A 57671-nucleotide genomic window follows, 5' to 3' on the forward strand; every position below is an offset into this window, starting at 1 on the left:
CCAAGACCATCGCGAATGAGCATGGCAGCATCAGCTTCGGCCATGCCGTGATCGAACAGCACGTACTCCAAGCGCTCATTCGCCAGCGCCACCGCAGGCCCATGCAATACAAACGGCATCACCCGCAGCCCGCCGCCTAACAGGGCAGGATCGGCGCGCATGCTGTCGTGCACGCCCCCTTGCGCGTCGCTGCCAAAGCCCACCAGCCGCGCCCCCATCCCCTGTTCGGGCGCACGCTTGAGCAGGCTTTCCACATTTCGATGCTGCGGCCAACCGCTGCGCAGCACTTCGGCCGGATCAAAATGGGTGGTCAATAAGGCGATATCGCAGCTGGCGACCTGTGGCACCAGCGAGGTAAGGTCGCGCCCCATCAGCACCGCGAGATCTCCCGCCAGCTTGGCGGGCATCGCCGCGTGCTGCGGCGGCTTGCCATCGCGCAATTCAATGGCGATCACGCCGTAAAACACATCGGGACGGATAGTAGAAGCAGACATATGGAGTTTCGACTCTGAAATGGAACGGTACACTCAGCGCTACATTATGCCCGCGCAGCGGGTCCGTCCTTGAGGTGAGTCATGCAACACGGTCGTCCAGTCGCCATTTTAGGCGGAGTTCGTATCCCTTTCTGCCGTCAAAACACGGCTTATGCCGACGTGGGCAACCTTGGCATGTCGGTGCGCACGCTGGGCGCGCTGGTGGAAAAGTTTGGTCTGCACGACCAGCAGCTGGGTGAAGTGGCGATGGGGGCGGTGATCAAGCATTCCTCCGACTGGAACCTTGGCCGCGAAGCCGCACTCTCGTCTGGGCTATCGCCACGCACGCCGGGCATCACCCTGCAGCGCGCCTGCGGCACGTCGCTGGACACCATCAACCTCATTGCCAGCAAAATTGCCACCGGGCAAATTGAATCAGGCATCGGCGGCGGCTCTGACACCACCTCCGATGTGCCCATTGTGTACGGCAAGGCGCTGCGCAGCCGTTTGCTGCACGCTGCGGCCGCCAAGACCTTCGGGCAAAAACTTTCCGCGTTCAAAGGCTTTCGCCCGTCTGAACTCAAGCCCGATTTCCCCGGCGTGGCCGAGCCGCGCACTGGCAAGTCGATGGGCGATCATTGCGAAGACATGGCCAAAGAATGGGACATCAGCCGCGAAGCGCAAGATGCGCTGGCAGTAGATTCCCACCACAAGCTGGCAGCGGCTTATTCGCGCGGTTTTTTTGATGACCTCGTGGTGGGTTTTCGCGGCGTGAACCGCGACAATATCCTGCGCCCGGATACCAGCCTCGAAAAATTAGCCACGCTTAAACCGGCGTTCGATAAAACCTCCGGGCGCGGCACGCTGACCGCTGGCAACTCCACCCCGCTTACCGACGGCGCCTCGGCCTGTCTGCTGGGTAGTGATGATTGGGCACAGCAACATGGTTTTGAAGTGCTCTGCCATCTGCGCGACGTGCAGGTGGCGGCGGTGGATTTTGTTCACGGCGAGGGCTTGCTGATGGCCCCCACCATCGCCGTGGCCGAGATGCTCGCGCGCAATAATTTAAGCCTGCAAGATTTTGACTTCTACGAAATCCACGAAGCCTTCGCCGCGCAGGTGCTATGCACACTCAAAGCGTGGGAAAGTGCCGATTACTGCAAGCAGCGGCTGGGGCTAGACGCGCCACTGGGCCGCATCGACCCGAACCGCATCAACCCCAACGGCTCATCCTTGGCCACCGGCCACCCCTTCGCCGCCACCGGCGCACGCATCGTGGCCAGCGCCGCTAAAGAGCTCAAACAACGCGGCGGCCGCCGCGCGCTGATCTCCATCTGCACGGCGGGTGGCATGGGGGTAACGGCGATTTTGGAGCGGTGAGGCTCCGGCACACCTTTTAATTTGCGCGCGGCTTTCGTCTAAAACGGCCCATCAAATAGGCGGCTGCAGATAGCAATGTCAGCAGCCCGACATAAGAGCCCATCGTGACGGTATCTGCAATCCAATTCGGCTTAGTAAATGCGAGCACGCTAAGTAACAAAGCAATGCTAAAAAGAACTAATGCAATTTTGTAGTACATGTTGATTTTCATAATTTAGTGCCGCTGCAGCCTACACGTCACTCTGACACCACCAGGAATGCCTGAATTTGAGCACACATATGTACTGCCTCCTTGAGAGGTATTAACGTTAACGCCCATATCAAGCAATCTCATTGTGAAATTTGCAAGGTCTACACCACTACCTCGTCCATCAAATATATATGTGCCACCAGATGTTATCAAATCATTCGGACTTTCTGGAATATCATTCCCATGAGAATCTTTAGAAGAATTTTTAACATACTCCCACACTTTCATATCCCAATTCCATCTATATGTCGACTGACTTCCGTCTGAAAACTTAGCGATTACAAAGAAATAACTACTGACACTCGATATAGACTCTAACCGAAGCATACGCCCATAATGATAAAACCCTACAAGAAAAGACCTGATTAGCACGAACCCTCAGCAACGAATATTGGCGCATCTCGCACTTGTTCATGGCGTCTCCCCGCAGGCATGTACACCCCGTCCTGACGCCTTTTAAGGCTTCAACGTCCGCTCAAACAGCTCGTAAATCCGGCGATATTCGTCGTACCAGCTATCGGGGTGGACAAAGCCGTGGCGCTCCATGGGGTACGGTGCTAGCTCCCATTTGTCTTTGCGCAGCTCGATGAGTTTCTGGCTCATCATTACCGAGTCTTTGAAGAACACGTTGTCGTCGATCATGCCGTGGGCAATCAGCAGATTGTCTTGCAGACCTTCTGCGTATTCGATCGGCGAGGAGCGTTTGTAAGCTTCAGGATCAAGTTCCGGAGTATTGAGGATATTCGACGTGTAGCCGTGGTTGTACTGCGACCAGTCGCTGACCGGGCGCAATGCGGCACCAGCCTTGAATACACCGGGCTTCTGGAACAGCGCCGCAAAGGTCATGAAGCCACCGTAGCTGCCGCCGTAGATGCCTGCGTGACCGCGGTCACCTTGCTTGTTCTCCACCAGCCAGTCGAGGCCATCCAAATAATCTTCCAGCTCGGGCTTGCCCATCCAGCGATAGATTGCGGTGCGCCAGTCGCGGCCATAGCCTTCACTGGCGCGGTAGTCCAGATCCAGCACAATATAGCCTTGATTGACCAGCAGGTTATGAAACATCTGCTCACGGAAATAATTCGGCCAGCGCTTCGACACGTTTTGCAAATAGCCCGCACCGTGCACGAACATCACGATGGGATAGCGCTTGCCCGGCTCCATCTTCTCAGGGCCGTAGTATTTGCCCCAGATCGTGCCTGCGCCGTGTTTACTGGGCACTTGCACCATCTGCGGCTGGATCCATGTGCGTGTCTTGTACGCGGCAGTACGCGTGTCGGTAAGTGTCTTGGCTTCGCCTCCTTTGGCATCCACCACGGCGAGCTGCGGTGGCGTGTAGGAAGACGAATAGCGCACCAATAGCGCACTGCCCTGCGGCGACACGGAGAAATCTTCGACACCGTCGAGTGCGGTCACTTCACGCACCTGTCCGCCGCGTGCAGGCACGTTGCACACTTCGTAATCGCCGGGCGTGACGCGATTGCACAGGAAGTAGAACGTACTGCCGTCGGGCGATACGCTGACCTGCGAGGTTTCCCAGCGGCCGTCGGTGAGTTGCAATGGTTTGCCGCCACTTTGCGTGTATAGATGCGAGAAGCCGCTTTCTTCACTCAAATACCAAAGTGTTTTGCCATCGGGCATCCAGCCAAATTCGTTGAAGCCCCAGTTGATCCACGCGTCATCATGCAGACGGTGACGCGGCTGCAACGCGGCGCTTGCGGTATCTACGCTGGCGATCCAGCGGTCTTTGTTATCCACCGCACGCAGCATGACGGCGACGTTTTGAGCGTTGTTGCTCCATTGCATATCACCAAGCTGGACCGGGCGATTGCCTTTCAACGGCTCTTTTCCTGCGGCCTTGCGCAGATCGGCTAGCGGATCGTTTTGAATCCCCGGAAGACCGTCGAACTTCAGCGCGCGTACTTTGCCCGTGGCCACTTCTGCCAGCCACAGCGACTGCGGAACAGGGTCGTTGCGGCCCACGCGAGTACGCACATTTTCAAATTCTTCGTAGCCTGATTCGGTGACATACATCGGCATCTTGCCGCCGCGCCCGGCATCGGCCCCCTTGGCCTGCGTGGCCACCAATAACCAACGACCATCGGGTGAAAGCGCGGTATCGGTGATGTCTACATTCTTGCCCAGATATACCGGCGCTGCGGCGCGGGTTGGGTCGGCGCTGCGCCATGCGTCGGCTTGGTTGCGGGCGGCATCACGGCGGTCGAGGGTCTCGCGCAGGGTATCGATCCGGCGTAGCTGGCGGTCACGCAGGTCATCGGCCTTGGGCGGCGTACCCGGTGCATCTTCGGCCAGTGCTTGTGCGGCTAGTGCCACCGCTCGGCCATCCCAGCGATACCAGTTTCCACCGGCCTGCCAAACCAAGCTGCCGTTTGGCCCCCATTGCAGACGGCGGGCGTTTTGATTGTCGCGGCTGAGCTGGGTCAGCGCGCCACTGCGCAGGTCACGAATAAACACATCGCCATTGCGCACAAACGCACTGCGTGCGGCGCTGGCATCGAGCAGTGCATTGGCTGCATCCAGATCTGCGCGCGCTGTATCTGCCACCGGCGCAGCGGCCGCGCCATCCAGCCCCACCTGCCACGTATCGCGTACGATGGCTCCTGCACGTTTTTGCTGAAATTGCGCCGCCTTGCCATCCCAGCGCCACCAAGCGCTTTCCACCGAAGGGCCGATCCAATCTTGATCATCCATCGCCTGCGCCAAGGTCACCGGCTCGGCGGCGTGCGCCGCAGACAGACTGGCCAACAGGGCAAACGCAAGTGGTGCAAGGCGCATAATCATTCCTAAAAACACGTCAAAAAAGAAAGATTAGCAGCCTATCGCATCCGAACCTGTGCCAAATGTCCCGCAGAGGTTCCGCTCACACGCAGTTTCCCGCACAATCCACCTTATCTTCCGCAAGACGATTCCCCCGGATCGCGATGCTTGCTTTCGTTTACAAAAGCCTGAAGAAGGCCAACACCTACGTGTACCTCGCGGCGCGCGACGATTTCGCACGTCTGCCCGAACCACTGCGCACCCAGCTGGGCGCGCTGCAGTTTGTGCTGGAAGTGACGCTGACACCGGAGCGCAAGCTGGCGCAAGAGAACCCCGAGGTGGTGCGCGCCAATCTTGCCGCGCGTGGTTTTCATATTCAGTTTCCACCTACGGTGGAAGACCCCATGCACGAGGATTGGGGCACCGATGTCTGAGCGCTCCACCGTTTCAGGAATGAGCCTACTTGCGCTTGGCCTGCTGCTTGCCGCGGTGAGCCTGCTTCCACAGACGGGTTCACCATGGGTGGCGCTTGCGCTGCTCTGGCTCGCGCAGCCGCCTACCGCACTTGGCCTGGCCCTGCTGCGCCGCTCGCGCCAGCATACCGACTTATCACGCGACGGCCTGCGCCTTGCGCTGCGTTGGTTAGCAGGGTTCACCGCCGCGGGCCTGCTGCTGGGCTGGCCTCTGGCACAGCTGCTGCACGCGCCGACACTAGGAAAAACACTGCTACTAAGCGGCCTTGCAGGTACCCTGCTGGCTACGCTTTGGTGGCAGTGGCCCGACTGGCACACCCTAGAGCAGCGCGGCCACCAGCCGACACCGCGCACGCTCCAGCGCGATGCGTGGCGCGGGCTGCTACAAGTCGCCTTGCCGATTTTTCTCGTACTCGCCGGGGGGCTGCTACTGGCATGGCCGGGGCTACTTAGTAGCAGTGCGCAGGTTCCCGTCGGCATCGCCTATATCACCCTGCTGGTGGTTGCGCACGTGCTGCTGCAATCGGCCTCGCCGCTGGAAAAGCGGCAAGGGCTTCCTATTGTCGAAATGGCCGAGCCCGCTTCTTCACAAACGACGCGAGAGGATGCGCTAGAAGCACTTCCCTTAGCGCCCACCAGCGCAGCGCAGGCGCTTGATACTTCCGAACTTGATCATCAACTGCTAGCCGCCGCACGTAGTGGCCGAGTGGATCGTGCGCTGGCGCTGCTGGCCAGCGGCGCCGATCCCAACGCGCGCGCCAGTGCCAATGCCCGCGACCGCCGCAGCCTAACGGTACTCGCGGCGGTGCTTCCCGACCTGCGTTTGCTGCGTGCGCTGATCGAACGCGGCGTGGACGTCAACGCCGCGCACGACGGGATGACCCCACTGCTCGCCGCCACCCGCGATAGCTGGCACGGCCGCCCCGAGGCGGTGATGACCCTGCTGACCAACGGTGCCGATCCGCATCAAACCGATGCTGAAGGCAATACGCCCCTGCATTTTGCCGCACGTAGCTCCGACCCCGGCGTAGCCGCTCTACTGCGCGACGCTGGTGCCGATCTTGACGCGCTTAACGCCGAAGGCGTGTCCCCTCTGGGTAGCGCCTGCTCCGCTGGCAACTGGCGTTTGGCGCGTTTCTTGTTGGAGCGTCAAGCCAAGCCTCAGCCCGAAGGCGGCCGCCCTGCGCTGCTGCTTGCTGCGGCCAATGAAGACGATGACGGTGCAGGCGCACTGTTACTGCTTCGTCATAAAGCCAACGTCAACGCCTGCGATCCGCGTGGGCGCAGTGCGTTGCACGAAGCCGCTGCGGGTGGCAACGTCAGCATTTGCCATATTTTGCTTGATGCGGGTGCCAACCCGAATGCCCGTGACTCCGCAGGGCGCACGCCGTTATTAGACGCCGCGCGTGCGGGCGCATTACCCGTTGTTGAGCACCTGATCGCCGCCAAGGCTGACGTACACGCCACCGACCACCATCAACACACTGCGCTCAGCTGCGCGATGGCCAGCGGCAACAAAGCCCTCATCGCCCTGCTAGACCCCCAAGCCAGCGCGCGCATGGATGCGTACAGCGAGGTCACGCCAGAACTTCCGCCGCAAATTCGGCTGCGTGATGCGCTGCTTACGGGAGCCGATACGCGGCAACTACTGCAATTGCGTGCGCACACCCAGCCGCACGAGCTGGACAGCCTGCTGCAGGACCCAGACATCACGCAATCCCCTGCACATATCGCATGGCTGCTCGCACAAGGCGCGAACCCCGATGTGCATTCCCCCGGCCATTCCACGCCGGTATTTACGGCCCTAGCGCAAGGGGCTGAAGGCATCCGCACACTTTCCGCATTGTTTGCTGGCGGCGCATCCCCCGCAGGAGCAGGCGGCTTGGCACGCTTTTTGAGCGCCTGCCTAGCCCAGCAGCACACCGCCCCACGTTCAGAAGCCTTCGCCCTTGGCCTACTGTCGCGCGGCGCTGATCCGTTTGCCGCAGATGAAAACGGCGCGCCGCCGCTGCCTCTCGCCGTGCGTTTAGGTTGGACACGACTACTCGAGCGCCTACTCGTCCTCGGCGCTGATCCCGATGGCTGCGATGCGCGCGGAATGACGGGGCTACATATCGCCACCGAGCAGCAACAGCTTTCCGCTGTGCAGCTCTTACTAACATTCGGCGCCTCTCCGCACCGGCGCGCAGCAGACGGCCAAAGCCCTCTTGGCATCGCGCTCGCGAGTGGCCAGCCTGAGTTGATCGAGTGGTTGGATTGGCGTCTGTGGCCACTCCCTCACCGCCCGCTGCTTGCCAGTGATTTGCCTGCTGCGGCCATCATCGGCGACCTAGACGCTGTGCGTCGCCTCTTAGCTCTTGGTTTTCCCATCGACAGTACCGACCAGCAAGGCTGTACCGCACTGCTGCGTGCCGCAGGCTGTGGCCACCTCGCCTTGGTTGAGTTTTTGCTGGCGCAAGGCGCCAACCCGGGCCTTGCTGCCAAAACCGGCGCCACCCCCCTGTCGGCTGCGGTGAGTAAGCAGCAGCTGGACATTGTGGCCAAACTCCTCGATGCCGGCTGCGGTCTCGAACAGCGCTTACCGGGTGAGCTCACCGTGTTGATGCTGGCCGCCGCACTGGGTCTGCCCGATCTGGTCTCGCGCCTGCTGCAGGCCGGTGCCGACGTCCATGTGCGCGATGCGCAAGGCCTTAACCCGATGCACTGGGCCGCGCAGTATGGCTTTACCTCGCGCGACCGTACCCGCCTTCTGGCCCTCTTCGACGTATTGCTGCTCGCCGGAGCCGACCCAAGCAGTGGTAGCAAAACGGGCGTCACGCCGCTTCTATTTTTGCTTGGAAGCAAAGCCGAACCCGGTACGCCCAGCAACGACGACATCTTGGTTGCGGCCACCGAACGCCTGCTGGATGAAGACATACCGGTGAACGCTCAAGATGCGCAGGGCACTACCGCCCTCCACCTTGCCGCATTACATGGCCTGCAGCGCGTAGCACAAGCCTTGCTAACGGCCGGCGCCACCCCAGGATTGTGTGACAACGCCCGCCGCACCGCACACGATATCGCACTGGCACGAGGCTATATGGAAATCGCCAGCGACCTCAGCGCGCCCAGCACGCCCACTAGCCACGTGTCCATGGCACGATTTTTGCGCGATTAACTCAAGCGCTCGGTGCCCCTGGTACCTGGCGCTTGTCTTGTGTGGCGTCTGCCTCAAACAGGGTATCCAACTCGCGCCGCGCATCGCGGGTGGCTTGCAGCAAGGCATCCTCATCGTCTTGCAGCATCCGCTGCGATTCAAGCAAGGCTTCGTCCCATTCACGAAATCGCTTGGCATGCTCTTCTGCTTGGGCGCGTTCCATTCCCAATGCAATCAACACTTCGCGCCCCATTTCAAGACTGCTGCCATAGGTTTCACGCAGCGCCGTAGCGCCTAGGTCCACCAATTGCCACGCATGCTGGCGATCACGCGCGCGCGCAAATACACGCGCCTGTGGATAGTGTTTACGCACCAAACGCACCATCCGCAGACTGGCTTCCACACCGTTGATGGCCACGACAAATACTTTGACCCGCGCCGCTCCAGCCGAGCGCAACAGGGCCATTCGCGTTGGATCACCGTAATAGATTTGATCGGTGCTCATTCGTCGCGACAGGTTGACCTGCTCGATATCGGGGTCGATCGCGATATACGGAACCCCTTGCGCGCGCAGCAAACGCGCCACGATCTGGCCAAAGCGACCAAACCCCGCGACCAATACCTGCGGGTGGCGGTCATCGGTAATTTTGTCGTAGTTCGGCGTTTGCTTGACATCTTTTCGTGGAAATAGCTTTCCGGCCAGCATCAATAAGATGGGCGTCAGTGCCATGGATAAACCCACAATCGCAATCAAGCGATCCCGGGTTGCGGCATTGATCAAATGCACCCTAGCGGCTTCACCAAACACCACGAATGAAAACTCGCCGCCCAGCGCCAGCACGCCAGAAAGCAAGAACGCGCTACGCGCCACCAGCTTGCCCGGCCGCAAGCCAAGTACAAACAGCACCGCCGTTTTAACCAGCATCAACACGGCAACGCCGCCCACGATCAGCAGCGGTTCGCGCAGCACCCGCTGCACGTCGATGCCCATACCCACGGCCATAAAGAACAGCCCTAGCAGCAGGCCTTCAAACGGTTTGATCTGCGCCTCAAGCTCATGCCGGTATTCGGATTCGGCCAACAGCACCCCCGCTAGAAACGCACCAAGACCCGCGCTCAACCCCACTTGCTGCATCATCCACGCGCTGCCTAAGACCACCAGCAGGGCGGCACCGGTAAACACTTCGGGCAAATCGGTGCGGGCGATGGCGCGGAACAAATGCCGCAGCACGTAGCGACCGCCGATCACTAAAATGGCGATGGCCAGCACCGCCTGAATCACTTCATCCCAACCCAGCCCTACGTTTTTAGCTTTGCCCAGCAGCGGAATCGCCGCCAGCAGGGGAATTGCTGCGAGGTCTTGAAACAGCAAAATAGCGAACGCCAAACGCCCATGATCGGCCGCTAATTCTTTGCGCTCGGCCAGCAGTTGCAGGCCCACTGCGGTGGACGATAGGGCCAACCCAAGCCCCACTACGATCGACGCTTTGGCACCTAGGCCCGTCGCCAACGCCGCCGCGCCCAGAATCGCTCCCGACAGCACAACCTGCAGGCCGCCGGTCACGAAAATTTGCCGGCGCATGACTTTCAAACGCGGTAGCGAAAGCTCTAAACCAATGACAAACAACAGCATGACCACGCCAATTTCACTGGCCGCCAGCACCTTGCTTGGATCGCGCACCAGCGCCAGTTCGTGCGGCCCCAGCAGCACGCCAGCAGTTAGGTAGGCGAGGATGGCACCAAAGCCAAAGCGTTTGAACAGCGGCACCGCCAGTACGGCGGCCAACAGAAACACCAACGCCAGTTCTAGACCGCCACTATCCATTTGCGCTCATCACTTCGACCCAGCCATCAGCTTAAGGCAGCTTGCCTGAAGTTTTCTTGTCCGTAACGTCTTTCGTGGCTTCAATTGCGCAGCGGCTATGTTGAATTTCTTCGGCAATACGATCACGCGCCTGCTGGCGCTCGTGCCGTTGTGCTTCGTTGGTGTAGCGCAGCTTGAACTCTGCTTCATCGAGGCGGCGGTACCACGCGTCGCATAACTGGCTTTCTGGGATCGCCGTGCACTGATCGTGTTTCACTTCACAAGCACTGGCATTTACTGCTGACGTCCCGCCATTAATGCCGCGCAGCGGTAACGGCATGCAGCGCGGCGGCGGCGCGTCGGTCTCACCGTAATAAGTATCGCCCTGCCATGTGCTGCACTGATACAGCGCAGGCGGCAACGGCCGACCGGCGGCTTCTGCTATCGGTTTACGCACCGGCTTAGGCCCGCCTACTTGAATAAATTCACCGTACTGCGGCGGCGCTGCGGGTGCTTCGACAGGCTTAGGCTTGGCGGTCGGTACGGGTATGGTTTTTACTTCCCCTACGCGCCGGATTTCTTGCTTCATCCCAGCGGCGCAAGGTTTATCGTTTTGCATGGTGACATGGCCACTGGCGTCGGTGCACTTAAAGAACACCACCTCCTGCGCCAGCGCAGGACACGCCAGTAGCCCCCATAGCAGCCAACACCATCGCATTTCGACACCCTCATCCAGCAACGCGCACAGCTCACATACTGCGCTCTACTGTGCCTAGGGTAACGCGTCTCCTGCGGTCGCCGTTATTCCGTGCTCAATCGCGCCGAAAACGCCTTGATCCCACGCAGCGCGCGCGCGATGCTGACGGCGGCGTCGCGGCCTTCCTGCACTGCAGTTACCACCAAGTCCGCACCGCGCACGCAGTCGCCACCGGCGAAGAGTTTTTCATGATGGGTTTGATAGGGCAGGCGGCCATTGCCTCCCACCACCACCCGGCCATTGCTCTGCAGCTGCACTCCCAACGCCTCTAACCAGGTCGGTGCTTGCGGGTTAAAGCCGAACGCGATGATAACGACATCGGCTTCCAGCTCCGATTCGCTGCCTGCAATCGCCACTGCATTGCGGCGGCCATTGGCATCGGGTGCGCCCAGCTGAGTTTCAACCAATTTCACTGCGCGCACGCCTGAATCATCACCCAAGATTTCCAACGGTTGGCGATTGAATAGGAACTGCACGCCTTCCTCGCGTGCATTGCCAACCTCGCGCGCCGAGCCCGGCATATTGGCTTCGTCACGACGATAAGCGCAGGTCACTTTCGCTGCGCCTAGGCGAATGGCACTGCGCACGCAGTCCATGCCGGTATCGCCACCGCCCAATACCACTACCTGTTTACCGCGCAAATCGGGCAGTTCCAGATGGTCTTCCCAGCCGGCGATCGGTTGCCCTTGCGGATCGCGGCCAGTCACGATGCGCCCGTTCTGCACCAGGAACGGCAGAGCAGGTAGCACGCCGCGCTGGTCTTGACCAGGCAGGCCGCCATCGGTGTAACGGTATGCACCGAACCCGGCAAAGACTGCATCGAATTCGACGAGCAATTGCTCAATCGACACGTCACGCCCCACATCCACACCCAGTCGAAACTCCACGCCCATGCCTTCTAACACTGCGCGGCGGGTGGCGATGACCGATTTGTCGAGCTTGAAGCTGGGGATGCCGAACTGCAGCAGGCCACCGATTTGTTCGTAGCGATCAAACACCACGGCGGCGATGCCGCTGCGTGCGAGGCGATCGGCGCAGGCCAACCCCGCAGGCCCGGCACCGATTACCGCGACGCGCTTGCCAGTAGGCTGCACCTTCGACAAGTCCGGCCGCCAGCCTTGGGCGAAGGCGGTGTCGGTGATGTATTTCTCCACCGCGCCAATGGTCACCGCACCGAAGTCTTCGTTGAGCGTGCAGGCACCTTCGCACAGGCGGTCTTGCGGGCAGACTCGGCCGCACATTTCCGGCAGCGGATTGGTTTCATGGCACAGCTCCGCCGCTTCGATCACCCGCCCCTGCTGCACCAGCTCCAGCCAATTGGGAATGTAGTTGTGCACCGGGCAGCCGGTTTGGCAGTACGGGTTGCCGCAGTCCAAACAGCGCCCGGCCTGATGCTTCGCCTCGGCTTCAGCAAAGCGGCCGTAGAGCTCGTCGAAGCTGCCTGCGGTGCGCTGCGCCAGCGACACCTTGGTGGGCATTTCACGTGCGCTGTCGAGGTATTGGAACAAATTCTTCTTGCTCATTACGCCGCCCTCTTCAGCTCATAGACCAAGGCTTCCAGACTTGCCGCCTTGGGTTTCACCAACCAAAATTTGCCGACGAAATCGCGGAAGTTGTCGCGAATTTGCGCGCTCCACGCGCTGCCTGTGAGCCGCGCGTGCGCGTCAATCAAATCGGTTAAATGCTGGCGGTAACCGTCCAAGCCTTCTGCAGTGATGCGTGCAATGTCGATCAATTCGTGGTTGTAGTGGTCAACAAAATCCCGTTCCATATCCAGCACATAAGCGAGGCCGCCCGTGAAGCCCGCACCGAAGTTGAGGCCGATGCGCCCCAACACCACCACCGCGCCGCCGGTCATGTATTCGCAGCAGTGATCGCCCGCGCCTTCGATCACCGCCGTCGCGCCGGAGTTGCGCACGCCAAAGCGTTCCCCGGCGCGGCCTGCGGCGTATAGCTCGCCGCCGGTGGCGCCATACAAACAGGTGTTGCCAAGGATCGGCGCATTCTGTGAAGCAAAGCGACTGCCTGCGGGCGGTTGCAGCACGATGCGCCCCCCGGCCATGCCCTTGCCGACGTAGTCGTTAGCCTCGCCGGTGAGGTGCAGCTGCAGCCCACCGGCGTTGAACGCGCCGAAACTCTGCCCGGCACTGCCGCGCAAGCGCACGTCGATGGGGTGTTCACTCATGCCGACATTGCCGTGCACACGCGCGATCTGCCCCGACAAGCGGGTGCCAATGCTGCGGTCGGTGTTATGGATCACGCCCTCGAACGTGCCGCCCTTGTCGGCCAAAATAACCGCGCCCAGCGCGGCATCTAACTGCGCGGCGAGGCCATCCGGCGGTGCTTGCAGCGCCGGAGTGCCGCAATAGCTGCGTGCACTGGCATCGTCCTGCGCGAGCAGGCGCGAGAGATCGACATCGACATCCTCGCGCGTCGCACGCAGGGTTTGTTCCAATAACTCCGTGCGCCCCACCGCTTCATCCAATGTGCGCAAGCCAAGCTGGGCGAGATACTCGCGCACGTCTTCGGCGATATTGCGGAAAAAGCATTCCACCCGCTCCGGCATACCTTTAAACGCGTTGCGGCGCAGGCGCTCGTCTTGAGTGGCCATGCCAGTGGCGCAATTATTGAGGTGGCAAATGCGCAGGTATTTGCAGCCCAGCACGATCATCGGCGCGGTGCCGAAGCCGAAGCTATCTGCACCCAGCAGCGCCGCCTTGATCACATCCAATCCGGTCTTTAAGCCGCCGTCGGTTTGCAGCAGCACGCGCCCACGCAGATCGTTGGCTTGCAGCGCCTGCCGCGCCTCAGCAAGGCCTAACTCCCACGGCACACCGGCATAGCGGATCGAGCCGATCGGGCTGGCACCGGTGCCACCGTCGTGACCCGAGATGGTGATGAGATCTGCGCCAGTTTTGGCCACGCCCGCCGCAATCGTCCCCACACCCGCATGGCTCACCAGCTTCACCGAGATCAGTGCATCGGGGTTCACTTGGCGCAGGTCAAAAATCAGCTGGGCCAAATCTTCAATGGAATAAATATCATGATGTGGCGGTGGCGAAATTAGGCCGATACCGGGCTTGGCGTAGCGCAACCGCGCAATCATCGGGTTGACCTTGCTGCCCGGCAGCTGGCCGCCCTCGCCGGGCTTGGCCCCCTGCGCCAGCTTGATCTGCAGCACTTCCGCGCTATTCAAATACTCAGGGGTGACGCCAAAGCGGCCTGAGGCAACCTGCTTGATCTTGCTGCGCTTGTCGGTGCCGTAACGTGCCGGGTCTTCGCCGCCTTCACCGGAATTGCTACGCCCGCCAAGGCGATTCATGGCAATGGCGAGCGCTTCGTGTGCTTCCGGCGATAGCGCACCGAGACTCATCGCCGCGCTATCGAAGCGGCGCACGATGGAGGCCACCGATTCCACCTCTTCTAGTGGGATGGGCGCGGCCGCTGGCTTGATCGATAACAGATCGCGTAGTGCGGCGGCGGGGCGCAGGTTGACGTGGTCGGTGTACACCCTCCAATCCGCACGCTCGCCAGTGAGCACTGCGCGCTGCAGCGACTGCACCACCTCGGGGTTGTACTGGTGGTATTCGGCACCGTTGACGTAGTGGTGCAACCCGCCCATTTCCTGCACCGCCGTGTCGTCCCACGCCTGCTCGGCCAGCTGCCAAGCATCGGCTTCCAGCCGTGCAAAACCTGCGCCACCAATCCGCGACGGCGTCCCGGCAAAGCAGCGCGCTACCACGTCATGATCCAAACCGACAATTTCAAACAACCCAGCGCCGCGATAGCTGGCCACGCTGCCAATGCCCATCTTCGACAAAATTTTGAGCAGGCCTTTTTTGATCCCGCGCCGGTAGCTGCGCCCGATCTGCACCGGCTCGCCGTTGGTCTTACCGCCCAAAATGCCGTGCCGCCCCAGCGCATGCAGGGTTTGATAGGCCAGATACGGATACACCGCCGTTGCGCCGAAGCCAATCAAACAAGCGAAGTGGTGCGGGTCACGCACGGTGCCGGTTTCAATCACAAGATTGACCGCGCAGCGCAGCCCCGTTTTCAGCAGATGCTGATGCACCGCACCGGTGGCCAGTAGCGCATGCACCGCCGCCGTACCGGGGCGTGGATAGCGGTCACTCAGCAGCAATAGCTCGACGCCGTTACGCACCGCCTGCTCGGCCTCGCCGCAGATGCGCTCCAGCGCCTGCTCCAGCGATTCGTCCGGGCCATGGTAGAGATCAATCAACACATTGGCATCGTGCAGACGCTCACTGGCCAAGAGCTGGCGCAGTTTGCGCTGCGACAGCACCGGCGAGTTCAGCAGCACATGGTCCACATTGCTGGGGCCGTCGTAAAAGAGATTGCCCTCGCGCCCGATCTGGGTGGACAACGTCATCACGCAAGCTTCGCGCAGCGGGTCGATGGGCGGGTTGGTGACCTGCGCAAATGCTTGCCGGAAACAATCGTACAGCGGGCGCACACGCTGGCTGATCGCGGCCATGGGGATGTCATCGCCCATCGAGCCGATGGCTTCTTGCTCCAGTTCCGCCAACGGCCGCAGCACGCGCTCCTGCTCGTCGCGGGTGAGCTGGAAGCGCCGCTGAAAGCCCAGCAAGACTTCGTCACTGAAAGGCTCCTCGCACAGCGCCGGGTCGATCAACTCGGTGTGCAGATAGGTCATGCCCTGCTTGAGCCATTGCTTGTACGGTGCGCGCGTGCGGTTGAGCGCATCGATCGCGTCGCTATCGAGCAAGCGTTCGCCCACAAGATCGACCGCGATCATTTCGCCGGGGCCGAGCTTACCCTTGGCCACCACGCGCTCCGGTGCGACGTCGAGTACGCCCGCTTCCGATGCGATGATGAACACGTCTTCGTCGGTGAGCGTCCAACGCGCCGGGCGCAGGCCGTTGCGGTCCAGCGTGCAGGCCGCATGCTTGCCATCGCAGGTGACCACACCCGCCGGGCCGTCCCACGGCTCGGAGTTGATCGCGTAGTACTCATAAAACGCAGCGAGATCGGTGTCTTTGTATTCCAGTGATTGCGTGGCGGGCGGCATCAAAATGCGCATCGCCTTGGGTAGGTCCATGCCGCCTAACAGCAGCCATTCCAGCGCGTTGTCCAGCGATTGTGAATCGCTGCCGTGCATCGACACCACTTCATCGAATTCGGACACATCGAGCAGTTCGGACCGCCACACGTTCTTGCGCGCCTGCGCCCAGCGGCGGTTGCCCTCGATGCTATTGATCTCACCGTTATGCGCCAGCCGCCGAAACGGATGCGCCAGCGGCCAGCGCGGCTGGGTATTGGTGGAAAAGCGCTGGTGAAACACCACCACGCGCGCGGCGAGTTCGGTGCGGGCCAGATCCGGAAACAGCTGCGCTAAATACTTCGGTAGCACCATACCCTTGTAGGCCAGCAGCCGCGCCGACAGGCTCGGCACATAGAACTCGGGCTGTGTGTGCAGCGCCTGTTCGGCCTGCTTGCGGGCAAGAAACAGCGCACGTTCGAACGCATCGACGTTCTCTTCTCCTGCTTCGCTCTCAACAAAAATTTGTTCGACGCGCGGCATGCTGGCCTGCGCCAATTGCCCGCACACCGATGGCTCCACCGGCACCACGCGCCATCCTGCTACGCGTAGCCCAGCACGCGCTAACGCTTGCTCCAGCACGGTGCGACAGTGCGTTGCTGCATCGGCGGCCTGCGGCAGAAAGATCATGCCCGCCGCCGCCAATTTCCCGTTTAACGCCACGCCCGCCTCACTGGCCAGCGTGCGTATAAACCCGTCTGCGCCGTGGATCAACACCCCACAGCCATCACCCGACAAGCCATCGGCCGCCACCCCGCCGCGATGCGCCATACGCGACAGCGCGGTTAGCGCGTCATCCATCATTTTTCTTGAAGGCGCCCCTTTGACTTGGGCGATCAGGCCAAAACCACAGGCATCATGTTCACTTGCAGGGTCGTGTAATCCCCGCGTTGGGCTAGGCCGCATCGTCGTGATCCGTGTCAAAAGAGAAGGGAACACTGCGTGGCGTTCACTCCCCCGCTTGACGCAGTGCACAAATTGAATTAATCACACTTTGTGCAACGCAGCAATAGGTTTTTGAAAATTTTTTTAGCGCAGCGTCTTCCCGCTCAGCGCATCGCGAATCGTACTGGGTTGCTGGCGACCTAAGGTCTCTCCGGCTGTCACGACATCCACCCCTGCCACGATGCGTGGATCGAGTTCAGCGCGCGTGCGCGGCGAAGGTTCGCCGCCGATATTGGCACTGGTGGATACCAGCGCACCGCCAAAGCCATCGCACAGCGCAATGACCTGCGGGTGCGCGGTGACGCGCACGGCGATACTGGTGTGCGCGCCGCTGATCCAGCGCGGTGCGGCTTCGGCCGCAGGAACGACCCACGTATTCGGCCCCGGCCAACTGGCGTGGACTTCGGCCAGTCGTTCGGCGGTGAGTGCGGCGGTGTCGATGAAGGGGGTAAGCTGCGCCTCGGTGGAGGCGATCAGAATGAGCCCCTTGGCCACATCGCGCTGTTTGAGCGCCAGCAGACGCAGCACTGCCGCTTCATTCCAAGGATCGCACCCTAAGCCCCACACACCTTCGGTGGGATAGGCGATCAGGCCGCCACGGCGCAACGCAGCAAGTGCTTCCGCTAGCGTGTCGTGCTCAGTCATGCTTAGAACGGTGCGTCCTCACGTGTGGCTTTTTTGACGGCGGCTTTCTTAACAGCAGCCTTCTTTGCAACGGTCTTCTTCGCAGGTGCTTTCTTCGTCGCGGCCTTTTTGGCCACCGTTTTCTTCGCCACTTTTTCGGCTGGCGCTTTCTTCACTGCAGCCTTCTTGGCCGGGGCTTTCTTGGCCGCCTTCTTCGCACCAAACCCCTTACGCGCGGGCTTACCGGTGGTCTCCAGCAGCTGCAGCGCTTCCTCTAGGCTCAGCGATGCAGGCTCGCGATCTTTCGGAATTTTACCGTTGAGTTTGCCGTCAGACAGATACGGGCCAAAGCGCCCATTGAGCACCTGCACATCGTGCCCCGCCCATTCCTTGATGATGCGGTTGCGCGCGATTTCTTCTTTTTCTTCGATCAAAAAAATCGCCCGTGCCAGCTCGATGGTGTACGGATCGTCTTCTTTTTTCAGCGAGGCATAGGTGCTGCCGCGCTTGGCAAACGGGCCAAAGCGGCCAATGCCCACGCTAATCGCCTCGCCATTACTATCGGCGCCCAATTGCCGTGGCATCTCAAATAATTTCAGCGCTTCGGGAAGGCTGATGCTGTAGATGCTCTGCCCCGGGCGCAACGAAGCAAAACGCGGTTTTTCTTCGTCTTCCACCGTGCCAATTTGCACCAGCGGGCCGAACCGGCCAATGCGCGCGCTCACCGGCCGCCCACTGTCCGGGTCATTACCCAGCACGCGCACGCTGCCCGCATCGGCCTTATCCAGCGATTCTTTTTTATCGTCCACCAGTTCTTTGAACGGCCCCCAGAATTTCTCCATCAAGGGAACCCAATTTTCTTCGCCACGACTTACCGCATCTAGCTCATCTTCGAGATTCGCGGTGAAGTCGTAATCCACATACTTGGTGAAGTGGTTCGACAAAAACTTGCTCACCGCGCGGCCAATATCGGTGGGCTTAAACGCACGCCCTTCCAGCAGCGCGTACTGTTTGCCGAGCAGGGTTTGGATGATCGCCGCATAGGTGGAGGGCCGGCCGATACCGAATTCCTCCAGCGCCTTCACTAACGAAGCTTCGGTGAAGCGCGGTGGCGGTTGGGTGAAGTGCTGATCGGCGTGGATGCGATCCAGCGGCACGTTATCACCCAGCTTCATGACCGGCAGCTTACGGCCTTCATCGTCGTCGTCTTTGCCCTTGCTGTCTTTGCCTTCTTCGTACACAGCCAGAAAGCCAGGTACCACCACCGTGGTGCCACTGGCGCGGAACGCGTGCGCGCTGCCTGCCGCCAATTCCACCGACACTGTATTGAGCGTGGCGGGGATCATCTGGCAGGCCACGGTCCGCTTCCAAATCAACTCGTAGAGCTTGCGCTCGTCGTCGCTCAAAAAGCGCGCTACTTGGCCGGGCGTGCGCAGCGCTGAGGTTGGACGCACGGCTTCGTGCGCTTCCTGCGCGTTCTTGGATTTGGTTTGGTAGAAGTTGGGCTTGTCCGGTAGCGACGCCGTACCGAAATCACGCGCGATCACATCACGCAGTTCGGCCAGCGCGTCTTGCGACAGGTTCACCGAGTCGGTACGCATATAGCTGATCAGGCCTACCGTGCCTTCGTCGCCAATCGCCACGCCCTCGTAGAGCTTCTGCGCCACCTGCATGGTTTTACGGGTGGTGAAGCCCAGCTTGCGCGCGGCTTCTTGCTGCAGAGTGGAAGTGGTGAACGGCGGCGCTGGGCGGCGCTTGCGCTCTTTGCTGGTGACGTCGGTGACGTGCAGCTTGCCCGCCGCAGCCTGCTGGATGCGCAGTCGCGCGGCCTCGGCACTTGCGCCATCGGTGAGGCTAAATTCCAACTTCCCGGTATCGGTAGAAAATTTCTGCCCATCCAATTTGATGAGCTTGGCAGAGAACGCCTGCGACGGATGCGCGCACTCGGCTTCGATCGTCCAATATTCATGCGCCTTGAACGCTTCGATTTCTTCTTCGCGCTCCACGATCATGCGCAGCGCCGGGCTTTGCACGCGGCCTGCCGACAGGCCCGCTTTAATCTTGCGCCACAGCACCGGCGATAGGTTGAAGCCCACCAGGTAATCCAGCGCGCGGCGCGCCTGCTGCGCATCGACCAGATCCGATGCGATCGCGCGCGGCTGAGCCATCGCTTCTTTGATCGCGCGCGGGGTAATTTCGGTGAACACCACGCGCTGCAGCGAACGCCCTTCCAACAGCTTGCGCTCTTTCAGGATCTCCGCGATATGCCAGCTGATCGCCTCGCCCTCACGATCCGGGTCGGTGGCCAGATATAAATGCTCGGCGGCTTTCGCAGCTTTGGCAATCGCATCTACATGACGCTCATTTTTCTCGATGGTTTCATAGCGCATCGCGAAATGATTATTCGGATCCACCGCGCCTTCTTTCGGCACCAAATCGCGCACATGGCCATAGCTGGCGAGAACGGTGAAGTCCTTGCCGAGGTATTTGTTGATCGTCTTGGCCTTGGCGGGCGATTCGACGATAAGCAGATTTTTAGCCATGACAGCGCAGGTTCCAGTAAGACGGTGAAGGTAGCGTGAGGGCCACCAAAGAAGCCAACGCCCAGAGCAAAAGCCCCGGGCGCTTATTTATAGTGGAATCATGGAACGGGGCCTGCTGTCAAGCACAACGTGCAATTTCAGCATCAACGCCGCGCCGTCGCCTAGCCACCAAGCCTGCTATAGCGGCCGTGCGCCGGGGCGACTTTGCCCTCCAGTTCCAATGTGAGCAGCATGGACGAGACCTCCGCTGCGGTCAAACCTGTGCGCGCTACCAGTTCATCCATACTGCTGGGGTCGTGCCCCAGTGCCTGCCATAGAACCGCATGCGCTGGATCGTCCTGAAGCCACGCCTGCGGCGGTGTTGCCTTGCCGCAAGGCGCGCCTTCCAAAGCCGCCAGCGTGCCGCGCAGTGCGCTTGCCAGCGCCTGTACCTGCGGCGCGAGTGCCTCCACTACCTCCTGTGGCTGCTCCACCAAACACGCCCCTTCACGCAGCAGACGGTGACAACCGCGCGCCATCGGGTTGTGGATCGAGCCCGGCAATGCGAACACCTCACGCCCCGCATCGGCCGCTAAACGCGCGGTAATCAATGCGCCCGACTGCTGCGCCGCCTCCACCACCAATGTGGCAAGGCTTAGCCCGGCGAGGATGCGGTTGCGGCTAGGAAAAAACTGCTTCAGCGGGCGCGTTCCGGGTGGATGCTCGGAGACCACCGCCCCATGCTGCGCAATTTGCGCGTGCAACAGCCGGTTGCGCGCCGGATACACCACGTCTGGCCCAGCCCCAATCACCGCGACGGTTGCGCCACCCGCATCCAACGTGGCCGCGTGCGCGGCGGCATCGACCCCGGCCGCCAAACCGCTGGCAATGCAAAACCCCGCCTGCGCCAGTGCTTCAGAAAATTGCGCGGCATTGGCGCAGCCGCCCGGTGTGGCCGAACGACTGCCCACCACCGCCACCGAGGGCCGCCATAGCAGAGCAGGGTCGCCTGCAATGAATAACATCACCGGCGGCGCGGCAATCCGGCGCAGCAGCGGCGGGTAGCTGTCTTCGCGCCAGCCGATCAGGTGATGGTTAGCATCCTCCAGCCAGCACAGCCCCTGCGCCAGCGCCGCCGCTTCGGGCTGCTGCACGCGGCGACAGGCCTCTGCACTTAGCCCGTGGCTGGCCCAGTCGCGCTGGCCTGCCGCACAGGCGGCATCGGCACTGCCGTGGCTATCGAGCAGCCTCCGCAAAAGTGACGCGGGTGCACCGCTATGCAGCAGGCGCAGAAGGGATTCTTGTTCAGAAGAAACTGGCATGCCGCCAGCATGATCCAGAAACAACAACGGCACCCTCAGGTGCCGTTGCGTTCATGCGTCAGAAAACGCCGTATGCCTCAGTAGGGCGCATCCGGGTGCTTCAGCTCGTAGCCCACCAGTGCGGGCTTCACGCTGCTCATTACCAGCGCATAGCTGACGTTATTGAAGGTGCGGAACACCATCGCATGGCCAGCGAACTCATCCGGCAGGCGCACTTTATTTTCGTGCAGGGTCAGGCTTTCATCCTTATCCAAACCACCCTTGACGTGATCCACCGTTGAGTCGCCGCGCTTCCAGATGGAGAACACGGTGCCATTGTCGATGCCTTCGCGCGCGCCGCCGGAAATGGCGATGACGTTATGCGTGCCCGCGCTCTTGTAGCCATCGGACACCGCCATGATCGTCAAGCGGCCGTACTTGGCCTGCTGTTTCGGCGGATGCGGGAAGAATTGTAAGTCGTAGGTCTGCGCTTCCACCGGCAGCAGGCGGTCGCCTACGCGCACGTCGCGGCCTTCCGCGTCCAGCAGCAGGGTGCTGGCCTGAATACCCGCCACTTCGCCACGGGTTATCGTGCCGGTGGTTTGGGTCATCAGTTCATAACCCAGAATCTCGTTATTTTTGCTCGGAAATACGACATTGCTCCACAGAGTGCCGTCGTCCGGGCCGCGCTTGCCGCGTGCGTCGAGATCATCGCTTTGGAACAGGTCGCAGCACAGCCCGGCGCGCTCCACCATGCGGTAGCGCTTCTCAGCGCGCACCACGATGTAACGCTGCCCAGGGGTCACACCCTCTAAGCCACGCACATAGGCCACTTGGCCGCGCGTTGCGCGCAAACGGTTATCTTCCAGCCCGACGACGTAGGGCAGGTCGTCGATGCTATCGACGATCCGCGTATCTTTCAGGAACGGCTCTACTTCTTTCAGCGGCACTGCGTTGATGGGGCTCGCGTTATTGCGATCGCCCTGTTGCACCGCGACGCGATCCAAATGCCCCAAACTGAGTACATCGCCCGGATAGATCCAGTGCGGGTTCTTGATCTGCGGGTTGGCCTGCCAGATTTCCGGCCACAGCCACGGCTTCTTCAAGAATTTTGCAGAAATATCCCACAGCGTATCGCCACGCTTGACCACGTAGGTCGAGGGGTGATCGCCGCGCATTTCCACTGCGGCCGCGTATGTTGCGACCGTCAGCAGGGCTGCGGCGAGCATGACGCGCAGCCCGCGCGGACGCGCTGCGGTAGCCCGCGTTTGCTTGGAAACTTGTTCAAGCATGATTGCTATCTCCCCACCCTATATGGCAAAAATCCCCTGTGACTTGCGCAATATAGCCCACAACCCGTAGGGGCTGGCAAGCATTTGTGCAGCTTGACCGAGGTACAATTCCCTGCATCTGGCCTCCCAAGGCCGTTTGGCTTCCGGATTTTGCCATGGCTCTGCTTCCTATTCTTGAATTTCCTGACCCGCGTCTGCGCACCAAGGCGGCCGATGTTGACCCGGCCGACCTTGCCACACCCGCGTTTCAGACCCTCATCGACGACATGTTCCACACCATGTACGAAGCCCCTGGCATTGGCCTTGCCGCCAGCCAAGTGGACGTACACAAGCGCTTTATGGTGATTGACGTAACTGAGGAGCATAGTCGGCCACTGGTGTTCGTCAATCCGGTGATTACCGCTCGCGACGGCGAACAGGTGTATCAGGAGGGCTGCCTCTCCGTGCCCGGTATTTATGCCGACGTGACCCGCAGCAATACCATTACGGTGGAAGCGCTGGACCGCCACGGACAGCCATTCAAAATGGATGCCGATGGCCTGCTGGCCGTGTGTATCCAGCACGAGATGGATCATCTTTTGGGCAAGCTGTTTGTGGATTATTTAAGCCCACTCAAGCGCGAAATGGTGCGCAAGAAACTGCTGAAAGCCAAGCGCGCGGCCTAAACTTCGATGCGCATCGTTTTTGCTGGCACCCCCGAGTTCGCCGTCCCCTGCCTACGCGCCGCCTGCGCCAAGGCCGAGGTGGTGGGCGTGTATACCCAGCCCGACCGCCCGGCCGGGCGCGGACGCGGGCTGACGCCTTCGCCGGTCAAGCTAGAGGCGGTGCAGCGCGGCATTCCGGTGTTTCAGCCGGAAAACTTCCGCAGCGCTGAATCCAAGGCGGCATTACGTGCGCTGAAACCGGATTTGATGGTGGTGGTGGCCTATGGCCTGCTGCTGCCGCAGTCGGTGCTGGACATCCCCGAACACGGTTGCTGGAACGTGCACGCCTCGCTGCTGCCGCGCTGGCGCGGCGCGGCACCGATCCAGCGCGCGATCGAAGCTGGCGACCGCGAAACCGGGGTCTGCCTGATGCAGATGGAAAAAGGCCTCGACACCGGCCCGGTACTGCTGGCGCAGTCGCTGGCCATTGGCCCTGAGGACACCGGCGGTGTGCTGCACGACAAGCTCTCGGAACTCGGCGCGCAAGTGCTGGCCGACGGGCTGGGCCTGTTGCGCGCCACCGTGCACCTGCCGCCACACCCTCAGCCCAGCGAAGGCGTGACGTATGCGCATAAGCTGGACAAGGCCGAAGCCAAGCTCGACTGGTCGCTGCCTGCGCCGCAGCTGGCCAACAAGGTGCGCGCCTTTCACCCTTGGCCGGTGGCCGAGGCCATGCTGGCCGGTGAGCGCGTGCGTATCCACGCCGCTCGTGCCTTAGATGAATCCCACAGCGCCGCGCTCGGTAGCGTGCTGCGCGCTGGCCGCGACGGTATCGATATCGCCTGTGGGCAGGGCGTGCTGCGCCTCGTGCAGTTGCAGCGCGAGGGCGGCAAGCCGATCAGCGCGCAGGATTACCGCAACGCCCGCCGCGACCTTCTGGCATGACCACGGGCAACAGCTCCGGCGTCACCACCCGCGTGATCGCCGCGCGTACCCTCGATGACGTGCTGCATCGTGGCCGCTCGCTGAAAGCCGCGCTTGGGCAAGCCCTGCCCACCCTGCCCGATAGCCGCGACCGCGCCTTGGTCGAAGCCATTGTTTTGACCGCACTACGCCAGCGTGCGCGCTTCAATCGCGCACTCGACACCTGGCTCAGCAAGCCGCTGGGCCAACGCGATGGCGACTTGCGCGCCCTGCTGCTGGCGGGTTTTGCGCAGCTGGAACTAGGTCTTCCCGCCCACGCGGCGTTGTCGGAAACCGTGGAGGCTGCGCGCGCCATCAAACGCACGCATCAAGCTGGCATGGTCAATGCCCTGCTGCGCCGCGCCCAGCGCGAGGGTGTGCCACCTGCTAGCGCCAAGGCCGCATGGCCCGCGTGGCTCGCGCAGCAGATCGAGCGCGACTGGCCACAGCAGGCCGAAGCCATTTTCACCGCCAGCGCGCAAACGCCGCCGATGTGGCTGCGCGTCAACCCGCGTTGGATCCAGCGCAGCGACTACCTAGCCCTGCTGCACGGTGCAGACATCGCCGCAGAGACTGACCCCTCGCTAGCCGACGCACTGTGCCTGCATCAACCCGTACCGACCCAACAACTGCCCGGCTTTGATGCGGGGCTGGTGTCGGTGCAAGACGCTGCCGCGCAGGCGGTAGCCGACGCCTTCACGCTCGCTCCCGGCGCACGCATCCTTGACGCCTGCGCCGCACCCGGTGGCAAGGCTGCACATCTGGCCGAACGCTTCCCCCACGCCGCGATCACCGCGCTCGACGTGGATGCGCGCCGCGTGCGCCGTATGCAGGACAGCTTCACCCGTCTGCGCTTGGAGATTGACGCCCGCTGCGCCGACGCCACCACACCCAATGCATGGTGGGATGGGACGCCCTTCGACGCCCTCTTGATCGACGCCCCCTGCAGCGCTACCGGCATCGTGCGCCGCCAGCCCGACGTGCTGCTGCACCGGCGCGAAGACGACATCACCGCGCTCACCATCACTCAAGCGCAACTGCTCGACACACTCTGGCCACTGCTCGCCCCCGGCGGCACGCTGGTGTATGCCACGTGCTCCATCTTGCATGCGGAAAACAGGGCGCAGATCGAAGCCTTCTTGGCACGCACACCCGAGGCGCTACTTTCACCGCTCGATGCCCGCTTCGGCCACAACACCGGCTTTGGCCACCAGCGTTTACCGGGTGAAGACGGCCGCGACGGGTTTTTCTATGCCCGTTTAAGGAAGCGGTAACGCCTTGCCCGTATGATGCGCAGCTAAACCGACTTCACACCCCGAGGCACTTCACTCCATGCTGCGGCTCACGCTTCGCTTCCTGCTTGCCTCATTACTGCTACTCACCTTAAGCCGCCTCGGCTTTAGCCTATGGCAATGGCCACGCGTGCAGGCCGCAGGCGGGCTATGGCCGGTGCTGCTGGGTGGCTGGCGCATCGACTTAAGCCTGCTCGCCATCCTCAGTGCATGGCCGCTACTGCTCTCGCCTTGGCTGGGGCATCGCCCTCTGGCGACCCGCATCGCGTCCTATTGGTTCCGTTTCTGGTGGCTGATCTTGGTGCTGATGGAAGTGGCCACGCCACAATTCATCATCGAATACGACGCCCGCCCGAACCGGATGTTCGTGGAATACCTCAACCACCCGCACGAAGTTGCAGCCATGCTCTGGCATGGCTACAAAATCGTACTCGCCGCGGGCAGTGTGGCCATCGGCCTTCTGGGCTGGCTGGGCTGGACGCTGTTCAACGCTGAGCGCCAAGATCAACGCATCGGCATGCTGTGGCGGTTGCCGCTCACAATCGTCATTTTCCTAGCCGCCTTTCTTGCCGGGCGCGGCACGCTGGCGCACCGTCCGCTCAACGCCGCCATGGTGGCGGTAGGCAATGACGGCATGGTCAACCAACTGCCGCTCAACTCGCTCTACACACTCGCCGACGCCATCCATCGCATGCAGGACGAGCGCTCCTCCGCTGCGCTCTACGGCACGATGCCTGAAGCACAGATGCAGGCATTGGTGCGCCACGCCGCCGGGCTAGAAGGCGCACCGTTAGACCCCAACCTACCCAGCCTGCACACGCAAACCGCCAGCGCGTACCCAGCGCAGCCACTCAATCTTGTCATCATCGTGGAAGAAAGCCTCGGTGCGCAGTACGTTGGCAGCCTTGGTGGACGCGGGCTCACCCCGCAGCTCGACGCGCTGGCCAGCGGCGGCTGGTGGTTCGAACGCGTGTATGCCACCGGCACACGCTCGGTACGCGGGCTTGAAGCCATCAGTACCGGATTTTTGCCCACACCTGCCGAAGCCGTACTCAAACTACCGCGCAGCCAGCAAGGATTTTTCACACTGGCCGAATTACTGGGCCGCAAGGGTTATCACTCACGCTTCGTGTATGGCGGCGAAGCGCATTTTGACAATATGAAGGGCTTCTTTCTCGGCAACGGTTTTGATGAAGTCATCGACCTACCGAAGTTCCAAACCAAGCCAGGCTTTATCGGCTCGTGGGGCGCTTCCGACGAAGACATGTTCAACGAGCTGCACGCCCGCCTGATGCAGGGCGGTACGCAGCCAACGTTTACCATGGCGTTTAGCGTGTCTAACCATACCCCGTGGGAATATCCGCAAGGCCGCATTCAAGCGCAGGGCGAAGCGGCTAGCGTGGATAACACCGTGCGCTACGCCGACTGGGCTATTGGTGAATTCTTCAAGCGCGCCAAGCAGTCGCCTTACTGGCGCAATACCGTGTTTATGGTGGTGGCCGATCACGATGCCCGCGTCACCGGCGCCAGCTTGATCCCCGTGCAACATTTTCATATTCCCGCACTGATCTTGGGCGAAGGCATTACGCCGCGCCGCGACAACCGCTTAGTGAGCCAAATCGACCTCGCCCCCACCTTGCTTTCGGTGCTGGGCACCAATAGCACGCACCCCATGCTGGGCAGCGATCTCACCCAGCGCAGCCCCAACCGCGCCATCATGCAATACGGCGATACCTTTGGTTATTTGCAAGGCGATCAACTGTTGATTCTGCAACCGCATACGCCCGCAAAAGAGTTTTTATACGACCGTGGCCACGAAACACTGACGCCCACCGCACGCAATCCCGCACTCGCAGAGCTGGCACTTGCGCACGCGCTGTGGCCCAGCTGGGCGTATTTGAACGAGCGCTATCGCTTGCCCCCATCAGCCACCGCACGGAAGCAACACTAAAATGGCAAACGCTCCTTGGCTAAGCGTCTTGATCCCGGTTTACAATGTTTCTGCCTATATCGAAGACTGTGTTCGCTCGGTACTGCAACAAGTCTTACATGACCCCGGTATCGAAATCGTGCTGCTGGATGATGTGGGCAGCGATGATTCTTGGGCCAAGGTGCAAGCACTGGCAGCGCAGCACCCGCAGCGGCTACGTTTATTGCAGCATGCGCATAACCGCGGGCTTGCCGCCGCGCGCAACACATTGCTGGCCGAAGCGCAGGGGCGTTATATCTGGTTTTTAGATTCTGACGATATTCTGCTGCCGGGCTCCATCGATGGCCTGCGCGCCGCCGTTAGCTCAGACGATCCGGATTTAGTGCTTTGTGATTTCGCCATTGTGCGCGAGCAGCCACGCCTCAGCCACCGCCTGCGTGGTGAGCAGCACCGTCGCACGCATCCTAGCCGCAGCGAAGCACTTTCGTACGATCGCAATGCGCTCGCCGTTGGCCTTTTAGGGCACCGCCAACTGCACGCTTGGTCGAAGATCGCCAAACGCTCCGTTTGGCAAGCAGCTCCTTTTCCCGAAGGGCGTTATTTCGAAGACATTCCCACGATCCCAGGCCTGCTGGCCGCTAGCCAGAGCTGGCGCCATATTGCCGCACCGTGGGTGGGCTACCGCCAGCGCGGCGATAGTATCTTGGCCACGACCACGCCGAAGAAATCACGCGATCTATTGGCCGCACTGCACGATCTTTCCAGTGGCCTCCGTATGATGGCCAACCGCTTCAATGCGGAAACCCAGATGGCCGCGGATTATTTCTGTCTGCGCACATTCGCCAACCTCGCGCGCAGCACGCCGCATAGCGATGCCGCACTCGATGCCGAATGCCGCACGGCCATGGCCGCGATCTTTCCGCAAGGTATTGCCCCGGTACTGGCCGACTGTCGCCGCCGCGGCTGGTGGCTGCGTGCACTGCGCTTACGCAGTGCCCTCGTCAAACGTGGCTGGCTGCAATGAGTCATCGCCGCGTGCGCGTGCTGCATTTTGTCACCGGCGGTTTTTCCGGCGGCGCCACGCAGGTGGCGATCCAGCTGGTCAACGCCGCCCGCGACAGTACCCAGATCGAACCGCTGCTGGTGCTACGCCGCAAGCGGCGCACGCCAGCGGCACGCATCACCGAGCTTGAGCAAGCGGGAGTACCACTGCGCGTGGTGCCGGGCTGGTCACACCTTGCAACGATCGTCGCGCTGGTGAAGCTATGCCGTGAATTTCAGCCCGATGTGCTGGTGGCGCACGGCTTCTCCGAGCACCTGTGGGGCCGCTACGCGGGCCTGCTCGCGTACGTGCCGCATCTGGTGCACGTTGAGCACAATACCCGCGAACGCTATACGCGCTGGCGGCGCGCGCAGACGCGCTGGCTGGCCAAACGCACCGATCGCATCGTCGGCTGCTCTGAAGGTGTGCGGCAAGTGCTTTTAGAGATGGGGATGCCGCCCGAGCGCACCATCGCGATCCCCAACGGCATCCGCCTAGACCTTTTTAGCGATGCAGAAGCGCATCCCTTTGCCGCACGCATTCCCGGCATCGTGATGGTGGCGCGTTATTCAAAACAAAAAGACCATGCCAGCTTGCTGCACGCGATTGCCTTGCTGCGCCAGCGCGGTCTTGACGTGCCCCTACAGCTGGCAGGTGGCGGCAAAACGCTGCACCGCAAGCCACTGGAAGCGTTGGCCGAACGCCTGCAGATTCAAGACCTCGTTAGCTTCTTGGGCGTGGTGCGCGACGTACCGCAGCGCTTGCTGGCCCACCAAATTTGTGTACTTAGTACCCATTACGAAGGCATGCCGCTGGCGCTGCTAGAAGGCATGGCCGCTGGCTGCGCGGTGGTAGCCAGCGCCGTACCCGGTGTGCGCGAAGTGCTCACCGATGGCGAGGATGGGCTGCTGGTACCAGAGGCCAACCCCGAGGCGCTGGCCGACGCACTCGAGCGCCTGATACGCCAGCCCGACGCCGCCGCAAAGATGGCCGCCCATGCACGCGCCGCCGCGCTCACTCGGCACAGCCGCGAGCTGATGCACCAGCGCTACGAGCAGCTATTTCTGGATATCACGCATTAGCGCGACGCCCACTGCGCGTGCCGCTGCTCCCACGCCCACGCATGCGCGACGATGGCGTCAAGCTCAGCGTAGCGTGGCTGCCAACCCAGCCCAGTGTGTGCAGCGCGGGCATCGGCCACCAGCGACGGCGGATCGCCTTCGCGGCGCGTCCCCACCACCACCGGGATCGGATGGCCGGTGACCCGGCGCACCGCGTCGATCACTTCCAGCACCGAATAACCATTGCCATTGCCGAGGTTGTAGCGCGCGCTCGGCGCGTCCTGCAGCAGCTGTTGCAGGGCCAGCAGGTGCGCCTCGGCGAGGTCTTCGACGTGGATGTAATCGCGCACGCAGCTGCCATCGGCGGTGGCGTAGTCCTCGCCATACACGGTGATATGCGGGCGGCGGTTTGAGGCCACCTGCAGGATCAGCGGGATCAGATGGGTTTCCGGTTCATGGCACTCACCGATCTCGCCCTCGCTATCGGCCCCTGCGGCATTGAAGTAGCGCAGGCAGACCGACTTCAGCCCATAGGCGCGGTCGTAGTCTTCCAGCATCTGCTCGACAAACCATTTGCTGCGGCCGTAAGGGTTAATCGGCTGCTTCGGGTGTGCCTCGTCGATCGGCACGTACTGCGGGTCGCCGAAGATCGCTGCGGTGGAAGAGAAAATAAATTTATTGATGCCATGCGCACGCATGCCATCGAGTAAGACCTGGGTGGCCGTTACATTGTTGCGGTAGTACTTGGACGGGTCAGTGACAGATTCGCCTACTTGAATAAAGCTGGCAAAGTGCATCACCGCATCGGGCTTGATCTCACCTAGCAGCGTATCGACAAAACCCGCATCACCGATATCGCCCACATGCAGCGGCGCACCCAGCAGCGCGGCACGTCGGCCGGACGACAGATCATCGGCCACCGCCACGTTAAACCCTTCACGGCGCAGCCGCTTCACCATATGCGAGCCGATATAACCGGCGCCACCAACGACCAACACCGTCTTTGTCATTTTCTTAAATCCTTATTCTCTTGCTATCGGTACAAATCCCAATACGGGTTTTCTTCACCGCTCTCCGGTGGACGTAGGGTGTAGCGCTTATAAGTCCACTGGTACTGGGAGAACGCACGCTGCGCCACCGCCTCTACACCGCGATTGAGCGCTGCCACTGCCACTTTGGAATCTGCATCGGCAATGCCCTCGGGTGCGGCTTCAACGTGCAGCGCAAAGCGCGGCGCACCGTTGCCGGGCAGGCGCTGAAACCAGCAAAACAGCACCTGCGCGCCGCTGCGATTGGCCAGCCGCCCAAGCAGCGTCATGGTCAACGCTTGCTTGCCGAAGAACGGCGCAAACTCACCTTCCCCCGCCTTGGGCTGCTGATCCGGCAGAATGCCCACCACGCCGCCTTTTTGCAGGCGCTTGAGCAGGGTGCGCACGCCCGAGGCTTCGGCGCGTACTTGCTCCACTTCGCCTTCCACATTGGCGCGCACACGGCGTAAAAACGCCTCGCCCACGGCTGACTCCGGCGGGCGATACAAAATCGCCAGCGGGGTTTTATGCGCCAGCCACTGATTCAATAATTCCCAATTGCCCATATGCGGCGCGGCCACAATCAGGCCGCGGCCACTGGCCAACGCGGCGTCGAATAGGTCTTCACCATGAAACTCCGCGATCTCGGCTACGTTACGCCGCGCAGGCCGCGTCCATAGGCGCAGTGTTTCGAAGGTCTGGCGGGCGGTGGTGCGCAGGATCTCGGCCACCATTGCCTCGCGTGCATTGCCAGCAAGGTCGGTGCGGATCATCTCCAAATTGCGCCGTGTGACGCGTGCCTCGCGTGCATCACGCGCCAGCCAAAGCCGCGCAATGGTGTCGGCCAATGCGCGCTGCACCGGCCACGGCAAGCGTGCCAATGCCCATGCAAAAAAATACAGCAGCGCGGCAGCCCAATGCTCCATACCAGAGTCTTAGCGTGCTACATGGAGGCTGTAGGTGCCGTATAACGAGGCTTCGCCCAGCACATGCCCGTGCATGGCGCGCAGCACATCGGCAGCGGTAAAGGCGGCGGGCAAGGGCAGGGTTTCGGCATCCAATGCAAACACACGGAAGAAATAGCGGTGCACGCGTAAATCGTGGGGAGGCGGGTAAGGGCCGTCGTAGCCGAAATACTGCCCGCCCATGTCGGCATTACCTGCAAACCAACCGGTGTAATCGTTTAGGCCACTAAGACCACCCGCATCCTGCCCCTGTGCCTTGCCTTTGGCCGTAAGCCCGCTGCTGCAGCTTCCCGCCGCAATGTCGCGCACGCTCGCCGGGATATTGGCCACTACCCAATGCACGAAGTCGCCGCGCGGGTGTTCCACCGGAATAGGCACGGCACTATTGGCCACCAGCGCGCCATCGGTCGGCGCATCGGTGTCGATACAGAGCAGCACAAAAGAGCGCGCCCCTTCCGGCACCTCGCTCCACGCCAGATGCGGGTTGCAGTTACCGCCAAACGCATGGCCACCGTCGGCACCCAATGCAAATTCAGCAGGGATCGGTTGGCGCGGCGCAAAACTATCACTGCGTATTTTCATCGTCACGGTCTCGCATATGGGTGGCTCGCATCCCTATAGGGTATCTCGAACGCTCCAGCCGATGGGTCTGTTCGCTTAGGCGGCGGCCATCGCCTGCGCCACACCCTCTTGCGCCGTTTGCGCAATACCGCGGCGGCCGTTGAACTCTTGTGGAAGGATCGGCGGCAGGAAACACACCCGTACCGGCCTTGCGGGCTCACCCAATAGGCGAAACAAATTCGCCATAAAGCTTTCGCGTTTGGCAAATGCAACGATCGCCTGTGCGCTACTGCGCGGGCCGTAACACAGCGCCACCGGCTGCACGGGTGCTTGCGCCTCTACGGCGGCGGTGAAAATGCGCGCATGAAAGGTGCCAAGCGCGATGCCATTGCGCGTGCCGCCCTCGGGAAAAGCCGCAACAGCACGCCCTTCGCGCAGCCGCTGCGCCATTTCCTGCATCACTTTTTCCAGTGAATCGCCGTTGCCGCGTTCCAGAAAGATTGTTTCTGCCTGCGCAACAGCCCAGCCAAGTGCAGGCCAGCCACGAATCTCTGACTTCGCGATGAACCCCATCATATGCTGCGAAAGCAGCACCATGATGTCGATCCAGCTCACATGGTTGGCCACAAACAACGTGCCGCCGCGCAGTGGCTGCCCCTCACGGTGCAGGCGCATGCCGAAGATCCACAACAGGCTGCCTGCATACCAGCGAATAGCGCCATGAGAGAGCTTGCCGCCGCGCCCTAGCGCAATCAGTAGCAGCACCATCGGCAAATCCACCAGCGCGTGCCAGAGCAATAATGGGGTGCGAAAGAGATAGCGCAGGGCACGCGGCAAAATGCCGCCTGTGGATGACGTCGGGCTCATGGAAGCAGCAATTTGGAAGAGGGCGCTGAAATAGCTGGTGCGTATTATCCGCCAGAGGCGGGCGGCTGCGGTAACACTGCTAGCGTAATTCGGCTGGTGCAGACCGGCCGCCCGGTGTCATCTTCAATTTCGATGGCCCAAACTTGCGTGCTGCGGCCGATATGCACCGGCCGCGTTGTCCCTGTCACCACGCCACTGCGCACCGCACGCAGGTGGTTGGCGTTGATTTCTAGCCCCACCACGGCGCTCCCACCTGCCATCAGCGCGCCCGCACTGCTGCCGAGGGTTTCCGCCAAGGCCACCGAGGCGCCGCCGTGGAGCAGGCCGTAGGGCTGGTGGGTGCGGGCCTCTACCGGCATCGTGGCGCGCAAATAGCCATCGCCCAATTCGGTAAACACAATCCCTAATGCCTCCATCAAGGTATTGCGTGAGCGGGCATTGAGATCAGCTACGGTGACGCCTTGCGGCCATGCAAACGGCTTGTGTTCCACGCGCGCCTCAGCTGACCTTGAACGAGCTGGGGCGCCATGTGCGCACATAGGAACCACTGCCGCGCAGGCCGTAGCCGCTGCTGCGGCCATAGCCGTAGCCAAAGCCCTGCTCACGATCGCGGCGGGTGTGCATACGTTCCATCAGCTCTTCACGACGCCCGTCGAGCCATTCCGTACGCCCCAAGGTGGCAGGGTCGATTCCGCGTTTTTTCGCTTCACGTGCGCGGTAGTCGCAAAAGTCGTCGTAGGCGTCGAGCTCATGCGCCAAATCGCGCATCGACAGCTCGATCATCACCGCATCGTCAAGGAAGCCGAGCACCGGCACGTCGTCTGGAATGATGTCGCCCGGATCAGAGAAGTAGGTGAGTGCAGACACCACGTGTTGCTTGTCGGCGTCGGCCAACGCCCAAGCCTCATCGCGCAGCATGGCGATCATATCGTCCAAGCGTAGCAAACGCGCTTTGATGAAATCTGGCATCGCGATGTTGTGCGCACGATCCAACAGCGCGGTGGCAGCGGCGATCACTTCCTCACTGCTTTTCCCTTCTGCAGCTTTCCGCGAACGCTCGGCCGCAGCTTGAAAATGCGCAAGATCGTGATCGTTAAGTTCAAAGTTCAAAGTAAGCGACATAACGACATCCATTGCACGTTAATGAGAGACCTTCAGCCTAGGCCGCGCACCCCGGCGCGTCAATGACCAAACGGCATAGGGCTACAGAATGGGGGCCAGCCCTGCGCCAAAGCCGGTAAACAGCCGCACACCCAGCCACTTAAGCCCAATATCCACTTCTGGAAAGTCACCCACTGGTTGGTTGCAGCGGCGGAAATCACTGGCAAACGGCGACTGCGGCTGCGTGGTAGGTGGGCAATCTGGTCCTTCTACATAGTCGTAACTGGTGGCGTATTTAATCGGCCACAGGTCGAATATCGGCGTCTTTTCCGACAGTTTTGCAAGGTTGAACTCAACCCCCGATAGATAGGGCGTTCCTTCACGCCGCGCGATCGTCCACGCGTTGCCGGGGGCCATGTCGCGCAGGATGCTCGCTGCCAAATGCTGGGCGAAGTTAGCATCTTCGATCACCACCGCACCTTCGGTATTGAGCTCGTCACCGCGTGGGTCAAAATTATGGCTACCTACCACGCCAATACGGTCGTCGATCACCATTGATTTTGCGTGCAACCCCATGCGCATTCCGGCACTTTTCAAGCGCACCGGCAGCCCCCCCGACGACGCAAACGGCGAAGGTCGCCCCGCCTCGCTCACCGGGTCTTCACTCAACCGGCGTTTAGCGAGCTGACGTTCGCGCCGGCTGTGCGTAGCTCCCGGTACTGCAGACGCAGCGGGCGGTGGCGCAGGCTGCGGCAAATTGGCCCCCGTCGCACCTAGTTCAAATGGCGCATCCGCAGGAAACGGTTTGAACTCATGAATTTCGAAACCGAAATCACGCAGATAGCGGCGTTTGTATTTATACGACATGGCGTAGGTGATAAACGCATCGGTCGCGGCTAGGCTATTGGTGGAAATCCGCACACGCGGTGCATCGGCCTGCTGGTGCAGCTCACGAAACAGCTGCTGCGCAGACTCGGAAAGCACGAGATAGGGCGTCTGGAGCAGCACTTCTTGATCGGCATCGCGAATGAGCTGCATCAGCTGGCGGCTGGTAAAACCAAGCGGCAGGCTATCGTCGCGCTGAGTGTCGCCGTCACTGCGGTGTTTGATTGGCAAATCAGCCACGTAATGCACACGCCCAACTGAGAGCGCCGGTGCGATGAAATGCGCGTTCAAGACTTCAGCATTGTCCACGTCTGCGAGGAGTGCGCGCACACGCTCGGGCTTGCGATACGGGTGATGCGGCGCAGGCGGCGGGCCGTTGTCATGTAGAAAGCGCGCCACATCCCCAAGACGCTCGGCGGGAACACTGCGATGCGATGCCCAGAAGGTATTGAAGTTAGCCTCCATTTCCGCAACGACAGGGCCTGCCAATAGCAGGTCACGGTCGCGAAAATTAAAGCTTTCGCCCCAGTCGTAATAATCGTCTTGATAATTGCGCCCACCGGTAATCCCAACAAGCCCGTCAACGACCAGCACCTTGTTGTGCATGCGACGATTGAGTTTGCGCAAACAGCACAACGCCGCCACCGCGTACATAGGGGCGGAAAACCGCGCACGATCGAATACCGGGTTGTACACACGCAGTTCTAAATTGACGTGCAACGCGGTTAGCGCCGCCAGTGTTTCTACTTTGCGCAGTGCGGCGAGTTGATCAATCAAAATACGGATTTTGACACCGCGAAACGCAGCCGCTTGCAACTCATCAAGTACTAGCTGCGCCGCATCGTCTTCGTCAAAAATATAGGTTTGCAGGTCAATGCTTTTTTGCGCGCTGCGAATTAAGTGGATGCGGGCCAGCAGCGCATCAGGCGCATCATCCAAGATCAGCACTTTGTGCTGGGGCGCATTGGGTTTGGAAGCCTTCCACGCCGTGCTGGCCATCTCACGCAGTGGCGACACCAGCGCGCAGGCATCCATGCGCTGGCAATCGACTTCGGCACTACGCGCCGCGTGAGCAACGGCCGCGGCGGCCTCACGTTGCGGTGAAGACAGCGTGGCACAGCCGCCTAGAACAAGCGCCAGCGCTGCGCTTAACCACAGCGCACAAAACCGCCGCGCCATCGCCTCATGGCCACCAGAAATGCGCGAGCTGGGCAACACCTGGCTCGATCGCGGCCTGCTCATCAAACGTCAGCACAGCGATCGAAGCGGGCGGCATACCGCGATAACTGCCCGACTGGCCACTATGCAGCAGCGCTACTAGCTGCTCTAGGCCCGGATTGTGGCCCACCAGCATCAACCGCTTCGCATCTTTATGCGCGTCCAGCAGCGCTACCAGCGTGCCGGGGCTTGCGTCGTAAATATTCGCCTCTTCACGCACATCGCTGCAGTGAAGGTCTCCCAGCGCTGTGAGCGTTTGCTGGGTACGCGCCGCCGGTGAGCACAGTACGCGATCGGGTAGCAGCTGATGCTCACGCAACCAGCCCCCGGCGGTCTGCGCTTCTTCTTGCCCCGTTGCAGACAACGGGCGCTGCGCATCGTCTTGGCCACGAACGGGTGACTCAGCGTGGGCGTGGCGTAGCAGAATCAATTCGCGCATGAGCATCTCTCCTTGAACGATCCACAAAGAGTACACGCGCAGCACCCGAACCGCAGCAGGTTCTGCCGATTAACCGTCGGTCGATTTACCTAAGTGTTGGTTTAGCCGCTCAAAATCCGCGTGCAGCCGCCCGGTTAATAGCGGCAGCAGTGGCAGCTCGTTACGCCGCGCAGCGGCTTCTAGGTCGGCCGCTGTTGCCGCCAGCTGCATCGCACCCACCAGCTTGGCCGCCCCTTTGATCCGGTGCGCTTGGCTGACCAAATCTTGCAGACTTTCGCTTAGCAGCAGGTGATCTAGCTCATCCAAGTCTTCGCTGGTGCAGTGCAGATAATCATCGAGCACCGAGGCCATGCTGTCTAGATCGTCGCCCGCCACCTCAAGCAGCATCTCGTGCGATAGCACCGGCACTGTCGCTTGCTCGGGCTGCTGCATCTGCTTGGTGTTGTTCGCCGCCTGCAGCCGCATCTGCTGCGACGCACTAACGCTGCTATCACCCGCGGTATGCGGCAGCCAGCGCTGCAGACAGGCGCCTAGCGCGGGAATACCTACCGGTTTGGCGAGATAATCGTCCATTCCCGCTGCCAAGCATTTCTCGGCCTCGCCCTTCAGCGCGGCAGCGGTCAAGGCAACCACCGGGGTACGCGGCAATCCGCCCCCACGCTCTTCATCACGAATGGCCTGCGCAAGCTGGTAACCATCTCGGCGTGGCATATGCACGTCGGTGAGCACCAGCGCATAGCGCCCGCTGCGCCACGCCTGCAGGCCTTCTTCGCCATCCTCGGCCACTTCCGACAAATAGCCCGCTAGCGCAAGCTGGCGCTGGATCACCTGTCGATTGGTGGCGTGATCGTCTACCAGCAACACGAGGCTGCGATCGCGCTCGGCTTCCGTAATATCTGCAGGCAGGCTGCGCGGGGCAAAGCCTTTCACCTGCTGCAGCGACTGCAGAGCGTCTTGCACATCGTTTGGGTTCGCGCGCGGTAGCGTGACTTTCAGCTGCATGCTGGTGCCGCGCCCCGGTTCGGATTCCATCTCCACACTACCGCCCATTAGCTCGGCGATGCGGCGACTAATGGCCAGCCCCAGCCCGGTACCGCCAAAGCGCCGCGTGGTATCGGCTTCCGCCTGTGCAAACGGTTGGAACAACCGCGCCTGCGCCTGCGCGCTGATGCCAATCCCGGTGTCGATCACTTGCAGCAGCAGCTGATCGCTGCCGAGCTCACCGCTGTTAGGGTCACTGGAGACCACTTTGGCCGCTACCGTTACACCGCCACGCTCGGTGAATTTGATCGCGTTCGACAGGAAATTACCGATCACCTGGCGCAGCCGCACGGGGTCGGCCAGATACGCCGGGGCCAGCTGTGGATCGATGTCACTGCTCAGCACCAAGCCTTTGCTTGACGCCGAGCCGGAGAAATTTGCGGTGACGCTGTGAATGAGTTCGGCCAACGCGATCGGTACCGGCTCAATTTCCATTTTCCCGGCTTCAATTTTGGAGAAGTCCAAAATATCGCCAATGATACGCAGCAGTGTTTCCGCCGAGGCCTGTACCACCCCCAATGAACGCCGCTGCTCGGGATCAAGTTCGGTATGTGCCAGCACTTCGATCATGCCGGTGACGCCGATCATCGGGGTGCGGATTTCATGGCTCATCGCCGCGAGGAAGGCACTTTTCGCGCGGTTGGCATCACGCGCACGCGCTTCACTATCGCGCAGCGCGCGTTCCAAGCGTTTGATTTGGGTGAGGTCGGTAGCCACCGCCAACAGCCCCACCATCGAACCGTTGTCATCGCGCATGGCCGAGAGCGCCAGCAGCACCGGCAGGGTGCGCCCACGCTGGTGACGCAGGGCAAATTCACGCGGCGGCTCATGATGCCTTGCCAGCTCACGCAAGGTCGTCCAGTCCGCCTCGACTGGCCGCCCATAGGCTTCGCTCAGCGAGCGCGACAGCGTTTTAACCGATTCGTGATCCAAAATGGCATCGAGCTTTTTCCGCCCCAGTAGCGAGCCTGCGGGCCAGCCGAGTAGCTGTTCGGCAAAGGGATTGATCTGGGTGAATACACCGTCATCACCCACCGCAAAGATCGCAGTTTGCGCCGCTTCAAGCAGCAGCCGCTGGAACTGTTCGCGGCGTTCCAGTGCAAGATGCACTTTTTCATTATTGATCAGCTGGTCACTGAGCTTTTCTTCGATCTTACGAATGTGCTCACGCATCGCCAAAATGCTTTGCTGAATCTCGCCCAGCTCGCCTTTAGGAACGTAGCGCGGCTGCACTTTGAAGTCGCGATTGGCGTGCCGCTGCGCAAGCCATGCCAAACTTTCAACACCGCGAAAAGCGTTATACAAAATGCGCCAGCCCACGCTAATGATCAGCAGCAAACACAGGAGCGCCAGCGCCAACCGCAACCAGCCGACCCAAGCCAACTGCTGTAGGCTGTCTTTCGCTAAAGTGTCGGCGCGTGTGAGTTCAAGTACTTCAATTTTGGATAGCCGCTGCAGCAGAGGGTCTAGCGCATCGTGTAGCTCGTGATCGGCGAGCTGGTTGAGTGCAGGAAAATCGCGCCTACGCAGCACTTCGCGCAGGCTGACCGTGACCTCATCCGCGCGCGGGCGCGCTAGCAGCGCCTGCTCCAGCAAAACGCGTTCTTCGTCGTCTTGTAACAACTGCTGCAACACAGTCCATTCTTTCAGGATCACGGCTTGCGCATCGTCAATTTCGCTACCGGCCTGCTGCTCACCGATCATCTCGTTGCGTGTGCGATAAGCCGCATTGGTAATGTCGCGTCCATACGCATCGGCCAGACGCCGGGTATGGCGTACCCCGGCAAGCGCATCGCTACGCATACTTTCTAGTGCACGGCTGGCCGTGTATTGCTCAACCTGCTCAACCCCCAGTAGCAGCACACCCGCCAGCAAAATTAGGCCGAAGAGCCCAAGCAGTTGGTAGCGAAGGCCGTGGCGAAAAGGATCGAACTGCATACCGACTTAGTGTACCGGCCTGCGCCAGCGCGCGACAGCCGCCACCAATTCACTGCCCGGCACCGGGCGACCGATCAACCAGCCCTGTGCGATATCGCAGCCCAACTCGGCAAGCAATTGCCAGTCTTCTTCCGTTTCAACCCCTTCGGCCACGGTTTGCAGCCGCAGCTTTTTCGCCAAATCTAAGCTGGCCTCAACCACCGCCTGCTTACGCTTGTTGCGATGGGCGCCACCGACAAATTCTTGGTCTACTTTGAGCTCGGTAAACGGGATCCGCGAGAGCTGCGAAAGCGACGAATAGCCCGTACCGAAATCATCAATCGATAAACCAAACCCTTTGAGCCGCAGCCGCGCCAACAGGCCCAGCCCACGCGCCGCGTCCAGCATGACCGAACTTTCGGTAATTTCTAAAATAACGTGTTCCGGCTTTAACCCGTAGCTTTCAACAATGGCCTGATAGCGATCGGCCACATCGGGGCTTACCAAAGCTGCTGGCGACACATTCACGGCCACTTTCAACTCAAGGCCATCGTGCGCCCACCGTGCCAACCACTGACAGCTGGCATCCAGCATCCGAATAGCCAAATCAACGGCGAGCCCTTCTTTTTCGAGTGCGGGCACAAACAGGAGCGGGCGCACCACGCTGCCATCCCGACGCTCCCAGCGCGCCAGCGCTTCAACGCTAACGACCTGGCCGTTGGCAAACTCCACCTGCGGTTGAAACCAGGGCACGATTTCACCTTGCGCCAGTGCTTGCACCAACTCTTCTGTTGTGAAATTGGCTTCGCCTTCGTCTAATGCTTCGCTGCCGTTGTCGTTAAAGCGGCCTAGGATGTATTCCAGCTTGTCGCGGGTAAGTGGTTTTTCCACACTTCCCAACATCCGCAGCCCATAGGCACGGGTCATTGTTTGCACCGTATTGAGCAGCGCCCCATCAAGCGCACTGACCACGGCCACCGCACGCGCAAGGCGTTCTTGGGCGATATGGCCAATGCACTCGATCCCGTCCATGCCGGGCATGTCCAGATCCATTAGCACGATGTCGAGCGGCTCATCGCGGTTGCGCAAAAAATCCAGCGCAGGCAGCCCATCGGCCGCTTCATGAATACGCTCTATCCCCAAATCCGCAAGTAAACGCAGGGCAATCCGACGCTGAAAGCCGTGATCTTCGACCACCATTATCTGCAGCTCAGACCAGCCCATTCCACTCCCCTGCGCCTACCCGCAATTGCCAAGCCTAACCCAGCGCTTGGCAATGTGGAATCCCAGTGGCGTTATGGGGTTTTTTCTGTATTTGGAATCAGGGTCACGCGGTCCACGGTCCAGATCGTTGGCCGGGTATCGCCGGTGAACCAAATGCACAGATCGGCCTTGGCTGCGGTGGCGGTAATGGGGGCGCGCAAAGTGATAAAGCCATCGGCATCTGGCTGCGCGGGCAGCGGGAGGCTGGCCAGCACGGGGCCATCGCAGCCTGCATGCAGTTCCAGTTCGCCGTGTGCGGTTTTGGCTGGCTTGAATTTGCGGTTGGGTTCGTCGTGTGCCAGCTGGAAGAAGTAGGGTAGGCGACCTGCACGCACTTCAATGCTGGCGGTGTTATTCAGCGGTGCCTGTGTCCATTGCCAGCATGGGTTGAAGATGTCCACGTTAAAGAGTTCACGAACGCCTTCGCGCGGGCCATCATCCTCTAAGCGCAACACCAAGCGTCCGCCATCTGGGCATTGTCCGAGTGCATCACTGCGTCGCGTTAGCAGGGACGCGGCGGTCAATTGCTTCTGCACCGGCGCGGCGAGAGGTATTTCGTTGAAATAGGCCTGCGCCTGCACGTTGACCGGCAGCGTCACCGCAAGTGGCGCGTAATACAACGGCGAATGCGCCGTAGGTGCGCTGCCGTCGGTGGTGTAACGCACCGTGTAGCCTAATGGCTCACGCAGCGTCACCACTGCGCCAGCGTTGCCTAGCTGCGCGTCGAACTGCGGCTGGAATGGCGTCTGCGCATAGGCAATGCCCTGCTGCTGCCAGCGCGGCAGCATCGCCGGAAGGCGCTGCAAGAAACTGGTGTAGCTGCGCGCACTCTGCGGCGACCAAGCCGTCTCGGCCACCGCCGCGATACGCGGGAAGAAGGCATGCTGCACGCGTGCAAAGCTACGCATATGCTCGGTCCAGACATTGGCCTGCACGCCGAGGATATGCTTGGCCTGCTGCGCATCCAGTACCTTCGGCACCGGCTCAAAATCGTACACGCGCTGCAGTGGGATCATGGTCGGCCGGCCTGGGATTTCATCCGCAGATGCGGTCTGCAGATAATCAAAATACAAGGTGTCTGATGGAGCCATCACCACGTCATGGCCCTGTTTAGCGGCATCGATCCCGCCTTCAATGCCGCGCCAGCTCATCACCGTTGCAGCAGGCGGCAACTGACCCGCCAAAATTTCATCCCAGCCCAGCAAGCGTTTGCCGTGCGCAGATAGATATTTCTCCAGCCGTGCCAGCATCCACGCCTGCAAGCCTTCTTCGCCATTCACGCCCAGCTCGCGGATACGCGCCTGCATTTTGGCCGAAGCCTTCCACTGGTCTTTGACCGCTTCATCGCCCCCAACATGCACATAGCGGCCGGGGAAGAGTTTGACCACCTGGCCAAACACATCTTCCAGAAAGCGCATCGTGCTTTCATCGGCATTAAACAGATTGACATTGACGCCCCACTCGGGCGAGACCGCAATCGGCTGGCCGGAAACACCCAGCTGCGGGTAGGCGGCGATGGCCGCAGTGGCGTGGCCGGGCACATCCACTTCCGGAACGATCTCAATATGACGCGCAGCGGCATAGGCCACCACGTCGCGAATTTGTGCTTCGGTATAGAAGCCGCAGTACGGCACGGGTTTGCCCGTGTCCGCATCAACACCGCCGTCGCCTGCAGGAATACGGCAACTTCCTACCTCGATGAGTTTTGGCCAACCTGGCACCGGAAAGCGCCAGCCTTGGTCATCGGTCAAATGCCAATGGAAGACGTCAAGCTTGAGCTGAGCCATCGCGTCGAGCAGGCGTTTGATCTCATCGACCGACTGAAAATGCCGCGCCGAATCCAGCATAAAGCCGCGCCAACCAAAGCGCGGTGCATCGTCAATCTGCAGCGCGGGCAAACGCACATTGGTAGCGCCCACGTCACCAGAGGTCAGCAGCTGCGCAAGCGTGACTGCCCCGTAATACAACCCTTTTTCAGTACCCGCCTGCACGCGTACGCCGCCTCGATCGATATCGAGGCGATACGCGTCTGCGTTCGGCCATTTTGCGGCTGAGTCCAGCGAGAAAGTAATTGTACCAGCGGCGCGCCCGGCCTTACTTAAATCCAACGCAAGCGGCAACGTGCTTGGCAACATCGCCTTGAACTGCGCACCCACGCGGCGCACCTTCTCGCCATCGCCCGCCAGTACCCGTGTGCTCGCCGTTACGGTAAACCCACCTTCGGCCTGCCGCATATTAAGTGGCTGCGGAATCAGCTTGGGTTGAATGGCGATAGGCTCCTGCGTGGCGGTGTCCGCGTGCAGCGGCGCCGTCAACAGGCAGAAGGGCAATGCGGTGGCGATGAAAGCAAGGTGCGAGCGTCGAATCATCATGTCTTCCTTTGCGCAAGGTTGCGCCATTGTCCCTAAAAAAATGGGGCCCCGAAGGGCCCCCAGGGAGGGTTACGCCAGTTGAACGCTTGAAACTTAGAACTTGAAGCGGAAGTTCAGGTAGTACTGACGGCCGTTGTTGTAGAACGAACGCGGCAGTTCCTTGGTTTGACGGTAGGTCAGCATGGGGTCGTTGAGGTTCATCGCATCGAAACTCACGCTCATCCAATCGTTGAACTTGTAGCTCAACGAAGCCGACACGGTGCTGAAGTCGTCCTGATAGAACGGAACACCCTTGTCTTGACCGATCAAGAACGCCGAACGGCTGGTGAGGCCAACACGGGCACCGAAGCGCTCGTTTTCGAACCACACACCGATGTTGTAGGTGTTCTTCGAGGTGCCCACTAGGCTATCGCTACCATCCGCCCAAACGAAGTTCTTCACCTTGCCATCTGCATAGGTGTAGTTGGCATCGAAACCAAAGAACTCACCCAGCGGCTGTTGATAGGCCAATTCAAACCCGCGGACTTCGCCATCCACATTGGTTGGGACACTGACGATATAGTCTTGCAGGCTGTGATCCATCTCGCTGTACATCTGCTTGACGGTGTTACCGAAGCCCACATAGTCCTTCAGGTTCATGGTGTACACACCTGCGCTGAACAGGCCGCGCGGCATGAAGTACCACTCGTAGGTGGCGTCGAAGTTGGTCGACACAACCGGACGCAGATCCGGGTTACCACCGCCACCGTGCTTGGTTAGGTCATCACCCCAGAGGGCTGCACCAATGGCCGAGTAGTCGGGCAGAGTCATGGTCTGCGATGCCGCCAAACGGAAGACGCGATCATCGGCCAGATCAAACTTCAAGTTTGCGCTGGGCAGCAGCTTGCTGTGCTTGTTGTTAACCGCGTTGCGGTTCCACTTATTGCCGCTTGCATTGGTTACATCACCCGTTGCAGCCGACGTCGGGACATAGTTCAGAATGTCTTGGTTGACGTTGACGTAGCGCACGCCCACATTACCGCTCCAACCTTCGCCCTGCAGATTGGCTTGGAAGTAAGCAGCGATGCTGCGCTCATCGACATTCCATTCCGAACCGTAGTCGCGGTACGAACCATCGGTGAACCAACCCGAGCTGGAGCGCAGTGCGTTCTTCAGGCCTTCCACGTCAAAGTACTGGATTCCCTGCGGGATTTTGTTGCCAAGCCCGCTCGCGAAATCTGACGGATACAGCACGGTCGGAACATTTTGCAACGCCGCCCAGTAAGCAGCACCGTCGATTGGGCCGCCATTGGGTGCCGAGGAGTTGCGCTTGTGCTTGGCATAACGCAGGCCGTAGTTGAACGAGTTCAGCACACCGTTATCGAAATACTGGCTGAAATCGACCTTACCCCAGTTTTCCTTGTCTTCGGCACGAATACCCACGTTACCCCATGCGCCGAAATAGAACGCCGGGCTCATATCGCCTTGGATGTCCCAATCGATCGGCGAATTGCTGCCTTTGTACTGATAGCTCACGGTGCTGTTGGTACCTTCCGCCACACCCGCTTCAACGATGTACTGACGCGGGGTTTCGCCAACACCCTTGGTGGTACCTACCTGGAATTTCGCATTCAGGCTTTCGCTGATGTCCCAATCGGCATCAAAGGTGAAGTATTTGCTCTTGGCATTGGAGTCGCGCACGATTTCATCGAACACACCGTAGTAGCCCGGGGTGCCGGAATCGGTGACGCTCGTCATGATCCCGTTATTGATTTCGTACTGATCCGGATTACCGGCGAAATTCCATTCGATCATCATGAAGTTGTTGTTGACGTTGTTCGCCTTCAACTTCGAATAGAAGGCCTCAACACCAAGGGTCAGGTTATCGCTGGGCTTGAACTGCATCGAGAGCAGGCCGCCCTTACGGTCACGCTCCTGCTGGAACAGGGTTGCACCGGTAAGTTCCGGCACGTAGGTGCCCGGATTGGTTCCACCGACATTGTACTTCTGCCAGGCACCGACGATTTCCTGCGCGTCGCGACGCAGATGGCGCTGCTGGCTAAACGCCTGCACCATCACACCGAAGGTATTGGCTTCGTTGCGATAGTTGAACAAGCCTGCCAACTGCGGATCGGTTTCACCGGCTTGATCGGAGTACACCGCACCGACCGAGGCTTCGGTGGTGATCTGCTTGGCAAACTCCAGAGGCCTACGGGTAATGATATTGATATTGCCGGTGGTGCCGCCTTCTTGGAACCGAGCTTCCGATGACTTATGCACTTCCACCGAACGCACTAGTTCGGACGGCAGCAGGGTGTAGCTGACGCTGCGGCCCACATTATTGCCCTGGCTAAGCACGAACCAGTCGGCGCTGCCGACGCTGTGGCCGTTGATCAGGGTCTGGGTCAGACTGGAGCTGGTGCCGCGCAAGGACACGCGGTCGGCTTCGTCGAAGCCACCTTCCGCAGCCGAGGATGAGCTGATGTTGACGCCGGGCAGGCGCTGCAACGCATCGGCGACGTTGTGCGCCGGCAGCTTGCCCACGTCTTCCGCGGTAACGACTTCAACGCGAGAAGCGGCATCGCGCTTGGTATCCAGCGATTTTTCCATCGCTCCGCGGATGCCGGTGACCACCACCGCATCAAGATCTGTGGCTTTTTGTTTTGTTGCGGCCTTTTGCTGGGCCGGGGCTTGGTCTTGCGCGTGTACGCTGCCCGCCATACCCAGCACGGCCACGACACTCAGTGCCAACATGTTCTTGCGAATTTGCATTACTTGTTTCTCCAGGGCTGTTGTGGCGTCGGGCCTGCGCTCCAGCGGGCCTTCCGCTATTGGGTCATGTTGTTACGGCGGCCCGTCTCTGCTCGGCCTTTTCTCGGTGGTCCTGCTCACGCAGGTGTTGCAGATACCAGCTCGCCGCACCGAGAACGCCGAGCTTTTCGTTTTCAACCAGCCGCACGGAAACGCGTTCCAGTACGGCGCGCATTGCACCTTTGTTCACCAAGCGCGCACGGAACTCACTGCGCGTAATGAAATCTAGGATTTGCGGCACGATGCCGCCTGCAATAAATACTTTGTTGGCGCTGGCGATCATGGCGAGATCACCGATGAAGCTGCCAAGCAACTCGCAAAACGCCAACACCGCATCCAGCGCCACGGCATCATGGGCACGTGCGGCCTGGGTGATCTCGGCAGGTGTTTGCAGCTGCGCGGTTTTACCCTGCTGCGCACAAAGCGCTTGGTAGATATTCATCAAGCCTGGGCCCGACAAGAACTGCTCGGTGCAAACGTGCTGTTGCGGCTGCTGTTGCCGCTGCCACGCCAGCAGCGATTCTTCCCGCGCATTGCCCGGCGCAAAAGCCGCCATGCCCGCTTCGGTGGGCAGCACGACTACGTCCTTTCCACGCGGAATGCAGATGGCTGCACCCAGCCCGGTTCCCGGCCCGATCACCAAGGCAGGGCCACAGCCGCTATCGGCAACACCCGGTGTCAGGTCACGCGAATCGGTGTTCGCCAAACGGCCAACGCCGTGCGCGGCCGCAGCGAAATCGTTGACCACATGCAGTTCACGCAGGTGCAGTTCATCGCGCAGCTTCGCCAGCGAAATCCGCCAGGGCAGATTGGAGTTGATGACCTCATCGTCCAGCAGCACACCCGCACTGGCGATCACCATGCAGTCGATGCCTTCACGCGCTGGATGGTCTTGCACAAACTCCGCCAAAATCGCGGCGAGGCTCGGGTAATCGTTGCAGGGGAACTTGCGCCAAGACAGCACCTGCAGACCGCCATCGGCGTCGGCACGTACCACCGAGATGCGCGCATTGGTGCCGCCGACGTCGGCGGCAATAAAGCAGGTTCCGGAGGCCAGCGCAGGATGTGCCGCAAACGGCGCATTGATCGCCGTCGCCGCATTGCTCGCAACCCCTGCTGCATTCCCCATTCCAAGCACCCCTTTCACACTTGAGCGATGAACTCTGCACAGTCGTGACATCGTTGTCAACAAATAGTCATGAAGTATTCATGTTTTTGTCAAAATAGCCCTATTCATCTTTTTTATTTTTGCGGCGCAGCATAAATTTCGACCATTTCTTTCGTAGAACTAGGTGTTATGCGGCTTAAAATTTTGTTGCATGCATCACCACAAGACAAAAAGTGGACATATTTGATGACTCGCCAGATGCACCTTTTTGTCTGATCGCATACGCGTTTTTTTATGACGCATAAAACGACGCAAGCCCCGGTATTTGCCGGGGCTTGGTTGTTTTCTCAATACTCGGTGAGGTGTGGCTTCGCTTAGAACTGGAAGCGCAGTGTGGCCATATAACGGCGACCCGTTCGGTACGCACCACGCGTGAGCTTCTCGTTGTTGGCGTAGCTGTGATACACCGAATCGGTCAAATTCATGCCATCCAAGCTCACCGTGAAATGGTCGTTGATCTTGTAACCGATCGTGGCATCCACCGAGGTGTAGGCGCGCGTCCACAGCGAATCACCGCGATCTACATTGGTGAAGTACTTATCACGCCACGAATAGGTCACCCGCGCGGTCCAGTGCTCGTTTTCGAAGAACGGGCTGATATTGAGCTGCCCCTTCGAGTTGTAGGGCAGCGGTAGCCCTGCATCCGATGCACCATCGGCATAGGTGTAGTTACCGATAAAGCCAAAACCGTTATCGAAGCTTTGTTGATAGGCCAGCGAGAAGCCTTTGATCGTGGCCGACCCTGCGTTGAATGGACGCGCCACTTGATAGGTGGTGTCCTTGCTCTGGTTTTGATTGTAGTGCGTTTCCGGGCGCGTGGTTACCAAGATGTAGCTACCAATGTCGCGGTAGAACACCGAGCCCGCCAGAATCGAATTCTTGGACAGATACCACTCTGCCGAGAAGTCGAAATTCGTGGATTTGTACGGGTCAAGATTCGGGTTACCACCGCCACCTGTAAGGGTTTGATCCCCCAGCCACAAATAGCTCGACATATCGCCGTAGTTCGGGCGTGCAATCACCTTCGCCGCCGAACCACGCAACACTACGTCATCGGTGAGGTCATAAATCAGGTTCACCGTTGGCAGCACATCGTTGTATTTCTTCTTCACGCTGGCCCAAGCATAGCCTGTAGCCGGGCAAGGGCTCACATTCACCGTACACGCCCAGCTACCGCTATCCGACTCGGTTTGCACGTAGCGCACACCGATATTGCCGCGCAGCTTGTCGGCAGAAAAATCCGCCTGCACATAGGCCGCCTTCACGTCCTCTTCGATGGTGTAGGTGTTGGCCGCAAACGAGGGGTCGGCGAACGTGCTTGGCTGCGGCATGGTTTGCCAAGGCGCCAACCAGTCACCACTCAAGATGTAATCGGCCAACTTCCAGCCATCGATGGTGAAGCGTTTATTGAGATCACCTACGCCGCCAAAACCGCTGAGATAGTTGTTCGGCAAAGGACGCGGATCGAACTGCGCCGCCGTAGGATTACCAAACCCAGCCACCGAAGCCAGCGATACGCCTCCCATTACCTGTGAGGTGGTATGGCTGCGCTGCTTGTAGCCAAAGCGAATTTGGTTGAATACGCCATCGAGATTCACACCGGCATCCAACTGGCCGTAGCGCTCTTTATCCCCGGTTGGCTTGAACACGATATTGCCACCCCAGCCGGGGTTCCACGTTGATACATTGGGATCTGCGCCCCAGCCACCATCTACCTGGAATGCGGAAGGGTCCAAGAACGGGTTGCTGCCGTTAAAGGTCAGCGTGCCCGGCTGGCCGGGCGCACCGCTGATGTCATAGCTGTAATCAGACCAGTTCAAAAATTCGCCAAACACCTGCTGCCCGGTACCACCCGAAGCCTTACTGGTGCCCAGCTCCGCCGAGGCAAACCAGTTCTGCCCAAACCAGCGCAGCTTGAGGTCGTAGGCATCGGTTTCTACCGTTGCGCGGCGGTTGATGAGGTCATAGGCCACCAATGCATTTTTGAACGTACCCTTGGTGATCACACCGTCGTCGATGGTGACGTCGGTCATCTTCATCAGGCCATTCCATGCGTTACCCATGAACGCAAACATGGAGTGGCTGATATTGTCGTAACCGGCTTTGACCTTGAGCGCGTTTAGCTCGGCCTCAAAACTATCCGAAGGACGCAGCTGTAGCGCTAACGAGTAGGTATTGCGCTTACGCTCTTGTTCAAAATAATGCGCGCTGAGCGAGTTCGGGCCGCGCGCGGTGAGGTTATTCTCAAGTGTCGTGGCGCAGGTGCCCACGCAGGTGGCTGGTTTGGTGGGCTGCGAGCCGTCTGGGTTTGCAGGCACCGACCAATCGGTAGGCAGGTTGTTCACCGAGCCGCCACCGCCTTCGCCGTCGCGATAGGCCAGCGCCGACACGGTGCCGTAAGACTCCACGCCGTCGCGGCGGATATTTTCATCTGACTTTTGCGCCGCCACCAAAATACCGAAGGTATTGGCCGGGTTCTTCCAGCTATACATCAGTGAAAGCTGCGGGTCATTCTTACGAATACGATCGTTCCACAGGTAGCTCACCTGTCCAGATACCGAATTGGCTTCCATATCCAGCGGCTTACGCGTACTGACAATCACGGTGCCGCCCACCGAACCTTCGTCAAGGCGTGCTTCCGGTGACTTATACACTTCCACCTTGCCCACAATTTGCGGCGCAAGCAGCGAATAGTTGAACGTGCGGCCCGGCTGGTCGGTAATGAACCAGTCGGCCGAGGCAATGGTCTGGCCATTGAGCAAGGTGCGGTTGAGTGCGGGGTCGGTGCCGAGAATCGAGACTTTCTCGCCTTGGCCAAACGCCTTATCGATGGTGACGCCTGGGATGATGGTCATCGCCTCGGCCACGTTGGTGGCCGGAAACTTACCCACGTCTTCGGCGGTAATGGCATCCACAATCGCATTGGCTTCGCGCTTGGCATCAAGCGCCTGTTGCAAGCTGCCGCGGATCCCTTTCACGATGACCTTATCAAGCTCGGTCGCCTTCTGGTCTTTTGGCTTGGCCGTTGCCTCTTGCGCATGCGCGCTGCCCACCACACCAAGCACCGCCACGATACTCAGCGCCAATACTGTTTTCTGAATGTGCATCTCTCGATTCTCCAAGGCTGTTGCAGCGGCAGGTTTGCACCCTTCGCCGGTACTTCACGTTGTTGTATCGAACCGCCACATCGTCATCCTGCGACGTGCTTCATGCCCCTGCGATCCCCATCGCGCGCACCCCCTGTGCCGCGGGCCGACAATGCACAGCCAAGACATCGTTGTCAAATTTTGTTTCAGCTCATCTTGTGCAGCCGTTGATTTGGCCTGTTTTACGCGCCACTTTTGCTGCACAGCAGCAGTCAATTTCCCGCCTTAGGCTAGGTAACTACTGATTATCAGAGAAAATTGTTCAAACCTCGTTATCTCTGCAAGCGAAAGCAGACATCGTTGCACCAAGTCTTGTCTTGTGCGTCAATCGCACTGCCGCAATAGCGCAACAAACTGGTATTGTCCAACTATTCGTCTGGAGTCCCGAGCGCCATGTCCACTGTTTCTAGCCCCGCTGTTCCTCGCACTAACTATGGCGCGATCGCCATTGTTGGCGCGCTGTTCTTTATTTTTGGCTTCGTCACTTGGCTCAACGGCCCGCTCATTCAGTTCGCCAAACTTGCGTTCAATGTCAGCGACAGCTTGGCGTTCCTGATCCCCTTCGCGTTCTATATTTCGTACTTCTGCTTAGCCCTTCCGTCTTCTTCGATTTTGCGCAAAACCGGTATGAAGAAAGGCATGGCGATTGGCCTGTTTGCGATGGCTGTTGGTGCGGTCGTGTTCGGCCAGTACACCACCGGGCGTGTCTATGCGGGCGCGGTCACCGGCGTGTTCATCATTGGCGCTGGCTTGGCCATTTTGCAGACCGCCTCTAACCCCTACATCAGTATTCTTGGCCCGATCGAAGGTGCCGCGCAGCGTATCGCGGTGATGGGCATTTGCAACAAACTCGCGGGCATGCTGGCACCCATCGTAATTGGCGCTGTGGTCATGCACGGTATGGGTGATCTGGCCGCACAGGTGGACGCCGCCGACGCCGCCACCAAAGAGCAACTGCTCAACGAATTTGCCGCGCGTATCCATGACCCGTACATGTTGATGGCGGGCCTGCTGGCGCTGCTCGCTGTGGGCATCCTATTCTCACCGCTGCCGGAACTGCGCGCGGAAGACGTCAACGCGGAAAGCAGCAGCGGTATTTCGAAGAAGACCAGCATCACCCAATACCCGCACGTGTGGCTGGGTGCACTGTGCATCTTTGTCTATGTCGGCGCGGAAGTGATGGCCGGTGACGCGATCGGCACTTACGGTGCGGGCTTCGACCTGCCGCTCGATCAAACCAAGTTCTTCACCTCATTCACCCTCGGCGCCATGCTGGTGGGCTATCTGGTGGGCCTCGTGTTGATTCCGCGCTTTATTTCACAAGAACGCTGGCTGGCGATCTCGGCCATCCTTGGCGTGGCGTTTACCGTTGGCGCGTTCGTGACCCACGGCATGACCTCGGTGGCCTTTGTTGCTGCGCTGGGTTTTGCCAATGCCATGATGTGGCCCGCCATCTTCCCACTGGCCATCCAAGGCCTTGGCCGCTTCACCGAGCAGGGCTCGGCGCTGTTGATCATGGGCATTTCCGGCGGTGCGATCATTCCGCAACTATTTGTGCACCTCAAAGAAACCATGAACTTCCAGCTGGTGTTCTTGCTGCTGATGGTGCCTTGCTATCTCTACATCCTGTTCTTCGCCACGCGCGGCCATAACATCGGCCGCTAACTTCCTGCAGAGGTTCCGGTGCACAAACCTACTATCAAAGACGTTGCAGCACGCGCAGAAGTTTCGCTAAAAACCGTCTCGCGCGTGATCAACGACGAACCCGGCGTGCATGCGCACACCCGCGACAAAGTGCGCCACGCCATTGCACTGCTGGGCTACCAGCCCGATCCGTCGGCGCGCAGCTTACGCAGCGCGCAGTCGTATGCGCTGGGCCTGCTGTACGACAACCCCAACCCGTATTACGTCATCGCGCTGCAGCAAGGCGTGCTGTCGGTATGCCGGGAAAGCGGTTACGGCCTGCAGATCCACCCCTGCGATGCGTCTTCACCGCAGCTGGTGTCTGAAATCGTCACCCTCGTGCGCAATGCGCGGCTGGCCGGTATCGTGCTGGCACCACCGATGTCGGAAGACCAGTTGCTGGTGGATGCCCTGCTGGCTAATGGCGTGCGTTTGGTGCGTATTGTTTCAGCCTCCAGCGACCCGCAAGCGGGCGGCGCCTGCGTGTATGTCGATGACCGCGACGCGGCCTACGCCATTACCGAACATTTGATCCAACTCGGCCACCAGCGCATCGGCTTTTTGTGGGGCGGCAAATCGCACGGCTCGTCGTGGGAGCGCTACAAAGGCTATACCGACGCACTGAATGACTACGGCATCACCCTTGACCCTGAACTTATCGGAGAAGGTGATTACGCATTCGACGACGGCTTTCGTGGCGCACGCCGTTTGCTGCAATTGAAGGATCGCCCCACCGCCATTTTTGGCAGCAACGACGAAATCGCCGCGGGCGTGCTGGCTGCAGCGCGCTCCGGTGGGCTGAACGTGCCCTACGACCTATCCATTGCCGGGTTTGAAGACAGCCCGTTCTCCAAGCAAAGCTGGCCTGCACTGACCACCGCGAAACAGGCCACCGAAGAAATTGCGCGCCACGCCACGCGGCGCTTACTCAGCTTGATTCGCGAACAACCGGAAGGCCCACAGGCCAACCAAGGCTTTAGCCCTGAGCTCGTCGTGCGCGCCTCCACTGCGCCACCGCGGCCCAAATCTTAATTTCCATTTCCCCCATGAATGCACTTCTTATGCCCACACCTGAAAGCACCTGGATGCACGTTGAAGCCGCCGAAGCGGCCAGCGCTGTTGCCCGCCAATTTGCCGCCAATACCGCCACCGTTACCGCTCTGGCCGAGCGCCTGCGCGCCAAGCCGCCGCGCTTTATTCTGACCTGCGCACGCGGCAGCTCCGACCACGCCGCCACCTATGGCAAGTATTTGTTTGAAACCACGCTGGGGATCATTACCGCCTCGGCCTCGCCGTCGGTGGGCTCGGTGTATGCCGTGCAGCCCAAGCTCGACGACGTACTGTTTGTCGCCATTTCGCAGTCGGGCAAAAGCCCCGACCTGCTGCGTAACGCCGAGATCGCCAAGGCGGGTGGCGCCCATGTTGTTGCACTGGTCAACGTGGCCGACTCGCCACTGGCCAAGCTCGCCGACACCGTATTACCGCTGCACGCAGGCCCAGAAAACAGCGTGGCCGCCACCAAGAGCTATCTGTGCTCGCTGGCCGCGCTGCTGCAGCTCACCGCGCACTGGAGCGGCGATACCAAACTGCTGGCTGCTGTCGATGCGCTGCCTGATGCGATGCGTTCGGCGTGGAATGAAAACTGGTCGGATCTGGTGTCTGGCCTGCGTCTTGCCAAACATCTTTTCGTGCTGGGCCGCGGCCTCGGCCTTGGCGCGGCACAGGAAGCGGCGCTGAAGTTCAAAGAAACTTGTGGCCTGCACGCGGAAGCATTTTCCTCCGCCGAAGTGAAACACGGCCCGATGGCGATCATTGGCCCCGACTTCCCCATTTTGGCCTTCGCACAGGACGATGAAACCGGCGACGGCACCGCCGCTGTTGCGGACGAATTCCGCAAGCGCGGCGCACCGGTATGGCTGGCGCGCCCTAGAGCCAGTGGCCCCGGCACGCTACCGCTGCCCACGTCACCGCACCCGGCGGCAACGCCCATTTTGACGGTGCAGGCATTCTATGCGGTGGCGAACGCACTCTCGCTGGCACGCGGATATGATCCCGATGTACCGCCGCATTTGAACAAAGTGACTGAAACGGTTTAATCATGCACAGCCCCCACAGTTTGGTGTTTCATAACGGCGCGGTGCTCACCGACCACGGCTTTCAGACCGATGTGTGCGTGGTGGTGGAAGACGGCCATATCGTGTCTGTCTTGCACGGCGCGCCCCCTGCATCCGGCGAGCACATCGACCTGCAGGGCGGCTATCTGGTGCCTGGGTTTATCGATGTGCAGGTCAACGGCGGCGGCGGGGTATTGTTCAATAACGATACCTCCGTGCAGGCGCTGGCCACGATTGCCCAAGGCCACCGTAAATACGGCACCACCGGCCTACTGCCCACCTTGATCAGCGATGATGCCGAAGTGATGCGGCGCGCGGTGGCCGCCACCCGCGCGGCTATTACGCAAGGCGTACCGGGCGTGCTCGGCATCCATTTGGAAGGCCCGTATATCGCCCCGGCGCGCAAGGGCACGCATAACGCGGATAAGTTCCGCGTTCCCGATGCCGACGAAGTCGCGATGGTTACCGCGCTGGATAACGGGGTCACGGTGATTACCCTTGCCCCCGAACGCGTGCCGGTGACCACCATCGAGGCGATGGTCGCGCGCGGCGCGATCGTCTGCGCCGGGCATACCGCCGGTAGCTACGAGGATACCCGCGCCGGACTGGACGCCGGCATCACCGGCTTCACCCATCTCTACAACGCGATGACCCCGCTGCAAGGCCGTGAGCCCGGCGTGGTGGGTGCGGCGTTGGAAGATGAAGCCAGCTGGGTCGGCGTGATTGCCGATGGTGTGCATGTGCACCCCGCAAGCCTACGAGTGGCGATTGCCGCCAAGCCCAAGGGCAAGGTGCTGCTGGTTACCGACGCGATGCCGATGGTGGGTAGCGATGACCCATCGTTCAATCTGTATGGTGAAACCATCACCGCAGTCGATGGCGTGGTGCGCAACGCAGCGGGCTCGCTTGCAGGCAGCGCGCTCGACATGGCCAGCGCGGTGCGCAACACGGTTAACTTACTTGGCCTGCCGCTGGATGAAGCCTGCCGTATGGCGGCGCAGTACCCAGCGGAGTTTATTGGCCTTGACGCTGAGCTAGGGCATATCGCCCCCGGCTACCGCGCCGACTTCGCGCTGCTCAGCGCCGACCTACACGTGCAGCGCACGTGGATTTGCGGCCGCGAATAAGCGGCTACGCGGCGCGGCGGGCTTGCGGATCGCCGCGCTGATTCATCCAGAACCCAATCACGGCGACAAGCAGCACCACCAGCTGCGCCAGCAGGGTTTGCCATGTGGGAAAGACGCCCAGCCAATCGATACGCGGCGCGTTCACCAAGCCCAAATTCACCCAGCCCGCTTCCTGCAGCGCGGCCACGCCCTTGCCCGCCAGCACCACCGCAAGCACGGCGATCAAGATCGAGCTCCAGTTGAAGAATTTGCCGATCGGCAGGCGCATGCCAAGGCGCAGCAGCGCCCAAGCGATCAGCGTCAGCAGCGCGACGCCACTGGCCAAGCCGCCCAAGATCGCGTTGGCGTCTTCCGGCGTCCACATCGCGGCATAGAACAAGATAGTTTCAAACACTTCGCGATACACCGCAACGAAGGCCAGCACGAACAGAAAGACCATCGAGCGCCGCCCCAGCGCCGCCGACATTTTTTCATGTAGATATTGCTGCCAGCGCCCGGCCAAACTCTTCTGATGCATCCAAATCCCCACACTCAGAAGTACCACGGCGGCGAAGATCGACGACAGTCCCTCGGTGAGCTCACGGTTCGCGCCGCTGATATCAATCAGCCATGTTGCAACCGCCCAAGTAATACCGCCCGCCACCAGGGCCAGCACCCAGCCCGCGTGCACCCACGGCAAGGCCTCATAGCGCTCACTACGACGCAGAAAAGCGATCATTCCGATCACTACCAGCAGCGCTTCTAAGCCTTCGCGCAGCAAAATGGTGAAGCTGCCCAAGAACGCCGCCGTGGCGTTGCCGCGCGCGGCGTGCAGGGTTTCATCGGCACGATCGAACAATGCTTCGGCCGTCTGCGCATCGCTTTGAATTTGTGTGAGCGCGGCCTGCTTGCCGATATTGGAGCGCAGTGCGGCCATCGCCGATTCGATCTCACGCAGCAGCCCCGCATCGCGCGCCGCCAGCATGGGCTCCACCGGCTCAACACCGTCCAAATACGCCGATAGCGCCAGCGAAGCGGCCTGCTTATGGTTTCCCTGCGCATACGCCTCAAGCGCGGCCTTGAGCTGACTACGCGCCAGAGTGAGTGTGGCCGGTTTTACAGCCGCCGCATCTGCGAGCGTCTGCGGCTGCGCACGCAGGAAGGCGCTGATCGCCTGCGCCTGCTGCGCATCCAGTGTTTGCGCCAACTGCGCCGGGCTACTGCGCGACAACGCCTCTAGCGACGGCAGCGCCGCGTGCAGTGCCTTATCTGAATTCCACAGGTGCTCGCCTTCTGCACGTTGCTGATCATTAAACGCCATGCCGCCAACATAAAACGCCAGTGCCCAACGCTGATCGTCGGTGAGCTGGGCAAACGCAGGCATGGCCGTGCCCGCCACACCGCGGCTGATGGCCTCGTACAACGCCAGCGGGCTGCGCTGCGCCGCGCGTTCGCTATCGGTAAACGCGATCGGTGGCGGATCCAGCTGCGCACCCGCCGCACCATCTCCAGCACCACTCGCGCCATGACAGCTCGCGCACTGCGCTGCATACACGCCCACCGCTTCTTTCAAATTCGGTACTTTTTGTGGTGCGGCAGAAACGCCGTATGCGGCTAAAAGATCATTGGCCAAGGCATGCGCGGCTTGTGCCACCGCGTCGCTGGCCGCGTGTTGTTGCACCAACGCCAGCAAGGCTTCGCTTTGTTTGAGCAAACCCGCACGCTGCGGGTTGTCCGGCAGTGCGGCGATACGCGCCCGCGCGGTAGCCGAGAATTCCTGCATTTCTGCGTATTCGCCAGTATTGATGACCTTACCGCCCGCCACCGCACCGGCGTAATCCACCGCGATGTAATCCAGTAACTGCCAAGCCTGTCGCACTTCATCTTCGTTTGGCGCAGCCGCAAGTGCCACTCCCGAGCAGGTGAGTAGGAACATCAACGCAAAACGGCGGAGCAAGTCAGTCAACATAAGGCTTCGGCATCGGAATACCGTTGCCAAGTCTATCAGATTACTGAGGATGCGAATCATTCGCGCAATAGCCCCTCATGTCATTCCCGAGATTCTGAACGTCATCTGCACTTAGCTCGCCCGAACACCACACACAGCAAACCCCGCATTCGCGGGGCTTGCTGGTGAAACGCGCGGGCCGTTTACTTTTTCGCCGTCAGAATCGGGGTCAGGTAGTCCGGCTTGCCTTCGATACGCTCTAGGTGCGGGTAGCGCAGGCCGCCGCGGTAGTCGAGCTTGACGGTGCGGTAGCGG

40 protein-coding genes (2 of these 40 cut by a window edge) are annotated in these 57671 nt (G+C 60.5%); 13 read left to right on the forward strand and 27 right to left on the reverse strand.

Annotated features, from left to right (window positions below; translation table 11 throughout):
• A protein-coding gene (locus tag KUL77_RS03105) for a hypothetical protein (protein WP_297143493.1) crosses the window boundary here: on the reverse strand, positions 1 to 494 show its 5' portion. It extends 364 nt beyond the left edge of the window; 494 of the gene's 858 nt are visible here — the first part of the coding sequence; the start codon lies at positions 492 to 494; its stop codon lies off the left edge, out of view.
• An 81-nt stretch (positions 495 to 575) separates the two neighbouring features.
• On the opposite strand from KUL77_RS03105, the gene KUL77_RS03110 reads away from it, so the two are divergent.
• Positions 576 to 1853 (forward strand): acetyl-CoA C-acetyltransferase, encoded by a 1278-nt coding sequence (locus KUL77_RS03110; protein WP_297143494.1) that lies wholly within the window; start codon positions 576 to 578, stop codon positions 1851 to 1853.
• A gap of 16 nt (positions 1854 to 1869) precedes the next feature.
• Here KUL77_RS03110 and KUL77_RS03115 read toward each other — a convergent pair whose 3' ends face one another.
• Together KUL77_RS03115 and KUL77_RS03120 are read right to left on the reverse strand one after the other, a co-directional pair.
• Positions 1870 to 2064 carry a hypothetical protein gene (locus KUL77_RS03115; RefSeq protein ID WP_297143497.1) on the reverse strand — a complete coding sequence of 65 codons (195 nt, stop codon included), beginning with the start codon at positions 2062 to 2064 and terminating at the stop codon, positions 1870 to 1872.
• A 495-nt stretch (positions 2065 to 2559) separates the two neighbouring features.
• The gene (locus KUL77_RS03120) at positions 2560 to 4899 is read right to left on the reverse strand and encodes a S9 family peptidase (RefSeq protein WP_297143604.1); all 2340 of its coding nucleotides are present in this window, start codon (positions 4897 to 4899) and stop codon (positions 2560 to 2562) included.
• Between the two features lie 143 nt (positions 4900 to 5042).
• Here KUL77_RS03120 and KUL77_RS03125 point away from each other — a divergent pair, with 143 nt between their 5' ends.
• Both KUL77_RS03125 and KUL77_RS03130 read left to right on the forward strand, forming a co-directional pair.
• Positions 5043 to 5312, forward strand: coding sequence for a YcgL domain-containing protein (locus tag KUL77_RS03125; protein WP_297143500.1), 270 nt, complete (start codon positions 5043 to 5045; stop codon positions 5310 to 5312).
• Positions 5305 to 8508 (forward strand): ankyrin repeat domain-containing protein, encoded by a 3204-nt coding sequence (locus tag KUL77_RS03130; RefSeq protein ID WP_297143501.1) that lies wholly within the window; start codon positions 5305 to 5307, stop codon positions 8506 to 8508. The genes KUL77_RS03125 and KUL77_RS03130 overlap by 8 nt, the downstream gene beginning before the upstream one ends.
• Before the next feature lies 1 nt (position 8509).
• On the opposite strand, the gene KUL77_RS03135 is transcribed toward KUL77_RS03130, so the two are convergent.
• From KUL77_RS03135 to KUL77_RS03170, 8 genes are all read right to left on the reverse strand, one after another.
• Positions 8510 to 10312: a monovalent cation:proton antiporter-2 (CPA2) family protein gene (locus KUL77_RS03135; protein ID WP_297143504.1), complete on the reverse strand. Its 1803-nt coding sequence runs from the start codon at positions 10310 to 10312 to the stop codon at positions 8510 to 8512.
• Positions 10313 to 10343: 31 nt separating this feature from the next.
• Entirely contained in the window at positions 10344 to 11009 is a 666-nt protein-coding gene (locus KUL77_RS03140) for a DUF4124 domain-containing protein (RefSeq protein WP_297143507.1), read from the reverse strand.
• Positions 11010 to 11092: 83 nt separating this feature from the next.
• Positions 11093 to 12571, reverse strand: coding sequence for an FAD-dependent oxidoreductase (locus KUL77_RS03145; protein WP_297143510.1), 1479 nt, complete (start codon positions 12569 to 12571; stop codon positions 11093 to 11095).
• Complete coding sequence (gltB, locus tag KUL77_RS03150) at positions 12571 to 17034, reverse strand: glutamate synthase large subunit (protein WP_297143513.1); 4464 nt, start codon at positions 17032 to 17034, stop codon at positions 12571 to 12573. Before gltB ends, KUL77_RS03145 begins: the two co-directional genes overlap by 1 nt.
• Before the next feature lie 123 nt (positions 17035 to 17157).
• Positions 17158 to 17718: a Sua5/YciO/YrdC/YwlC family protein gene (locus tag KUL77_RS03155; RefSeq protein WP_297143516.1), complete on the reverse strand. Its 561-nt coding sequence runs from the start codon at positions 17716 to 17718 to the stop codon at positions 17158 to 17160.
• Between the two features lie 2 nt (positions 17719 to 17720).
• On the reverse strand, positions 17721 to 20240 hold the full coding sequence (locus KUL77_RS03160) for a DNA topoisomerase I (RefSeq protein ID WP_297143519.1): 2520 nt from the start codon (positions 20238 to 20240) through the stop codon (positions 17721 to 17723).
• 161 nt (positions 20241 to 20401) lie between these two features.
• Positions 20402 to 21541: a DNA-processing protein DprA gene (gene dprA, locus KUL77_RS03165; protein WP_297143522.1), complete on the reverse strand. Its 1140-nt coding sequence runs from the start codon at positions 21539 to 21541 to the stop codon at positions 20402 to 20404.
• A 77-nt stretch (positions 21542 to 21618) separates the two neighbouring features.
• Positions 21619 to 22812 (reverse strand): LysM peptidoglycan-binding domain-containing protein, encoded by a 1194-nt coding sequence (locus tag KUL77_RS03170; protein ID WP_297143525.1) that lies wholly within the window; start codon positions 22810 to 22812, stop codon positions 21619 to 21621.
• A 155-nt stretch (positions 22813 to 22967) separates the two neighbouring features.
• Between KUL77_RS03170 and def the strand changes: the two genes are divergently transcribed.
• From def to KUL77_RS03200, 6 genes are read left to right on the forward strand one after another with little or no spacing between them, the layout of a single operon-like run.
• On the forward strand, positions 22968 to 23477 hold the full coding sequence (def, locus tag KUL77_RS03175) for a peptide deformylase (RefSeq protein ID WP_297143529.1): 510 nt from the start codon (positions 22968 to 22970) through the stop codon (positions 23475 to 23477).
• Positions 23478 to 23483: 6 nt separating this feature from the next.
• Positions 23484 to 24401, forward strand: a complete 918-nt coding sequence (gene fmt, locus KUL77_RS03180; protein WP_297143531.1) for a methionyl-tRNA formyltransferase — start codon at positions 23484 to 23486, stop codon at positions 24399 to 24401.
• On the forward strand, positions 24398 to 25693 hold the full coding sequence (rsmB, locus tag KUL77_RS03185; protein ID WP_297143533.1) for a 16S rRNA (cytosine(967)-C(5))-methyltransferase RsmB: 1296 nt from the start codon (positions 24398 to 24400) through the stop codon (positions 25691 to 25693). The genes fmt and rsmB overlap by 4 nt, the downstream gene beginning before the upstream one ends.
• A 58-nt stretch (positions 25694 to 25751) precedes the next feature.
• Positions 25752 to 27662 carry an LTA synthase family protein gene (locus KUL77_RS03190; RefSeq protein WP_297143536.1) on the forward strand — a complete coding sequence of 637 codons (1911 nt, stop codon included), beginning with the start codon at positions 25752 to 25754 and terminating at the stop codon, positions 27660 to 27662.
• 1 nt (position 27663) lies between these two features.
• A complete protein-coding gene (locus KUL77_RS03195) occupies positions 27664 to 28665 on the forward strand; it encodes a glycosyltransferase family 2 protein (RefSeq protein WP_297143539.1) in 1002 nt (333 codons plus the stop codon).
• The gene (locus KUL77_RS03200; protein ID WP_297143543.1) at positions 28662 to 29765 is read left to right on the forward strand and encodes a glycosyltransferase; all 1104 of its coding nucleotides are present in this window, start codon (positions 28662 to 28664) and stop codon (positions 29763 to 29765) included. Before KUL77_RS03195 ends, KUL77_RS03200 begins: the two co-directional genes overlap by 4 nt.
• On the opposite strand, the gene galE is transcribed toward KUL77_RS03200, so the two are convergent.
• From galE to KUL77_RS03270, 14 genes are all read right to left on the reverse strand, one after another.
• The gene (galE, locus tag KUL77_RS03205) at positions 29762 to 30754 is read right to left on the reverse strand and encodes a UDP-glucose 4-epimerase GalE (RefSeq protein WP_297143545.1); all 993 of its coding nucleotides are present in this window, start codon (positions 30752 to 30754) and stop codon (positions 29762 to 29764) included. The two genes, KUL77_RS03200 and galE, sit on opposite strands and share 4 nt — an antisense overlap.
• Before the next feature lie 23 nt (positions 30755 to 30777).
• Positions 30778 to 31698 (reverse strand): lauroyl acyltransferase, encoded by a 921-nt coding sequence (locus KUL77_RS03210; RefSeq protein WP_297143548.1) that lies wholly within the window; start codon positions 31696 to 31698, stop codon positions 30778 to 30780.
• Between the two features lie 9 nt (positions 31699 to 31707).
• The gene (locus KUL77_RS03215) at positions 31708 to 32319 is read right to left on the reverse strand and encodes a YbhB/YbcL family Raf kinase inhibitor-like protein (protein WP_297143550.1); all 612 of its coding nucleotides are present in this window, start codon (positions 32317 to 32319) and stop codon (positions 31708 to 31710) included.
• A gap of 75 nt (positions 32320 to 32394) precedes the next feature.
• The gene (locus KUL77_RS03220; RefSeq protein WP_297143553.1) at positions 32395 to 33165 is read right to left on the reverse strand and encodes a lysophospholipid acyltransferase family protein; all 771 of its coding nucleotides are present in this window, start codon (positions 33163 to 33165) and stop codon (positions 32395 to 32397) included.
• 44 nt (positions 33166 to 33209) lie between these two features.
• Positions 33210 to 33581 carry a hotdog fold thioesterase gene (locus KUL77_RS03225; protein WP_297143608.1) on the reverse strand — a complete coding sequence of 124 codons (372 nt, stop codon included), beginning with the start codon at positions 33579 to 33581 and terminating at the stop codon, positions 33210 to 33212.
• A gap of 82 nt (positions 33582 to 33663) precedes the next feature.
• Positions 33664 to 34287 carry a YkvA family protein gene (locus tag KUL77_RS03230; protein WP_297143556.1) on the reverse strand — a complete coding sequence of 208 codons (624 nt, stop codon included), beginning with the start codon at positions 34285 to 34287 and terminating at the stop codon, positions 33664 to 33666.
• 81 nt (positions 34288 to 34368) lie between these two features.
• A complete protein-coding gene (locus tag KUL77_RS03235) occupies positions 34369 to 36330 on the reverse strand; it encodes a phospholipase D family protein (RefSeq protein WP_297143610.1) in 1962 nt (653 codons plus the stop codon).
• A gap of 4 nt (positions 36331 to 36334) precedes the next feature.
• Entirely contained in the window at positions 36335 to 36808 is a 474-nt protein-coding gene (locus tag KUL77_RS03240; protein ID WP_297143559.1) for a histidine phosphatase family protein, read from the reverse strand.
• Positions 36809 to 36877: 69 nt separating this feature from the next.
• The gene (locus KUL77_RS03245; RefSeq protein ID WP_297143562.1) at positions 36878 to 39787 is read right to left on the reverse strand and encodes an ATP-binding protein; all 2910 of its coding nucleotides are present in this window, start codon (positions 39785 to 39787) and stop codon (positions 36878 to 36880) included.
• 6 nt (positions 39788 to 39793) lie between these two features.
• Positions 39794 to 40990, reverse strand: coding sequence for an EAL domain-containing response regulator (locus tag KUL77_RS03250; RefSeq protein WP_297143565.1), 1197 nt, complete (start codon positions 40988 to 40990; stop codon positions 39794 to 39796).
• A gap of 71 nt (positions 40991 to 41061) precedes the next feature.
• Entirely contained in the window at positions 41062 to 43401 is a 2340-nt protein-coding gene (locus tag KUL77_RS03255; RefSeq protein WP_297143568.1) for a family 20 glycosylhydrolase, read from the reverse strand.
• Positions 43402 to 43494: 93 nt separating this feature from the next.
• On the reverse strand, positions 43495 to 46152 hold the full coding sequence (locus tag KUL77_RS03260; protein WP_297143572.1) for a TonB-dependent receptor: 2658 nt from the start codon (positions 46150 to 46152) through the stop codon (positions 43495 to 43497).
• 64 nt (positions 46153 to 46216) lie between these two features.
• A complete protein-coding gene (locus tag KUL77_RS03265; protein WP_297143575.1) occupies positions 46217 to 47320 on the reverse strand; it encodes a glucokinase in 1104 nt (367 codons plus the stop codon).
• A 353-nt stretch (positions 47321 to 47673) separates the two neighbouring features.
• Entirely contained in the window at positions 47674 to 50466 is a 2793-nt protein-coding gene (locus KUL77_RS03270; RefSeq protein WP_297143578.1) for a TonB-dependent receptor, read from the reverse strand.
• Between the two features lie 432 nt (positions 50467 to 50898).
• Between KUL77_RS03270 and KUL77_RS03275 the strand changes: the two genes are divergently transcribed.
• Genes KUL77_RS03275 through nagA form a run of 4 tightly spaced genes read left to right on the forward strand, consistent with a single transcriptional unit; the run spans position 50899 to position 55429 of the window.
• On the forward strand, positions 50899 to 52170 hold the full coding sequence (locus KUL77_RS03275) for a sugar MFS transporter (protein WP_297143581.1): 1272 nt from the start codon (positions 50899 to 50901) through the stop codon (positions 52168 to 52170).
• Positions 52171 to 52188: 18 nt separating this feature from the next.
• Positions 52189 to 53220, forward strand: a complete 1032-nt coding sequence (locus KUL77_RS03280) for a LacI family DNA-binding transcriptional regulator (protein ID WP_297143583.1) — start codon at positions 52189 to 52191, stop codon at positions 53218 to 53220.
• Positions 53221 to 53249: 29 nt separating this feature from the next.
• Positions 53250 to 54284: an SIS domain-containing protein gene (locus KUL77_RS03285; protein ID WP_297143612.1), complete on the forward strand. Its 1035-nt coding sequence runs from the start codon at positions 53250 to 53252 to the stop codon at positions 54282 to 54284.
• A gap of 2 nt (positions 54285 to 54286) precedes the next feature.
• On the forward strand, positions 54287 to 55429 hold the full coding sequence (nagA, locus tag KUL77_RS03290; RefSeq protein WP_297143585.1) for an N-acetylglucosamine-6-phosphate deacetylase: 1143 nt from the start codon (positions 54287 to 54289) through the stop codon (positions 55427 to 55429).
• A 4-nt stretch (positions 55430 to 55433) separates the two neighbouring features.
• Here nagA and KUL77_RS03295 read toward each other — a convergent pair whose 3' ends face one another.
• Both KUL77_RS03295 and KUL77_RS03300 read right to left on the reverse strand, forming a co-directional pair.
• Positions 55434 to 57377: a cytochrome c/FTR1 family iron permease gene (locus tag KUL77_RS03295; protein WP_297143588.1), complete on the reverse strand. Its 1944-nt coding sequence runs from the start codon at positions 57375 to 57377 to the stop codon at positions 55434 to 55436.
• Positions 57378 to 57559: 182 nt separating this feature from the next.
• Positions 57560 to 57671 carry the 3' end of a hypothetical protein gene (locus KUL77_RS03300; RefSeq protein ID WP_297143591.1) on the reverse strand. It continues 1793 nt past the right edge of the window, so the window shows 112 of its 1905 coding nt (coding positions 1794-1905); its start codon lies off the right edge, out of view; its stop codon occupies positions 57560 to 57562.

This window comes from Thermomonas sp. (assembly GCF_019104945.1).
Taxonomy (GTDB): domain Bacteria; phylum Pseudomonadota; class Gammaproteobacteria; order Xanthomonadales; family Xanthomonadaceae; genus Thermomonas.

Excerpts from the sequence above, each read along its gene's own strand:
- KUL77_RS03110 (WP_297143494.1), top strand. The coding sequence starts at position 576 with ATGCAACACGGTCGTCCAGTCGCCATTTTAGGCGGAGTTCGTATCCCT.
- KUL77_RS03115 (WP_297143497.1), bottom strand. The coding sequence starts at position 2,064 with ATGAAAATCAACATGTACTACAAAATTGCATTAGTTCTTTTTAGCATT.
- KUL77_RS03125 (WP_297143500.1), top strand. The coding sequence starts at position 5,043 with ATGCTTGCTTTCGTTTACAAAAGCCTGAAGAAGGCCAACACCTACGTG.
- KUL77_RS03130 (WP_297143501.1), top strand. The coding sequence starts at position 5,305 with ATGTCTGAGCGCTCCACCGTTTCAGGAATGAGCCTACTTGCGCTTGGC.
- KUL77_RS03135 (WP_297143504.1), bottom strand. The coding sequence starts at position 10,312 with ATGGATAGTGGCGGTCTAGAACTGGCGTTGGTGTTTCTGTTGGCCGCC.
- KUL77_RS03140 (WP_297143507.1), bottom strand. The coding sequence starts at position 11,009 with ATGCGATGGTGTTGGCTGCTATGGGGGCTACTGGCGTGTCCTGCGCTG.
- KUL77_RS03145 (WP_297143510.1), bottom strand. The coding sequence starts at position 12,571 with ATGAGCAAGAAGAATTTGTTCCAATACCTCGACAGCGCACGTGAAATG.
- gltB (WP_297143513.1), bottom strand. The coding sequence starts at position 17,034 with ATGCGGCCTAGCCCAACGCGGGGATTACACGACCCTGCAAGTGAACAT.
- KUL77_RS03155 (WP_297143516.1), bottom strand. The coding sequence starts at position 17,718 with ATGACTGAGCACGACACGCTAGCGGAAGCACTTGCTGCGTTGCGCCGT.
- KUL77_RS03160 (WP_297143519.1), bottom strand. The coding sequence starts at position 20,240 with ATGGCTAAAAATCTGCTTATCGTCGAATCGCCCGCCAAGGCCAAGACG.
- dprA (WP_297143522.1), bottom strand. The coding sequence starts at position 21,541 with ATGCCAGTTTCTTCTGAACAAGAATCCCTTCTGCGCCTGCTGCATAGC.
- KUL77_RS03170 (WP_297143525.1), bottom strand. The coding sequence starts at position 22,812 with ATGCTTGAACAAGTTTCCAAGCAAACGCGGGCTACCGCAGCGCGTCCG.
- def (WP_297143529.1), top strand. The coding sequence starts at position 22,968 with ATGGCTCTGCTTCCTATTCTTGAATTTCCTGACCCGCGTCTGCGCACC.
- fmt (WP_297143531.1), top strand. The coding sequence starts at position 23,484 with ATGCGCATCGTTTTTGCTGGCACCCCCGAGTTCGCCGTCCCCTGCCTA.
- rsmB (WP_297143533.1), top strand. The coding sequence starts at position 24,398 with ATGACCACGGGCAACAGCTCCGGCGTCACCACCCGCGTGATCGCCGCG.
- KUL77_RS03190 (WP_297143536.1), top strand. The coding sequence starts at position 25,752 with ATGCTGCGGCTCACGCTTCGCTTCCTGCTTGCCTCATTACTGCTACTC.
- KUL77_RS03195 (WP_297143539.1), top strand. The coding sequence starts at position 27,664 with ATGGCAAACGCTCCTTGGCTAAGCGTCTTGATCCCGGTTTACAATGTT.
- KUL77_RS03200 (WP_297143543.1), top strand. The coding sequence starts at position 28,662 with ATGAGTCATCGCCGCGTGCGCGTGCTGCATTTTGTCACCGGCGGTTTT.
- galE (WP_297143545.1), bottom strand. The coding sequence starts at position 30,754 with ATGACAAAGACGGTGTTGGTCGTTGGTGGCGCCGGTTATATCGGCTCG.
- KUL77_RS03210 (WP_297143548.1), bottom strand. The coding sequence starts at position 31,698 with ATGGAGCATTGGGCTGCCGCGCTGCTGTATTTTTTTGCATGGGCATTG.
- KUL77_RS03215 (WP_297143550.1), bottom strand. The coding sequence starts at position 32,319 with ATGAAAATACGCAGTGATAGTTTTGCGCCGCGCCAACCGATCCCTGCT.
- KUL77_RS03220 (WP_297143553.1), bottom strand. The coding sequence starts at position 33,165 with ATGAGCCCGACGTCATCCACAGGCGGCATTTTGCCGCGTGCCCTGCGC.
- KUL77_RS03225 (WP_297143608.1), bottom strand. The coding sequence starts at position 33,581 with ATGGAGGCATTAGGGATTGTGTTTACCGAATTGGGCGATGGCTATTTG.
- KUL77_RS03230 (WP_297143556.1), bottom strand. The coding sequence starts at position 34,287 with ATGTCGCTTACTTTGAACTTTGAACTTAACGATCACGATCTTGCGCAT.
- KUL77_RS03235 (WP_297143610.1), bottom strand. The coding sequence starts at position 36,330 with ATGGCGCGGCGGTTTTGTGCGCTGTGGTTAAGCGCAGCGCTGGCGCTT.
- KUL77_RS03240 (WP_297143559.1), bottom strand. The coding sequence starts at position 36,808 with ATGCGCGAATTGATTCTGCTACGCCACGCCCACGCTGAGTCACCCGTT.
- KUL77_RS03245 (WP_297143562.1), bottom strand. The coding sequence starts at position 39,787 with ATGCAGTTCGATCCTTTTCGCCACGGCCTTCGCTACCAACTGCTTGGG.
- KUL77_RS03250 (WP_297143565.1), bottom strand. The coding sequence starts at position 40,990 with ATGGGCTGGTCTGAGCTGCAGATAATGGTGGTCGAAGATCACGGCTTT.
- KUL77_RS03255 (WP_297143568.1), bottom strand. The coding sequence starts at position 43,401 with ATGATGATTCGACGCTCGCACCTTGCTTTCATCGCCACCGCATTGCCC.
- KUL77_RS03260 (WP_297143572.1), bottom strand. The coding sequence starts at position 46,152 with ATGCAAATTCGCAAGAACATGTTGGCACTGAGTGTCGTGGCCGTGCTG.
- KUL77_RS03265 (WP_297143575.1), bottom strand. The coding sequence starts at position 47,320 with ATGGGGAATGCAGCAGGGGTTGCGAGCAATGCGGCGACGGCGATCAAT.
- KUL77_RS03270 (WP_297143578.1), bottom strand. The coding sequence starts at position 50,466 with ATGCACATTCAGAAAACAGTATTGGCGCTGAGTATCGTGGCGGTGCTT.
- KUL77_RS03275 (WP_297143581.1), top strand. The coding sequence starts at position 50,899 with ATGTCCACTGTTTCTAGCCCCGCTGTTCCTCGCACTAACTATGGCGCG.
- KUL77_RS03285 (WP_297143612.1), top strand. The coding sequence starts at position 53,250 with ATGCCCACACCTGAAAGCACCTGGATGCACGTTGAAGCCGCCGAAGCG.
- nagA (WP_297143585.1), top strand. The coding sequence starts at position 54,287 with ATGCACAGCCCCCACAGTTTGGTGTTTCATAACGGCGCGGTGCTCACC.
- KUL77_RS03295 (WP_297143588.1), bottom strand. The coding sequence starts at position 57,377 with ATGTTGACTGACTTGCTCCGCCGTTTTGCGTTGATGTTCCTACTCACC.